This window comes from Salibacterium aidingense DSM 18341 (assembly GCF_000429685.1).
Classification (GTDB): Bacteria; Bacillota; Bacilli; order Bacillales; family Marinococcaceae; genus Salibacterium; species Salibacterium aidingense.
The window spans coordinates 115344-173014 of record NZ_AUCI01000002.1 but is presented as its reverse complement, the minus strand read 5'-3'; the positions used below and the strand labels follow the sequence as shown (position 1 = coordinate 173014).

Below are 57671 nucleotides of genomic sequence, written 5' to 3'. Positions count from 1 at the left end.
TACCGGGATATGCTGCTTGATATAGGAACGGAAGAAATCGCCCATGTCGAGATGCTGGCAACCATGATCGCCCAATTGCTGGATTCCGCTCCTGTAGAAACCCAGGAAAATGCAGCCGAGGATCCAGTGTTGGGGGCAGTCATGGGCGGCATGAATCCTCAGCATATCATTGTGTCGGGATTAGGAGCCCAGCCGACCGATAGTGCCGGTTATCCTTGGAATTCAAGATATACCATTGCAAGCGGCAACCTGCTGGCGGATTTCCGCGCAAATCTAAATGCCGAATCCCAGGGCAGACTGCAGGTGGTTCGTTTGTATGAGTCCACCACAGACCACGGCGTAAAAGATATGCTGTCCTTTTTGATTGCCAGAGATACCATGCACCAAAACCAATGGATGGCAGCTATTGAGGAGTTAGAACAACAGCAGTCCGCTGTCGTTCCTTCCACTTTTCCAAAAGAAAAGGAAAAACAGGAAGTGGCCTATTCCTTCATGAATTTTTCAGAAGGAGCCGAAAGTCAAACCGGGCGCTGGGCAAGCGGCAAAAGCATGGATAATCAAGGCACATTTGAATACGATGGGAACCCGCAGCCAATGGGACAAGTTCCTTCTTTAAATCCTGCGCCCGCGTATGTTCACGACACTCCCTTATTTGCAGACAATCCAGTGAATGAAAAGCTATAGAGCGGACAAAATAAACCGCGGAGGTGAAACAGATGCATCAACAGGGATTGGGAATACACGAAAAAGCAGAACTTCATGAAATGCTTGTCTTTAAAACAAATTGCTTATCGAAATCACAAATGATGCAGAATCAGGTTCAGGACCCGGAATTACAGCAATTATTTCAGCAGGATGTCCAGGCATCTACAGAAAATATCTCCCAGCTTCAGCAATTATTAAATCAATAGGAGGGTTATCATGCAGAATGTGAATGACCAGCGTGCTGCAACCGACTTACTGCTCGCCGCAAAAGCCGGAGTTAGAAATTGCGCGTATGCGATTACAGAATCGGCTTCGCAGAACGTCAGGCAAACACTGACCCAGCAGCTTCAGCAAGCTGTCAACTTTCATGAGCAGGTGGCAGATTATATGATCAACAAAGGATATTACCACCCCTATAATTTAAATGAACAATTACAGGTGGACCAGCAGGCCGCCCAGCAGACATTACAACAAAACAATATGCCACAGCAAAATCAATAATATTTTTCTGAAAAGATGGAATTTGTTCCATCTTTTCAGGCTTTCCTCCTGTTCCTCTACATAAAATGAAGGACTGCTTAGACGTTACTTCAGCATAAGGAGGTTGTTTTCATTGAAATCAAATATAGATAAAGCAGAAGCTGATATTACCACGCATTACAAAAATCCATATGAGATTGTGCAGGAATTGCTGCAGGAATCAATCCAAACATTAGGATTGAATGAGAACATTTACCACATTTTAAAAAAACCGATGAGAGTGCTGGAAGTTTCAATTCCGATCCGGCTCGACAACGGCCGCATTCATAATTTCACCGGCTACCGCTCCCAGCACCTCGATATTCTCGGCCCCACCAAGGGAGGTATCCGCTTTCATCCTGACGTGAACATGGATGAGGTCAAAGCCCTCTCCATTTGGATGTCCTTGAAATCCGCTATCCTTGACCTTCCCCTTGGCGGCGGGAAAGGCGGCATTATTGTAGATCCGTCTGCACTCTCCAAACGTGAACTGGAAACATTGAGCCGTGCCTATATCGAGAAGATAACACCTATTATCGGTCCGCAAAAAGATATCCCTGCTCCAGATATGAATACCAGTCCGGAAGTCATGGGCTGGATGATTGATGAATACGACAAGCTGCGGGGTTATAACATCCCTGGAATGCTTACCGGGAAACCAGTTATTATCGGGGGCTCGCAAGGTAGGCTTGCCGCAACAGGACGAGGAGTGGCTATAACGATTCAGGAAGCAGCCAATGTGCTTGGGATGGAAATGAACGGGGCGACAGCAGCCCTGCAGGGATTTGGTAATGTCGGCAGCATGACAGCCAAATTTTTACACGATCTCGGAGTGAAAATTACCGGCATAACAAACGCTCACGGTGGAATCTTTGACCAAGACGGCCTCGATATTCCGGACTTACTGGAGTTCGTTAAGAAAGGAAACAGAATCCATACGTATCCCAAGGCTGCTCCTTTAACCAATGAAGATTTGTTCGGCCTGCCTGTCGATATTTTAATACCGGCAGCGGTGGAGAACCAAATTACGAAAAACACCGCACCCGCCATCCAGGCTAAAATAGTCGCTGAAGCCGCTAATGGACCCACAACGCCCCAGGGGGATGAAATCATGGAACAAAAAGATATTTTTGTCATCCCGGATATATTATGTAATGCAGGTGGAGTTACCGTATCTTATTTCGAATGGGTCCAAAATGCAATGAACTACTATTGGAAGGAAGAAGAAGTGAATCAAAAACTAACTGAAAAAATGACAGCTGGCTTTCAACAGGTGCTCGCCATCCGCGAACAAAAGCAGATGCGTATGCGCCAGGCTGCCTATACTGCCGGCATTAGGCATATCGTCAAAGCCCTTCACGCCCGGGGCTGGATTGAAAATGAAAAAATGCTGGAAGGATAAGAGGCAAAAACGGCGGCCTGCGGACAACAGCTCATAAAGAAGCTAAAGGGCATTCTGGAAAAGAGAATGTCCTTTAGCTTCGTATTAGAGACAATTTAAGAAAAAGACAGGATAAAAAGTCCAGAAACGAAAGGTAACAGACAAAAAAGTTACAGACCGCTGATAAAATGTGCCCTAACACCGTTTCATGAACATTTTCATTCTCGTTCTGTCCTTTATCTAAGGCGGGGCACAGCCCTTCCTTATTTGTCCTCCATCTTGATGCCGATAAATTTAATTTCTGTCATATCTTCGATGGCGTATTTTACCCCTTCTCTGCCAATTCCGCTTTGCTTCACGCCGCCGTAGGGGTGGTTGTCCTGACGGTAGGTCGAAATCTCATTAATCCAGACACCACCGATTTCCAATTGATTCGCCACACGCATCGCACGGTCGATGTCTTTTGTGAACACACCGGCCTGAAGTCCGTAGATGGAATCATTCGCAAACTCCACTGCTTCTTTTTCCGTTTCAAATGGAATAACAGAAACGATCGGGGCAAATACTTCGTCTGCAATGATTTTCATATTGGACTGTACATTTGACATAATCGTTGGTGTCAGCATGGTCCCATTCCGCTCCCCGCCGGTCTGAATAACAGCCCCTTTTGCTTTGGCATCATCAATCCAGTGTTTTGCACGTTCTGCCTCTTCCTCGTTAATCATTGGGCCGATATCCGTGCTCTCTTCTCCCGGGTTTCCAAGGGTTAAGTTTTCTGTCTGCTGCACGTAGGCTTCAAGAAACGACTCGTATATTTCCTGCTGAACATATATACGCTGCGCGGAAATACAAACCTGGCCGGAAAAAGCAAACGCCCCTCTCACCAGCGACGACACGGTCGTTTCTAATTCGGCATCTGCAAAAATAATGTTGGGGGAGTTGGAGCCAAGCTCCAGGGTGACCTTTTTAAATCCGGCGGCTTTCCGGATGGCCCTGCCCACCGGCAGACTGCCGGTGAAGGTGATTTTCTGGACTAGTTCGTGGGCGACAAGCGCCTCCCCGGTTTCTTTTCCTGTGCCAATAATTACATTCAACGCTCCATCCGGCAGACCGGCTTCCTGAAATAAAGTTACCAATTTATGAGCAGAAACCGGGGTCTTTTCCGCTGGTTTAAAAACGACCGTATTCCCCGCTGCCAGAGCCGGTGCTATTTTATGAAGAGCTAAATTTAAAGGGAAATTAAAAGGAGTAATAGCTCCTACCACTCCAAGCGGCTCCCGTTTTACAAGCCCCACCCGGTTTTCTCCTCCGATGGCAGCATCCATGGGCAGTACTTCCCCTGTCCTATGTTTGGAGAGTTCAGAAGAAAAACGGAGCACTTGAATAGAACGCTTTATTTCCTCGCGGCTGTGTCGAATCGGTTTTCCTGCTTCCTGCATGATCACCGCAGCAAATTCTTCCTGTTTCTGGTGTAATGCATCCGCTGCTCTCCGCAGAATTTCAGCCCGTTCATGCGCCGGCATTCCCTTCATCCTGGAATGAAAAATTTCATAACTATTTTGTACCGCATCGTTTACATCCTGCGGCCCGGCCAGGGCCAATTCCGCTATTTTCTTCTGATTGTAAGGATTTTGCACTTCCATCGTTTCACGTTTCTCTTCTGCCCGCTCGATTCCTTGAATCGTCGATCCGATCCGCATGTATATCTGCCTCCTCAGCAAAGAATATCTCCTAGTTTCTCAGTAAGTTTCATGTTTTCGCTGTAATCCACCGGACAATCTATAAGCACCGGCTTCTCCATAGCGGCTGCTTTTTTCAGGGCTTCTTTTACTTCTCCGGCCTGCTTAATTTCGATGGCTTCGAACCCATAGGAGCGGGCCAATTGAATGAAATCCGGGTTGCCAAATGAGATGTGGGACGTACGCCCAAAGTGACGGTGCTGATGCCATTCAATTAATCCATATCCGTTATCTCTCCACAACAAAATGACGATGGCTACCTTCAGCCGCCCGGCTGTTTCCAGTTCCGCCCCGGTCATCTGGAAGCTTCCGTCGCCACAGACGGCAACCACCGTACGATCAGGATATACCATCTTTGCGGCAATAGCACCCGGAACAGCAATCCCCATGGAAGCCAGCCCATTTGAAATCAGGCAGGTGTCCGGATAAACCGTATGATACATGCGGGCCATCCACATCTTATGAGCCCCTACATCAGAGACAACGATATCCTTGTCCTTCAATACTTCCCGTACATCAGCAATGATCTTTTGCGGTTTTACTGGAAAATGGTCACTGTTTTTAAAAGAGTCTAATTCTTCCAGGGCCTGTTTTCTTACCCCTTGCACCCAGTCATTATTTCTTGTTTGTAATGAGAAACAGCCGGCTATTTTTTCCAGGTTGTTGTTTATATCTCCAACGACCTGTAGTACGGCAGGATAGTGAGCGTCCGTTTCCGCTTCATTTACATCAATGTGAAGGACCGGGGTTTTGCCGTCCGGATTCCAATTTTCAGGAGGAAATTCAGCCATATCAAAGCCTATCGTTAGAATCAGATCCGCCTGTTTAAAACCGCAGGTTATATAATCATTGCCGCTCAGCCCGGCAGTCAGCAGACTGAGTTCATGCCGCCAGGATAAGGCCCCTTTCCCCATAAAGGTATGAACCACTGGAATTTTTAGTTTCTCTACCATGGTCAGCAGCGCTTTTGAAGCATTTGACCTGGCAATGCCATTGCCCGCTAAAATGAGAGGATGATCGGCTTTCTTTATCATGCGGGCCGCCTCATGAATCGTGCTTTCTGGAGCTCTTTTTTCAGGAGAGATCCTAATGTCCAGCGGGGAGCCGTCTGCTTCCCTTCCTGCTATATCTTCCGGCAGGTCAATATGAACAGCTCCCGGTTTATCCTGAACAGAAACCTGTACAGCTTTCCTGACGATTTCTGGTACAATATCGGTTGATTTTATTTGGGCATTCCATTTGGTAACCGGTTTATACATGGAGATCAGATCATAATGCTGATGAGAAATTTTATGCTGGCGGTTCAAACCAGCCTGACCTGTAATCGCTATAAGTGGGTTTAAGTCCATATTGGCGTTAGCCACCCCGGTCATTAAATTTGTTGCCCCCGGCCCCAGCGTCGCGAGACAGGCTGCCGGTTTACCGGTCAGTCTCCCATAAGTGCCGGCCATAAACGCAGCCCCGGTTTCGTGTCTTGTTACAATAAATTCAATCTGTGAATCCAAAAGGGCATCCATTATATCCAGGTTTTCTTCCCCGGGAACCCCAAACATATATTCAATGCCTTCTTTTTCAAGGCATTGAATAAGCAGCTCTGCCACTTTCATGTGAAACACCCTTTGCTGTAAAGTTATTTTTATTTTTTGTAGGAACATTAATTTTAAACATCGAAAAAAAAGAAAAGGCAGGGAGAAGACCGTTTGATTGTTTTCTTTGAGCAGTTTTTTAGTATAATAGGAGGGAATTCCATCATAATCGGAGGGATTATTATTGAATCGACAAGATTTAATTGCACCCGGAACATATAATATTACTGACGACCTGGAAATGTTTTCCGGAGAGGAAAAGCGGACAGCCGTCCGCTGGCTGAATGAGAGCGGCGCCAGAAGAGAAGTGTCTTATGCTGAACTCGTCCGGAAAACCAACCAATATGCAAATGCGCTTTTAGCCGGCGGGATTCAAAAAGGAGACCGGGTCCTGCTTATTTTCCCAAGACTGCCAGAAGCCTATATGATTCACCTGGCCTGCTTAAAAGCAGGAATTGTGGCGGTCCCCTGCTCCGAGATGCTCCGGGCGAATGATCTCGTTTACCGTGTTCAACATGCGGAAGCAAAGAGCGTCGTAGCGTTTTACTCAGCTACGGAAGAGACGGACAATATCACAGATCCGCTTCCATCCTTGGAAAAAAAATATATTGTTGGAGGGGAAAAAGATGGATGGGAAGCGCTTGAAGTACTGGTTGATCAACAGCCGGAAACCTTTCATGGAGAAAAAACAAAACGGGAGGATATCGCTTTTCTTTCCTACACCTCCGGCACGACCGGCCATCCAAAAGCTGTGGTACATACCCATGGCTGGGCCTACGCTCATGTTCGCACCGCAGCGAAAGAATGGCTCGATGTGAGAGAAAATGATATCGTCTGGGCTACCGCTGCCCCGGGATGGCAGAAATGGATCTGGAGCCCGTTGCTCTCCACTATTACACTCGGTGCCACTGCTTTTGTTTATCATGGTACATTCGATCCTCATGTCTATCTGCGCTTGTTAGACGAACAGCGTATTAACGTTCTCTGCTGCACACCGACAGAATACCGGTTGATGGCAAAAGTAGATCATCTGGAGAGTTATGATATGGATGCACTCCGCAGCACCGTTTCAGCCGGGGAGCCGCTGAACCGGCAGGTCATAGAAACGTTTAAAAAGGCATTTAATGCAAACGTTCGGGATGGATACGGACAGACAGAAAATACCCTTTTGGTTGGAACATTAACTGGAATGGACATTAAGCCGGGCTCTATGGGTAAACCTACCCCCGGAAATACGGTTGATATTATTGACGAAAATGGAAAATCCGTTCCGGCGGGACAAGCTGGAGACATAGCAGTGCACAAGGACTGCCCGGCCCTTTTTAAAGAATATTATAAAGAGCCCGAGCGTACAGAAGCGGCATTCCGGGGGGATTGGTATTTAACCGGGGACAGAGCATCCCGTGATTCAGATGGTTATTTCTGGTTTGAAGGCCGCAGTGATGACATTATTATCAGCTCCGGCTATACCATTGGGCCTTTTGAAGTAGAAGATGCCCTCAACCATCATGAAGCTGTCAAAGAGTGCGCCGTCACTGCCAGTCCGGATGAGATTCGAGGAAACGTCGTCAAGGCGTTTGTTGTATTAAAAGAACAGCCGGCGCCGGGGGCAGAAGAAGTCTTGAAAAAAGAACTGCAGGATTATACCAAAGAACGAACTGCGCCTTATAAATATCCACGGAGGATTCAATTCGTGAACGAACTTCCGAAAACAAATACAGGAAAGATCCGCCGTATAGAACTCAGACAGAATGATCCCGACCGCAGAGCGTAAAGGAGACTGGGACAAAACCATAATTGATCAAAAATTCCCGAACGATTTACATCAATCGTTCGGGAATTTTTGGGTATCACTGTTTATCACTGCGTCAAAATACTCCGGGCCCTCCTTGAATAAAGGAGGATCGGCTAAAACCGCCGCATCCTGCGAGTCTCAAAACACGTGTCGTTCTGAGCGGAGGTATGTATTTTGATTCCGTGGCTTACTGGTTCTATAACAGAACCACTTTCTTTTGTCCCAACCTCTTCTTATTTCTAATTCTCTTTTTTATTGGGGGCAGGATCCTTCTTCCACGTCTTTGCTTCGTAAGAAAAAATTAGGAGTGAGGCCGATTATGATAATGGAAATGATAAATAACCGTAACATCCAGATGTCATTATTGTCATCTAAGTAAATTAAATAAAGCAAAAAGACACTTGTAATTCTGCCAAGACTCAGCGCTATTTCTCTAGCCACAACAAGTTCCACCCGATTTTTCCCATTCTTATCAAAGTCTGATATGTTATTCAAGGCAAGGGTATTAAACGGCATTTCAAATAAAGGTATGCTGATTCCTGACAAAATGCCATATACCAGCAATAGTTCCCAACTCACTTCAAATAATAACCCCCCAAGAGCTAATCCAATAAGAATATTGCCAGATAACATGTATAGTAACCTATGCTCTGAGGACCCATACCTTCCCATGATGTAATAGATAAGAAAAGAAAGCGAGGTCGACATGAAGGAAAAATTACCGAGTGCAGACTCATTTTTAGTGACCATAAAAACCCATATGAGTATGATAAAGGAGATCACCCCGCCTCTAAAAGCATTTGCCATAAACGCGTAAGACAATAGTCTCCAAGAACGGCAGCGGTGAACTTTCAGCATATCTTTCCAGTGAAAAGGGGCATAATCCTTATCTTTGGACAATGTCAGACTTATTATAAAACTAATTATAAAAAGTAAAAAAGATATACCAAACACAAAATAGTAGCCACTAAAACCATCTCCGATATAAATAAGCCATCCCGAAACCAGAGGGCCGATCATTTTCGAAAAGGACTCAAATGTGCCGTTTAATCCATTAAACCAGTCTCGATTTTTTTCATGTGTATAGTCAACGGACAATACATTAACTGAAATCCAGTAAAATCCGGAACCTGCTCCGAATAAAATACCTAATTCTATGACATACGTACTTGCTTGGTCTCCGAATTGAAGAATAAAGAAATAAAAAAGCAGTTGGGCAGCCCCGCCACTAATTAATCCATTTCTCCGCGATGTTTTTTTACTTAACCAGCCGGCAAATATAAAAGCCGGCACCCACGAAATATACATCATTAAATTAAATAATACGACAGTGCCTATTTGATCTGTCAGACGAAATAGAAAAACATTAATAAAGATGTTGGATAAATTATTAGCCAAAGCATTTAATAAACTAATTGAAAGCAGCAGCTTTGTTGGTTGTGGTAAAGCAGTATCGGTCTTTTTAGCAATTTCTGTTTGTTCCAACGAGTCCACCCGTTACTTCTTGGAATCTCGCGTAAAGTAGATAGGATTGGTAAGCAATATCATCGTATAATCCTCAACCACCGGGCAGTAACGCCAGACTTCCATTCTCAAAAATAATTCTTTATCAACCAAAATTTGCTTTTCCCACTGTTTTCCTTCTTTTATTTGGATCGACTCATTGTAATAATCTGAAATAACATGAATGTCATCATCAACCTCTAAAGAACGAATGGAAACCTTCAGAGGATGCTCATTAGGATATGGCACAGTGTCACCTGGGAGAGAGTCCCCATGTCTCATTTCGACCTCAGGCCCTTCCGGTGTGTGCGTTATAAACATACGGCCTTTTCTGATCGCGCTTAAAAGCTGAGCCTTTGTTTTGCCTTCTGATAATACCCAGGTGGAAGGCATTCCGTGTTGAACATATTTTTCTGTGCGGTGAACATCACTGCCAGCTGTAATGGGAATGTTATAACCAAGACAGAGCTGTTCATGCCACCACTGTAAAGCCTCGCGGTTTTCTTCACTCCAGGGACCATTCCAGACTTCCCACACATCAAATGGCAGGTTTAAGCTCCATTTCCATTCACAGCCGCTATGAAAAGGATGGTTGATCACAATAACAGCACCCTTTTCCCGCGCCTCTTTAAAAGCCGCTTCCATGTCTCTGTCTGCCGCTATTCTAAAGTCAATCTCCGGGTCCTCCAGTCCGATAATATTACTGTGTCCTGCATTCGTTGTTAATTCAAACCCCGGTATAAATAAAATATCTTCGTGAGTTGGGTGTAAATAGTTTTGAGTAACCGTATTGTGGTCTGTCGTTGCGATAAAATCAAGTTGTCTTTCTTTCAATATTTCCGCCACGGCAGGCAGCGTATACTCCCCATCACTGTGCACAGTATGACTATGCATATCGCCTTTCAGCCATCTTCTTTCTGCAGAAACGGTGATAATAGTAATATAAACAGCACATCCATCCTCTGGGATATGGTGAAGACCTAAAAGAACAGCCCATTCCCCTTGTTCGAGACAGCCATGTAAATACCCTGGAGTTGCGGCATGTTCGGTTATAAAAAAACGGTCCCTTGCGCCTCCGCTCCACCCCCGGATTCTGGAAGGATCCAAAACTCCTAAATCAACAGTGGCACCGCTCCTTGAAATTGAATAGGACACTTCTACTTTTTCTGTATCACTTGCTACGTGAAACGGTACTTCCATATAGCCGCCTTCTTGGTCAGCTGTAACCTTAACCATCTTTTCTTCCGTACTCATTTGTTATTCTTCCTTCCCCTCATTCTTTGGTTGCACCTAAATTAATACCACGAATAAAATACTTTTGGACAAATGGATAAATAACAAGTAAAGGAATCATCGCTATCATGATCCCTGCCATCTGGACATTGTTAGCAAAAAAATCACCGCTTGAGGTTGCATCGTCTGGCACAATTAATGACATTAAGGCAAGCTGCAAAGTGTACTTTTCCGGGGAGTTTATGTAAAGCAGTGCCGGTGTAAACTGATTCCAGCGGCTCACAAATTCAAAAAGCATAATGGTGGCCAGCCCCGGAACGGACATTGGCATATAAACTTTTCTGAATATCTTAAAATCACTTGCCCCGTCCATTTGAGCGGATTCAGCTAAGCTGTATGGAACGGACAAAAAATAGTTACGCATTAACAGAATACTAAAACCGGAAATCAACCCCGAAATTACAAGGGAGGCCAAAGTGTCCAGCAGACCTAATTCTTTATTTACGATATATAAAGGAATCATGATCGCTTCGGCAGGAACCATCATTGTGATCATAATCATGGAGACGATGATCTTCCGGCCGACCAATTTTGGATGAATCAGTACATAACCAGCCATGGAAGCCAGCAAAACATGCGCTGCTGTTCCTATGACAGTAACCAGTACATTATTGAAAAACGGCCTCCACAGTTCAAGAGTCTGCCACACCCTCTGATAACCGCTCACACTAAAATCAGCAGGCCACAATTTGACACCCGGTTCCATAGAAGAGATACCAGATGAAAACGATACCGCCCACACATTAATCAGCGGAATGATCATGACGAGGATGAGCACCAGTAAAAATAAACCATTGCATAATTGAAAATAACTAACTCGCTTTTGATATTTTTTGGGCGAACCCTGCATTTGTTACATCCCCTCGTCATAACGGATCAGTTTTCTTGTTACAAATGTAAGAAGCAGCGTCATCAACAACACCAAAAAGGCTGCAGCGGAAGCAATCCCCATTTGAAACTGTAAAATCCCCTTCTCATATGTATACGTCATGAAAACATCAACTTCATTTGCAATAGCAGAATTGCTCAGTACGTATACCTGATCAAAAATCCGCAAGATTCCCATGATGTTTAAAAGCAGTACAATCTTCATCGTCGGCACAAGCTGAGGCAGTGTAACATAGCGCATTTTTTGCAGAATTCCTGCTCCATCCATATCAGCCGCCTCATAAAGGCTTGGATTTATACTGACAATAGCTGCGAGATATAAAATGCATGTATACCCCGCGTCTTTCCATATAGCACTTGCGATCATAATAGGACGGGCGTAATCTTCTCTCACCAGGAAATGAATAGATTCTTCTTTCCCAAACCATGTCAATATTTCGTTAATGAGCCCTCCGTCAGGAGATAAGATAAAAATCCAGATACCGCCGACAATGACCCAGGAAAATAAGTGAGGAAGGTAAATAACCGTCTGGGTAAATCGTTTAAAAACAGACTGCATCACCTCATTTAACGAAAGAGCAATGATAATGGGGAAAACAAATCCAACAATTAAAATACCGCCGCTTATCATAAATGTGTTAATAGTCACTTGAATAAACTGTGGATCTCGTAATACTTCCAAATAATTCTGAAACCCAATAAACGGCCCCCTTCCAATCATTTGAAACTCTTGCAGACTAATAATAAAACCTCTTACTAACGGATAATATGTAAAGATGATAAAATACACCAGAATCGGCAATAGCATGAGGTACAACGAGTAATGACGCTTAACAGTTTTCCATAAATTCATTCATTTCATCCTTCTGCACATAAATAATAGAGCAGTGAAAATTAAACATACGAGAGGCCAGTTCTTTTACAGGAAACATACCCTCGTACCTATGGCCTCCCGCAGTTCTCTTTCTAACAGGCATTATTCATCAATTAAATCTGCCTGCAGCAGCTCTTTCTGCATTTGTTCCACGGCTTCATCAGCCGGAATTTCCCCCATCATTGCTTCTAACGCATAATTTTCTACAATTTTTTCAGCTTCCGGCCAATCCGCGGTTGAGGTTTCCACGGTGGAATTGTTGTCTAAGATGACAGATTGAGCTTCTTCTGCCCCGGCATATGATCCAACCGGGTTTTCGAATTGCTGATTCATCGGATAAGGAGCGCCGTGGTCCATGCTGTGCTCTCTGCCTGTTTCCGTCAATTCATATTCTCCGTCTTCTACCTGATAATCGTGACCTTTAATTCCCAGGGTTCCTAGAATATTCCCTTCTTCTGTGTGCCAAAATTCCAGAAATTCCATTGCCATGTCAGGATGCTCCGCATTAACTGGAATCGACCAGAGACTTGGGTCACCGCGGCGGAGCATTTTCCCATTTGGCCCATCCGCACCGGCCATCCCTTTGGCCTCAAAGTGTTCTTTATCTTCTACTTCTGCCGTATTGTTGAATAAACCGACCCATGCATCCCAGTAGGTCACCATACCGGCCCTGTCCGTCAAGAACATTTCTCTCATGTCGCCCGTTTCATTGGTGGCAAAGTTCGGATCAAGCAACCCTTCTTCATACAGTGTTGCAAACCACTCGTAAACAGGAACAGCCGCTTGGGTAGCATAGGGAATAGTACGATTTCCATCTTCATCAATGGTATAGCGGGCTTTCACTCCTTCAGCACTCATAAACCCTTGTATGTCATATAAACCGGCGGTGGACAGTCCGTACGTATCATCTTTTCCATTCCCATCGGGATCCTGCTCAGAAAAGGCCTTAAATAATTGGTAGAACTCTTCCAGTGTTTCCGGCTGTTCCAGATTAAGTTTTTCCATCCAATCCTGTCGTACAATGGGCATTGTGCCACCCTCAAGTTTATTGAAGACGCCATAGATTTTTTCATTCTCCGTCTCCACCAGATCCCACTCTTCTTCAGGAATAATGGACGGATCTGATAACCGTTCGGAATTGTTCACTGCTTCTGTTAAATCGGTTAATGCGTTCTGTTCTACTAAAATATCCAGCTGCGGCTTCGTTAAATAAACAAGATCATATTGTTCCCCTGAAGAAATAGAAGCGAGGAGCTTTTGGTCATAATCGGAAGGGGGTTTCACCATATTTACACTAATTCCCGAGAGTCTTTCTACTTCTTTTTCGAACATGTCCATCTCTTCGCTGTTTTTTCCACCTACAACGTTTGTTAAAATATTCAGCGTTTCTCCCTCTGATGCTTCCCTGTTTTTTTCGCTGTTCGCCTCTGAAACATCTTCTTCACTAGTACTCGATTGACACCCTGCGATCAATAAAAACATAGACAGTAATCCGGCTCTCATCACTTTCGACCCTATAACTGTAAGCTGTTTCAACGGTTCTCCTCCTTTTGAAAAATATAGACGTCAGCCCTCCAGAAACTTTGTAGAAGTGGAACCCCGGTGGCACACTTCAGAAGGAATAACAATTCTTTTCACCAATTTATTGTTTTCCTGAATCTGCTCGATCAAAAGCCGTGCTGCGCCTTCTCCCAGCTGCTCAGCATTTAATCTGGCACTGGATAAACGCGGTTGAAATTCAGATTCAAATACAGAATCGTCACTAAAAGCAAATACTGACAAATGCTTGGGAATAGTTATATTCAATGCAGATGCTGCCTGGTAAACACCAAGTGCCATTTTATCTGTATCCGCTATAACAGCAGTAATTCTGTTTCTTTCTTGTAAAAATCGAAAAGCCGTATCATACCCGAACTCAATGGAAGTATTATTTATGGTTTTATTTAGTATTAATTCATGAGGACATCGTTTCCCATTATCTTCAAAAGCAGTTTGAAATCCCTGGGCCCTGTCCAAAGCAACGGTTTTATGTTTAGCTGCGTTTAGAAAAAGAATTTTTTCGTGTCCAAGGGTCAACAGATGCGAAGTAAGTTCATAGGCAATGCCAACGTTATCATTATCGATGTAAGATAACGTTTGATCCAGGTGTTTAGGGGGTTTTCCAATGACTACACAAGGACGTTCTTTAGACAGCTCCTTTTTTATTCTTTCATCATCGACAGCAGGGTCCATTAAAATTTCGCCGTCGACAGGATTAGATACTTGATTCTGAATGTCATTTTTGTAATCCGAAGAAAGCGTATTAATTAATAATTGATATCCCCTGCCATAACATTCATGAAGTACCCCGTTAACCAGCGAAAGATGAAACTGACTGAATTTAATTCTTTCAGCCTGCATGTTCAAACCAATAATGCGAGTTTCTTTTGTAGCAAGAGTTCTGGCCCAGTAATTTGGCTTGTAATTTAATTGTTTTGATACTTCGAGTACTTTGTCGGACACCCCCTTACTTATCGGCCTCTTTTTAGTAAAAACATTGGAGACGGTACTTTTTGACACACCTGCCGCTTTAGCAACATCATCTATCGTAGCCAATCGGTCCCCCCCCCTCTCTCACTTACCAATCTTAAACCGGTTTTATTAAAATAGTTTTATTTCATTAAGAACATGTTGTAAATTATTATTAAGTTCTTATGAAAAAAGCGCTTTCCATCTTCGAAAGTAATAAAACCGGTTCGATAAAAAGATAAAAATATAAATTCCTAAAAGTTCGTTTAAAGGTTCAAATGGCGAAGCAGACAGGCGGGTATCCGCTGCAGGCGAAAGTTTTCCGTTGACAGCGCCTTCCGCTTCTACTCATAATTATTTTTCTATATCATAAAAAAGGAGCCGTACCTTTTTATACAGCTCCCTTTTATCTCATTCATTTTAATATGGGGGTTTTTCATTCAGTTATTCCCTTTCATTGTCTCTATCCACTCTACAAAAGCTTCCATTGCCTGATGGAGCCTTGTTTTTGTACTATCGTCCTGAAGCCTTCCTGCTTCATCTATCTTGGATGGTACTTTTCCAATATACAGTTCCGGCTGCTGCAGAACAAACGCACCGGCAGCGGCCAGTGTTTGTTTGACCTGCGCCTGGGATAACGCAGTCCCAAGAGGGGCGGGAGAGGCTCCCAGCACATATGCTGGTTTTTTGTCCAAGACGTTTCTATTTGTCACACTCGCCGCCCAATCCAGTGCGTTCTTCAATACACCGGGCATGCCGTGGCTGTATTCGGGGGTAACGATTAAAAAGCCGTCCGCCTCTAGAATCGATTCCTTAAAATCCTCCACCGCTTCGGGATCTCCGTTTTCCTCCAAATCTGCATTAAAAAGCGGGACATGTTTTAAATTGAATATGGAAACGTCCGCCCCTTCTGGTGTATGCCGGGCCATTTCACGCAGTATCATTCGATTAAAGGAATCTTTTCGCAGACTCCCTGAAATACCCAGGATTTTTAAATGGTTTGTACTCATCATCGGCCTCCTCTGGTTCTTTCCTATCTAATTTCAGCGTACCATAATAATGTAGAAGAAAAAAAAGAAAAGTCGTAAAATTCTTATGTTACAATAGTTTCCAATCTGCTATACTCATATATATCTTCATTCCTATAATGAGGATATGTCTCTTTCCGGCATAAACTTGTACATATGGACCGAAAGAGAAATGGACAAAGGAGGGGTTCGATTGAGTGTAGAAGACGTGTTAGGAGTCATTAGTGATTTTGTCTGGGGACCGCCGTTTTTAATCTTGTTAGTGGGAACAGGAATTTTTCTTACGATACGGTTAACCTTTTTGCAATTCTCGATTCTTCCTTACGCGTTAAAGTTAGTATTCAGTAAGCGTGACCAATCATCGGAAGGGGATATCACCCACTTTCAATCATTGATGACGGCTCTGGCAGCCACGGTTGGAACTGGTAATATTGCTGGGGTGGCCACAGCTGTAGTCGTCGGGGGACCCGGGGCTGTTTTGTGGATGTGGATTTCAGCATTATTTGGAATGGCAACAAAGTACGCCGAGGCAATATTAGCCGTGAAATACCGAATTAAAGATGAACGAGGCGAAATGGCCGGCGGTCCCATGTATTATATTGAAAAAGGACTGGGATGGAAGTGGCTCGCTGTGCTGTTTGCCATCTTTGCCGCCGTCGCTTCATTTGGAATTGGAAACACTGTCCAGTCCAACTCCGTTGCTGATGTCCTGCAGTCCAACTGGGGAGTTCCCAATGCAGCAACAGGGTTAATTCTAATGATTCTGGCCGGTATCGTTATTATCGGAGGGATCAAAACGATCGGACGGGTTGTTTCCTTTATCGTGCCTATTATGGCTGTTTTATATGTTATTGGGGGCATTGCTCTTATTATTTTCAATTTTGATCTTGTCCCGGCAGCGGTTGGACTCATTTTCACTGATGCGTTTACTGGTCAGGCTGTCGCAGGCGGTGCCATTGGAGCAGTGATTCAGATGGGGGTCGCCCGTGGTGTATTTTCCAACGAGGCCGGCCTTGGATCTGCGCCGATAGCAGCTGCTTCCGCCAAAACGGATTATCCCGGACGACAGGCATTGGTATCGATGACCCAGGTATTTATTGATACCATCATTATCTGTTCCATCACTGGTATTGCACTCGTTATGGGTGGTATGTACAGAGGGGAAAGTTCAGATGTCGACGGGGCAGCTCTTACTTCTGCTACGTTTGAAATGTTTCTTGGACCCGCAGGGGCGTTCATCGTTTCGATCGGGCTTATTTTCTTCTGCTACTCTACCATGCTCGGCTGGTCGTACTACGGGGAACGTTGTATTTATTATTTAACGAAAAGGCCTTCTTCCATTTTTATTTACCGGGTAGTTTTTGTCCTCGCTATATTTTTTGGGGCCATATTAAAACTGGATACTGTATGGGCTATCGCAGATATCATGAACGGAATGATGGCAGCCCCGAACCTTATCGGGCTCCTCGGCCTTTCCGGTATTGTCGTTGCAGAAACTACACATTTCCTGAAAATAAAACGGGAAGAAGAACAAAACCAGCTATAAAGGGAAAATTCTTTTGTCGTCCGTTCTCTCTACGGAGACTTAGACCGAATAACGACCCAGGCTTCTGCCCTGCTTTAGAAAAGGCAAAAGCCTGGGTTCGTTTCATAGAAAGGGACAAACCCCGCTTCAGTAGAGGGGCTTTTACTGTTTAAACGGAAGGATTCTACATCTCTACTTTATGCGCCACATCTTCCCCGCGCAGGCCCTGCAGAATATGGCCCACCGTCATTTCCGCCATCTTACGCCTCGTATCCTCACTCGCACTGCCGATATGTGGGAGAGCCGTTACATTTGGCAGCGTGAGCAGCGGATGGTTGGAACGAACCGGCTCATTTTCAAAAACATCTAATCCGGCTGCCTGAATGTCCCCTTCTTTTAAAGCTTCATAGAGAGCTGTCTCATCAACAATTGGTCCTCGTGATGTATTGACAAATACTGCAGTGGATTTCATTTTCTGAAAAGCTTCTCGATTCATCAGGTGATGGGTTTCCTTCGTGTAGGGAGTTTGAACACAGACAAAATCCGATGTTTCAAGAAGCTCCTCCATCTCCACATAAACGGCTCCCACGGCTTCTTCTGTTTCCGGCTTACGGGAGCGGTTATGATACACGATATCCATGTCAAATCCTGTGGCACGTTTGGCCACGGCCTCGCCGATTCGTCCCATTCCAATAATGCCAAGCCTGGCGTGGTGAATATCGCGGCCTGTTAAAAAGAAAGGAGCCCATGCTCCCCATTCATTGTTTTTAATGACTTCGATTCCCTCAGGTATCCGTCTTGCAGCTGCCATTAACAGAGCGAACGTCAAATCAGCAGTGGTTTCTGTCAATACCCCCGGGGTATGCGCCACCTGTATGTTCCTTTCTGCAGCAGCCTGGATGTCAATATTATTGTACCCGACAGCCATCGTGGCAATTACTTTCAGACGTTCCGCTTTCTCTAGCAATGCTGCATCGATTGGATCTGATACATTACAGAAAACAGCATCAGCTTTTTTTATTTCTTCTTCCAGCCTTTCGTAAGGAACCGGTGTTTCTTCCTTCTCCCACATCGAAACCCGGCCCTCTGCCTTCAATGGTGTTATGATATCTTCCGGGATACGACGTGTAATAAATACATACGGCTGCTTCATGGTAAATCCCCGCTTTCTTTTTTGAAATTTTCTACTACTTATCATAATACAAAAACACCGCCCCGGAAAGGAACGGTGTGTTTTTCTATATTTTGAATTTCCCAACTTCTTCCTGAAGGTCTTGAGCCATGGAGCTTAATTCCTCTGAAGAACTTGATATTTCTTCCATTGCGGCCAACTGTTCTTCCGTGCCGGCAGCTACATTTTGAGCACTTCCTGCATTTGTTTCCGCCGCTTCACTCATTTCTTTCACAGCCGAGGTCACCTGGGCAGAATTAGCTGACATTTGGGAGGATATATCCGATACATGCTGAACCTGACTTCCAACTTCTTTAATGGAAGAAAGGATGGATTGGAAAGCGGAGCCGGCTCGTTTCACCACAGCAACCCCTTCATTTGCTTCTGTCTGTCCCTGTTCCATTTTTTCGACTGCTTTATTTGTTTCTTCCTGAATAGCTTCAATTAACTCTGTGATCTTGTTGGCGGACTGATTGGATTCTTCCGCAAGCTTACGTACTTCTTCTGCCACAACGGCAAACCCTTTTCCATGTTCTCCAGCGCGTGCCGCTTCAATGGCTGCATTTAATGCCAGCAGATTTGTCTGTTCCGAAATATTTGTAATGGTTTCAATGATGGTGCCGATCTCTGTAGAACGTTCCCCGAGCTGTTTTATAATCTCAGCACTTTCCTGCACCTGGGTATCAATAATACCCATTTGTTCCGAAGAGTGATTGATTTCCTTCTTGCCGTTTTCCGCCGCTTCCTCGGTCTCTCTCGCTTTTTTCGTAACATCGGACGAAGCTGTTGTTACTTTTTCTATATCCTGGGATAATTGCTGCATGGCCTTTAAGCTCTCTGCCGCTCTCTCTTTTGTGCTGTCTGTAGACTGGGAAACTTCCTGTATGGTGCTTGCAATTTCGTTTGTGGACGCGGATGTTTCCTGGGAACTTGCTGATAATTGTTCTGAGGTTGCAGCTACCCGTTCCGCAGCTGTTGTTGTCTGCGTCAGCAGATTGCGGAGGTTTTCCGCCATATCGTTAAAATTTCCCGCTAATTGTCCGACTTCATCCTTGGATTTCAAACGGATACTTTCTACCGTTAAATCTCCTTCGGACAGCTGCCGGGCTTTTTCTGATACTTGTTTGATCGGCTTGGAAATTCTTCCAGCCATAATAATCGCTATCAACAGGCCGAGGATGGTGATCCCTGCTCCCGTAGCAATACTGATGATCGATAATAATTCAGCCCTATCGTTAACCTGTCCGGCATGTATATTGGCAGAGGCCTGTTCCTGGGAAATTAACATTTGGAGATCCGACTTAATTTCCGTTCCTAGGGGGATCAACTCTGAGGTTAACGCCGATTCCGCGTTAATTCGGTAGCCCTCGTCATATTCGGAAAACACTTCCTCCTGGATCCGTGTTCTCCAGTCCACAGAAGCAGCAATAATGTCATCCAGCCTGCGCTGTTCCACATAGCTCTGTATCTCTTCCTGGAGTTGTGTCGACTTTTCCGTAAGGTCGTTAAACGTTTCCTTGTATGTATTATTGCCGGACAGTACATACGCATTTGCAGCCGACTGCCGTTCGGAAAGGTTGTAAGCCAGGTTTTCATAAGCTTGAATTTTTTTCATGTCGTCTTCAATGACAGCATTAATATCATCGCTCATGTCATTAATGAATACATACATAATCCCTGTAAAAATTAGCAAAAAGCCTAGTATAACGGAAAAAACTCCGATCAGTTTTGCACGGATTGATTTCATCATCATCTACCTTCCCTGATAAGATTTCTTTGCCTGAGCCTTTTTTCTTATATGTCTAATATCGGTTGGTAACAGAAAAAGTTAACAGTATGAGTCTTTTTTCTTACGAATTTTTTCCATAAAAATTGGCTTCATGCTTTTCTTTCGGGTTAATTTTTTCTATCCTATAAGAAGAGGGACAATTCCTCAAGAATTATAGGCGATAATTAATACAGAAAAAGAAGCAGGAGGATGCAAGCATGGAGTACAGAATCGAAAAAGATACACTGGGAGAAATGCAGGTGCCGGCAGATAAACTTTGGGGAGCCCAGACGCAGCGCAGCCTTGAAAATTTTAAAATCGGGAAGGAAACGATGCCGATTGAAGTTGTTCATGCTTTTGCGGTATTAAAAAAGGCTGCCGCGCTTGCAAACAAACGCCTAGGCAAAATAGAAGAGGAAAAAGCGGATGCCATTGCAAAAGCCGCCGACGAAGTATTAAGCGGGAGGCTTGATGACCACTTCCCGCTTGTAGTCTGGCAGACCGGCAGCGGCACCCAGTCTAATATGAATATGAATGAAGTCCTTGCCCGCCGTGGGACAGAGATTTTAAAAGAAAAGGGAAGCGATTTTTCCATCCACCCTAATGACGATGTAAATCGGTCGCAAAGTTCGAATGATACTTTTCCGACCGCAATGCACATTGCAGCAGTGCAAAAAGTGGAAAACAACGTTCTTCCCGCCCTCCACACATTAAAAACGACCTTTGCCGAGAAGCAGCAGAAATTTGAAGATGTTATTAAAATCGGCCGCACCCATCTGCAGGATGCCACTCCATTAACACTGGGGCAGGAGATCAGCGGCTGGCACCGGATGCTGGAGAGAAGCGAACAAATGATTAAAGAAAGTATTCAGCACGTTAAACATCTTGCCATCGGCGGAACAGCAGTTGGAACCGGGATTAATGCCCATCCTTCCTTCGGAGATTACACGGCAGAAGAAATCAGTGATATAACGGGGATGTCCTTCCGTTCCGCTCCTAATAAATTTCATTCTTTGACAAGTCATGACGAAATCAATCATGCGCACGGAGCTTTAAAGGGATTGGCGGCGGACCTCATGAAGATAGCAAATGACGTCCGCTGGCTGGCCAGCGGTCCGCGCTGCGGCATTGGAGAAATTACCATTCCCGCGAATGAACCCGGCAGTTCCATCATGCCTGGCAAAGTTAATCCAACACAGGCGGAAGCGATGACAATGGCTGCCTCCCAAATCATGGGAAATGATGCCACTATTGGATTTGCAGCCAGCCAGGGTAATTTTGAATTAAACGTGTTTAAACCTGTTATCGTATATAATTTCCTGCAATCGGCCTGCCTCCTTGCTGATGCGATGATCTCCTTTAATGATAAGTGTGCGGAAGGCATTGAACCAAATCAGGAAAAAATTGACGAGCATCTGCGGAATTCATTAATGCTTGTTACCGCTTTAAACCCCCATATCGGTTATGAAAATGCAGCTAAAATAGCAAAAACAGCTCACGAAAAGGGACAAACGTTAAAAGAAGCCGTATTGGAGAGTGGTTTATTAACGGAAGAACAATTTGATGACATCGTGGATCCGGCAAAGATGGTATCTCCAAAGGAATAAGAAAATGCAAAACGCTCAGACTTTTCCTGTCTGAGCGTTTTGCATACCATACTACGATTCATCGTATGTATAGCGCACAACATACTTATTCGTTTTTAATTTACGTATTTCTACAAATGGACCTATTTCATATCCATTGCTCCAATTATCTTCAAGTTTAGCTTTCAGACAGCCTGCCTGAAATTTGGAGCGAAATGTTTCTTTCCAATAAATCCAACGCGGTTGAGCTGCCATCACAATCATCCTGCTCCTTCTTAAGATCTTCCTTTCTATTTTATCCCATTTTCGAAAAAAAATCATTCTTCGTGGGAAAAATGAACGGTCCTCCGCCCATACCACGCTCTTTTTATGGTTAAGCCTATGCACACGCTCAGCAGGAGATCTTCCGCAGAGCTCCTGCTGTGCTGCCTGCGCTCAGCCGATAAGTTCTTCATCTTCCCGTTTTTTTATTTTATCATTGCTTTGGCTTTCATCCCGGTCTCTCATCCGGTGGGCCAGCCGTGCTGAAGCGTTGGAAGCAATACTTGCAACAAGGTCATCCAAAAAGGTGTGGATTTCCTCTTTATTGGTATCCAGCTCTTTAATCACTCCGCTTTTCTCTTTATCCAAGTACCCAAAGGTGGTCACAGCAATACTGCCAAAACCAAACACAGAGCCAAGCGCAATCGTTTCGTCCACCCCAAACAGCCCCTCGTCAGTATCGACCAGTGTCTGAAGAGGCTCCGATAATTGATTTTTTTCCGCCAGTTTATCCAGTTCTATCCCTACCAGTACTGCATGCTGTATTTCCCGTTTACAAAGGACAGCATCGGCACTTTCATAACAATCATCCATCGTTAAATTCGGGGCGTATTTGGCCTGCATCTCGTATACGATTTTTGCAATATCTTCCACCTTGACCCCACGCTCTGCCAGAGCATTCCGGGCGGCCTTTTCAACTACATCACTAGCTACAGGTTTTTTCATCGTTCATTCCCCCTCTATCTATTGTATCATATGCGCGTTTTTCTTCATTGATATCTGTTTGCAGCGTATTATATTAGTTGAACTTCGTCCACATGCGTGTTACGCTCTTAATCGTATTACCGTCTGGAAAGGAAGCTAAACCTCTTGAACGGAACAATGAGAGCTTTACCATTTCGCAGTGAATTATTAGACTATACTTTTGATTTGCACGTTTATCTGCCGCCAAATTACAGCCGGCTGTATACATATCATCTTGCGATTGCCCAGGATGGACGAGATTATTTCCAGCTGGGAAAGATTGGGCGGAAAATCGAAGGCGCCATTGAAGCTGGAGCGGAGGATACTATCGTAATTGGCGTTCCTTACCCCAGTATAGGGCAGCGCAGAGAATGGTATCACCCTGAGAGTCGGAGGCATTACGACTACATGTCCTTCCTTGCCAAAGAGCTGCTCCCTTTTTTGGAAAGTGAATTTCCAACCCCCAGACTCTCCTATGGACGGACACTGATGGGAGATTCTCTGGCAGGGACCATTTCTCTTCTCACCGCCCTGCGTTATCCGCATACGTTTGCCAGAATTATGATACATTCTCCATTTGTCAACGACACTGTCCTGCAGGCGGTTCAAACTAGCAAGGAATGGCACCCCTTTGATATTTACCATGCGATTGGCCTGGACGAAACAAAAGTTCACACCACGGATGGCAGCATTCAGGATTTTCTGACACCAAACCGGAAGCTCCACCACCTATTACAGCAGGGAACCGGACGCCGCTATTACCACGAATTTAACGGCGGCCATCTTTGGAGCTTCTGGGAGCAGGATCTCCCCCGCGCCTTGCAGTACATGTTGAATACCCAGCAGGAAAGGAAAGATGTGACTTGATTACAGTACAAGAAGCATTAAATGAACAACAGCAAAAAGATGCCTTTCATGTAAGGTTTAACGTTTTTGTTAACGAGCAGAAGGTGCCGGAAGATCTTGAAATGGACGAGTTGGACGATACTTCCCTGCACTTCATTGCATATGAAGATTCCCTTGCTATAGGGGCTGGACGTCTCCGTTTCGTCGAAGAGTACGGGAAAGCAGAGCGTGTCTGCGTTCTATCCTCCCGGCGGAAAAGCGGAGCCGGCCGCGCCATCATGCAGACTATGGAACAGAAAGCCAGGGAAAAGGGGTGCCCTGCCATGAAATTAAACGCGCAGATAAGCGCCTCTGCTTTTTACAAAAGCCTTGGGTATACTGTGACATCAAAGGAGTTTATGGATGCCGGTATCCCTCATGTGGAAATGAAAAAAAGTCTTTAACCATTTCCTTAAAAGACTCTTTTTCATCCTTGCATATTTTCTTTGTTTTTATACGACACAGCAAAGCAGCTTCAAGATTCTTATCCTGACGCTGCTTTTTTGCTTCATGCTTCGAGATCTAGTTGCTTCCCTTTCCCATATAATTTTTGTTCAATTTCTCTTCGTTTGCTCATAAGATACATTTCTTCCTCACGTCGGTAGGCATTTCTCTCATCTTCATCCCGGATCGGAGGCAGTTCTGTTGCCTGCACCTTCGCCACCCGGGCTACAGCCGGTTCATTTTCCACCATCCGGCTGCCATATTGAACTGCCGTTTCATTTTTTACAGGTGCTACATATCCCATGAAATCACCTCATTTATACGTTTCATAAACGCGTTGAAGAAACTCATGCTCTGGTCGTTATCCTTTATATACCCGTTCTTTATCATTTTAATCCTCTTTTTTAAAACTAGGATGAACGCCCATTTCTAGTTTCTTTGTCTAATATTTAACACCTTTTTGCGCCTAACTATATATGATGGTAAAGAAAAGAGTGCTAAAGGAGTGATTAACATGGGTTGCAGAAAACATGATGATGCAGCGGGAAGCTGTGTTTGCGATGCCGTTGCAGCTATCAAGAAAGCTCAGGATCAAGTAGACAATAACAACAACGGTAATTGCAGAAACGATTGCTTCAATAGTTTATTAAGCCCGAATGGTAACAATAATGGGTTGGATACGGTTCCGTTTATCCTTCAAACCAAAAAAGGGGAATACTTCTATTCCGTGGGGGCTATCGGTAGAAACGACTGCTTCCAAACGGTTTTCTTCCGTGTCGAAAGCATTGATGAAGATAACTGCTGCGCTACTCTTTCCATGCTGCGTCCAGACAGCGAACTTGACTTCGATAAATGCTGTGTAGATCCAGTTTCTTTATGCGATGTCGATGAGCTGGAAAGAACCAGATACTGCATTGAAGTAGACCTTGACTGCTTCTGCGCTATTCAATGCCTTGATCCTAATCTGGTTGGCGACATTGACCATCACTGCAAATAATTACTTTCAAAAAGGAGGTGTCCAAAAGGGCACCTCTTTTTGGGTAAAAAGATATAAACAGTCGAAAGAGGCGTATGCCGCATTACAGACTGACAATGTGCATGTTGGTGATATCCGTCTTTTGTATGACTGTATTCATGAAATTTCTTCTGTCCTGAAAAGTAATACTGCCGTCTGCCACATCTACTATCGTTCCCTGTATATACTGCTCTTCCGTTTCACAGGCGATCACGGGCTGAATAAAATGTGGAAGAGATTCTATATATTCCAGCAGCTCTTCCACTGTTTTATTGGAAGAACCATCTTTAAACTCTTCTTTTTCTTCTTCCAATATTTCCTCCTCTTCCACCTCTCCTGTATCAGCCGCCGCGTCCTTTTCCCTGTTTTTTGGTTGTTTATCTCGTTTAGTTACATGTTTTTTCCGTTTTTGTGCGCCAATATTTTTTTGAATCGAGATCGACTGACCAGGTCCTGAAAACGGGGTTAAGGCAGGTTGTTCAATATAATACAAAGGCTGGGCCTGCTGGTTTTTTTCATGCTCTTCTTGTTCCATTACAGAGCCTCCTCGCATACGAGTGTTCTTCTATTCCATTATATGTTCCTCCCTAACGTTCATACCAAAAAAAGGGCAAAATTTTCTTCCTTCCAGCATAAACTTGGATATAAAGCAACACGTCCATCAACAGGGATTTTCCCTACCTTATATAAGGTTCAAAGACTGAATTCAAAATATCGTACAGCACTCTTTTGGGACCTGCGGCGTGAGGGCGGACGAATCGGAGTACTCGTCTTCGTTAACTTCCGGTTACGGGAAGCGGGAGTTCTTACGGACGTCAGCACCTGGAGAAACAGGAATACGGAAATGAGGGATACCATGCTTTGGATTATATTTGGCGGAAATATCTGGCTTATTATTATGCTGTATGTGTTTTTTTCAGAAAAAAAATTTGTACAGGCTTCTTCTTATTTATTTCAGCATAATCTAAGTACCACACCAGCGACCTTAACCGCTCTCTGCTCCGGTCTATTATTTACCATCGAGTATCCCGGCTTTTTTATGGAAACGACCATTTCCGCTGCTTTTTTAGGAATGGGAGCCGGCCTTATGTTTGGGAGTTTATTTAATCACGAGGCGGCCATCACGGGAGCCTGCAGCGGATTACTGGCAGGGTTTATTGCCCCCATGCTGGGAGAAATGTCTGGACGTTCCCCGCTGTTTCTGCTGTTTACAGAGCTCATCTTTTTTGTATTTCTTCTTCATTTTTTTGTGTCCTTACGAAAGGTCCATTAACAGCTGCAGCGATACAAAAAAGGATTCTGACTTTCCGAAGAAAGCCAGAATCCTTTTATAGCTTCGTTTTAGCAAACGTAAGCAGACCCAACGATAACGAGTAAAATGAACAGTACGACAATAAGCGTAAAACTGTTGTTATAACCGTGGGACATGTGCTATTCCTCCCTTTCTAAGGAAGATTGAGATATGCTTCTCACCATAGCTATATGCATTCCCCGGCCTTTTGTTCGTCGTACCTCCTTAATCAGGCTCCTGCCTATATAAGAAAATTGGCTGCCTTTATTTTATTTCTGCTACAAAACTATCCTCTTTTGTCACGTTATCTTTTTTCTGCGTATGAAGGTGTTGTTCTTCGGATAGATTCGTAAACACAACCGGTGTTATCGTTGATTTTGCCTGTTCTTCAATCAGGGAAAGATCTGCAGTGACAAGCAGTTGACCCTGCTTTACTTCTTCGCCTTCGTTGACGTGCACATCAAATCCTTCGCCTTTCATATTGACGGTATCCAGGCCGATATGGACAAGTATTTCAAGACCTTCCGCTGTTTTTATCCCGACAGCGTGCTTTGTCGGAAATACATTATTGATTGTCCCGGCTGCCGGAGATACAAACTCTCCGTTCTGCGGCTGAATGGCAAATCCATCGCCCATCATTTTTCCGGAAAATACATCATCGGGAACCTCTTCGATGGACATCAACGTGCCGTCCGCGACACTGCCGATGTGGATAGAAGAACCTGTTTCTATCTTAACAGCTGGTTCTGTTTCTTTCTTTGGATCCAATTCCGGTGTACCTTCGGCCGGCTTCGCTGGAGAACGTCCTTCAATAATATCCTGCATCTGCGACTTAATGGCATCGGATTGTGGACCGAATATAGCTTGAACGTTGCTGCCGACTTCCATCACCCCGGAAGCGCCAAGCTGCTTCAACCGGTCCTTGTTGACTTCCCCTTTATCATGAACGGTGATACGCAGACGTGTGATGCAGGCATCCAGGTTCTTCAAATTCTCCTTCCCGCCGAAGGCTTCCAGTACATTATATGGCAGGTCTCCGCCGGCACTGCCTGACGATGCCTGAGCCTCATCTGCCGGAGCATCTTCTTCCCGGCCCGGTGTCATTAAATTAAATTTTGTTATGGCGAAACGGAATCCAAAATAGTAAATAACCGCAAAACATAATCCGACTGGAATAACAAGCCACCATGGTGTCGCATTTGGAATAATCCCGAATAGGAAATAGTCAATCACACCTCCGGAAAATGTCATTCCGATTTTCACATTAAGTACATGCATAATCATGAACGATAAGCCGGCAAAAATGGTATGAATCCCGAAAAGCAGTGGTGCTACAAACAGAAAACTGAATTCAAGCGGTTCTGTAATACCTGTCAAAAAAGAAGTCAGCGCTGCAGAACCCATGATTCCGGCAACATACTTCTTTTTAGCCGGTTTCGCGCAGTGATAAATGGCAAGGGCAGCCGCCGGAAGTCCAAACATCATGAACGGAAATTTTCCCGTCATAAAGGTTCCGGCAGTGAATTGATCAACACCGTCCTGGTACTGAGCAAAAAAGATCTGCTGATCGCCGGTAACCGTTTCGCCGGCAGCGTTAACATAGGAACCGAATTCGAACCAGAATGGGTTGTAAAAGACATGGTGCAATCCAAATGGAATCAGAGCCCGTTCAATCACCCCAAAAATAAAAGCGGAAATCGTGGTGTTGGATTCTGTTACCAGATAGGACATAGCGTTCAGCATTTCCTGCACCGGCGGCCAGATAAAGGTTAATACTCCGCCTACAATTAAACCTCCAAAAGCCGTGGCAATCGGAACAAATCGTTTACCGGCAAAGAATCCGAGATACTGGGGCAGTTCAATATTATAATAGCGGTTGTACATAAATGCTCCAAGAATCCCGGCAATAATACCACCAAATACGCCCGTCTGCAGTGTGGGTACACCGAGAATTTCGGCAAAGGCCGGATCCTCTGTCATCTCCGCCGTTACTCCCTTGGATACCCCCATCGTCACGTTAATAATGAAAAATCCAATAAGTGCTGCCAGTCCGGCAACCCCGTCGCCATTGGCAAGTCCAAGGGCCACGCCGACGGCGAAAAGGACCGCCAGATTATCAAACACAACCCCCCCTGCTTCTTTCATCAATTCGGAAATAAATTGAAAAATCTCCGCATCCAGAAACGGCATAATAGCAATCATATTGTCTTCCTGGATGGCCGTGCCAATCGCAAGCAGCAGCCCGGCAGCTGGCAGCAGGGCAACCGGCAGCATTAACGCCCGGCCAATGCGCTGTAATAGACCAAACGCGTTTTTCCACATTAACTATCTCCCCTTTTATTGCAGCAGAACCTGCCGCCTGCTTTAGAAAAGACATCTTCCCCGGATTTTCCGGTGTGGGTTCGTTTTTCCATATAAAAAAGGCATGAGAGAAAAAGGTTCGCGGAATTAAAACAGAAGAAGTAAGAGACTTGTCTCCTGTTTCTGCACGAACCAATCATTTTCTCTCATGCCTGCTGACCAGTCACACGGAAATATGTTGGGATTATTTATATGTTTTTCTTGAAAGCCTTTGCAAATGGAGTGTTAAATAAACCCCTTCGCTTTCCGGCACAGGTAGTTTTAATGCCTGCTGCATCATTTTTATTAACTTCCAGGATAAATTGTAGCACAACGGATATTCTTTTTTCAACACATTTTTTAACGATTCAGGTTCATCTCCGTAATCCCCGTTCTGGATACGTTCCAATGTCTGGTGAAGATGGCGGAGCAGGCGCTGATGGTCAAGATCCTTTGTATCCATTGAAATATCAAGCGTTTCTTCGATTCGTTTTACAAGTTCAGACACAAGCATCGTATGTTCATTTACTTCCTGAATCGATCTTTGCGTCAATGCCGTATGAATATGAAGAGCTACAAAGCCGACTTCCCCTTCCGGCATGGCAATGCCTGTACACTTTTCCACATGGAATAAAAGATCACGCGCCGCCTGAAACTCAGCAGGATATGCAAGTTCTGTTTCCTGCAGGAACGGGTTTCGAATTTCCATTCCCTGTTTGATTCGATGAACGGCGTAATATAAATGATCGGTTAATGCTACGTGAATATGTTCATGGAGCTGAACCTGAAATCGATTTTCGAGCATGGCCATGCATTCATTCATACAACCGATAAAAGACTCGTCCACCTCAATAAGCAATTGTTTGTACTGCTCCTGTTCCTGTTGATTTTTCAGGACAAAAAATTTTTCCGCCCCTTCCTCCTGCACGGGAGCTCCTTCCTTTTTCCCAAAACCAATCCCTTTACCTGTTAATACAACCTCTTCATATTCTGGATGACGGGCGATGATGACGTTGTTATTCAGTACTTTTTTCACTTCCATAGACCAACCCCATCTCTAATCTATTCAGTCCATCATCTTACCTTCGTTTTTTCTTCTCGTCAAACAAAAACCGGCTTGACTCATGACAAGCCGGTGTGCTGCTCCAATTTCCTACAACCCTACTTTATTATAGCCGCCATCCACGTGTATAAGCTCGCCTGTGATGCCGCGGGCCAGGTCACTCATTAAAAAGAGCGCAGTGTCGCCGATTTCCTCCTGGGTTACCGGACGGCGAAGCGGCGCTTTTTCTTCCATTTCTTTCAATACATCATTAAATCCGCCGATCCCCTTTGCCGATAACGTCCGGATTGGCCCCGCTGAAATAGCGTTGACTCGGATATTGTCCTGTCCCAGATCGTTGGCGAGATAACGGACACTGGCGTCCAGAGATGCTTTCGCCACGCCCATGACATTATAGTTTTTCACAATTTTTTCCCCGCCGAGATACGTCATGGTTACAATCGAGCCGCCCTCTTTCATAAGGTCCAGCTCACGGATTACTTTTGCTACGGCTGTCAGCGAATAGGAGCTGATGTTGTGGGCCAACATAAAACCATCCCGTGTCGTATTTAAATAATCGCCGTCCAGCTCTTCTTTATTCGCAAACGCAATGCAGTGTGCCAGACCATCAATATGGCCTGTTTTATCCTTTATCTGCTGAAACGTTTTTTCAATTTCAGCATCATCTGTAATATCACAAGGGAGAACAATAGATTCTTCCTGGTCCAGTGAATCAGCAAGCTGACGGACATTTTTTTCCATTCTTTCCCCGGCGTATGTAAAAATCAGTTTTGCTCCGGCATTGGATAAGCTCTGCGCGATTCCCCAGGCTATACTGCGTTTGTTGGCAACGCCCATTATGACATACGTTTTTCCTTCTAATGAAAGGTTCATAAATGATCGCTCCTTTGTTTATTGGTTGTTCTTAACAGCTGATGTTAAACTTATTATAGCATTGTTAACAGGGCGAAGAAAGGAGTGGAAAAGATGCACGCTTACGACTTCATCGGTGACATTCATGGTTGTTATGATGAACTTATCTCCTTATTTCACGATGCTGGTTACCAGCAAAAACAGAATATATACCGTCATCCTGATCATCGAATCCCCGTTTTTATTGGAGACCTTATGGACCGCGGTCCAGACTCGCTTGCTGTTATCGAGCTTGTGACAGAAATGACAGAAAAAGAAGCAGCCTTATATATACCGGGAAATCATTGTGACAAATTGTACCGGTATTTTATAGGAAGAAATATCACAATAAGCGGCGGGCTGGAAACAACGCTGAAAGAACTGGAGCAGCTTTCCTCTTCGGCATACCGCTCCTTACGCCGCCGTTTTATGAAATTATACGAACATTCTCCTTTATACCTGCGGCTTGATAACGATAACGTTGTAGCAGCCCATGCCGGGATACCCGAGAATCTCATAGGACACGAAGGAAAAAAAGTACGGACGTTTGTCTTGTACGGGGATATTACTGGTGAAAAGGACGAAGACGGGATGCCGGTCAGAAGGGATTGGGCATGGAACTATACCGGCCGCAGACTGATTGTATATGGTCATACCCCCGTCTCTGCGCCCCGGCTGATCAATAATACAGTAAATATCGATACAGGCTGTGTATTCGGGGGTTATTTAACAGCTCTTCATTACCCGGAAATGACGTTTACAAAAATCTCCTCCTCCATGCCCTATACGGCAGAAAAATTCCGCCGTTTCCAACAATAAGTTTACGGCATGATTTGCCGCATGTCCTGCGGAAGATCTGCTTCCACTGTCTTCCATTCTTCGGTCACCGGATGACAAAAACGAAGCTGGTGGGCATGAAGCGCCTGCCGGGGAATAGCAGAGCTGGATTCTCCATATAAGTCATCCCCCGCCAGGGGGTGTCCGATATAAGCACTATGTACCCGAATCTGATGAGTTCTGCCGCTGTAAAGGGTGTAATGGACCACAGAAGTATTACTTAATCTGCTGCTGACGTAGAAACCCGTTTTGGCCCGCTTCCCCTGAGCCGTAACATGCTGTTTAACAATACTGTCCGGTCTGCGTTCGATCGGTGCATCAATAAGGCCTTCAGAAGGAAACCATCTCCCGTCCGCTACACCAACATACTTTTTCAGGCCGGCGTACCTATCGAATAAGGCGGCCAGACGCTGATGGGCAAAACGATGTTTGGCAATTGTTACGATGCCGCTGGTCTGCCTGTCCAATCTGGATACAGCATGAAAAGAAGCCCGTATATTTTTCTTTTCGTAATAGGAACGGACTGCTCCGGCAAGCGTCTCTATCTCCCGTCCCCTCCCAGGCAGAGTCGGGAGGAACGGATCCTTATTGATTATTAACAGATGATCGTCTTCAAAAAGGATATCAAGGGGGAGGTCCACTGCCTCAATCGCCGGTGGAAAAGATGTTTTTGGCAGATATATCTGGAGGATGTCTCCGTCCTCCACCATATCCTGGCCGGAACTGTTCACACCGTTTCTTGTGACACAGCCGTCTTTATTTACTGTCTTCCAAGTACCTGCTGACATCCCCTTGCACTGCCTTAAAACGGTTTTCACTTTTTTTCCATGTTCGTTTGCAGAAATCGTCCATTTCAGCTTATGGAACTTTTCCATCCGTTACTCCCCTTCTCCGATAAACGACTCCTTTACCCGTTTCCAGAATGGAAATGGGCGAAAACGGGCAAACCTGACATTTTCTTCTGCAACCCGGCATTGAATAGATTTAATGGATTGGTCGACCATGGAAGTATGATCGACCGTAATCTGCATTTCCACATCATTTAACGGTTTCAATAGACAGGTATGATGCTGCGGCAATATTAAAGGAGAACCTACCGTTCGGTATACCCTATTATTGATTGATGCCATTTCTGTTAACTGCATCGAAGGGAGGGAGGGATGAATAATGGCACCGGATAATGCTTTATTGTAGGCAGTACTCCCTGACGGGGTGGAGATACACAGCCCATCGCCCCGAAAGGTTTCAAAGGGTTCCCCCTTAATATCTACATTACACACAAGAGACCCTTCCAATGTTTTCACCGTACATTCGTTTAATGCCAGATAACGGTCCGATTCTTTGGAGTCAAAGTGACGGACCACTACTTCCAGAAGGGGATACTCTACCACCTGAAAAGGGGTTTTGGCGATATGGATAACGAGCTTCTCAACTTCCTCCGGCTGCCAATCCGCATAAAACCCAAGATGGCCCGTATGAATACCGACAAAACAGGTGTGATCAAGCCATTCGTAATAACTGTGAAAGGCTTCCAGCAGAGTGCCGTCTCCCCCCACACTAATTACTACTTCCGGATGTTCATGGTTTTCGGTTAATCCATGTTCTTCCAAACCAGCGGTTATATCTTTTTTTAATGTATCCGACAGGTCATCGCCCCGTGAAGTTACCGTGAAATGCATATTGCTGCCTCCCTTGCTGTCTATTTTATTTTGATGAACTTTCGCGGTTTTTTGTAATAATCTGCTGCGCTTCCCGGACCTCTCCCTTAATCTTGGACATTTCTTCGTCCAGCTGAAAAGCAGCCTCTGCCGCTCGCTGAAGACGCTCTTTAATTTCATCCGGGATTTCACCGCTGTATTTATAATTTAATGAATGTTCAATCGTTGCCCAGAAATTCATTGCCATCGTCCGCACCTGCAGTTCGACCAGAACAAATTTTTCCCCGTCTATTGTATGGACCGGATATTCAATCACCATATGATACGAACGATAGCCGCTATCTTTTTTCCTTTTTATATAATCCCGTTCTTCTATTACTTTAAAATCGGACCGGGAACGTATCAGCTCCACGATAGTATCAATATCATTTACAAACTGGCAGACCAGCCGTACGCCGGCAATATCCTGCATCTCCCGTGCTATTCGGTCCAAAGGAATGTTTTTGCGCTGCGCTTTTTCCAATATGCTTGTAACTGGTTTTACCCGGCCGGTTACAAATTCAATCGGCGTATGTTTGGAGGATAATTGATACTGTTCCCGAAGTCCTTTTAGTTTTACTTTCAATTCTTCTACTGCTTGCACATAGGGAGTTAAAAACGTGTCCCAATTACTAATAACAAGCACCACCTTGTTTCCTGACGTAATTTTTATGTTAACTGAAAGGCTTCCTCTACTGCCTCCACCATGAAAGACCCATAATTCCCGTTACCAGGGACGTTATCAAGAATAAAAGCTAATTCTGCAGGAAAGAGAGGCAGGTCTAGTACATCCGGTCCTTTCACGCATACGCCAAGTTCCTGTTCATAAGCTTCTTTCAAAGCAGGCCAGATGGATTTAGGCATTCTCAGCTGCACGAAAGATTCTGGAGATTCCAGCGTATAGACAAAAGCTAATGCATCCGAATCAGCAAGCATTCTCCCTCCATCTTCCAGCGTGGCCCATTCTTTTTCCGGCCAATCTTCAATAGGTATTAAATACAACGTTTGATATTTTACTTTTGTTTCGGTCACGGTCAATATGTGTTCCATTGCTCCACCTCGTTTCATCCATCTATCCGCATTTTACCACATCTTCACAGCATAAAAAAAAGCGCAATTTCCCCCTCATTACGCCAAAACATGAACAAAATATCCTGGAAGACGTACGACGTTTTCCAAACGATATGATATCATAAAATCATTCGTTACGTCTTTAAGTCAGGAAGAAAGCGAGGAAAAACCATGGCAAAAGAAACGGAGATAGAGGAAAAAAACCTTTTAACCCGGAACGAGTTTGATATACTGGCTGATACGTATCAGATTAAACCGCCTCAATTTTTTTGGCAGGCGAACACCTATTTTGATACACCGGCGTTAGAAATTAAAGAACAAGGAGCAGCACTGCGGGTTCGAACAAAAAACAATAACTATGAACTCACATTAAAACAGCCGGCTTCGGCAGGACTGCTTGAAACGAATCAAACCCTTACTGAAGTGGAAGCAGAACGGCTTATGGAGCAAGCTGAGCTTCCGGAGGGAGAAGTGAAAGAAAGTCTGCATCCGTTCATTGGGGATACAAGTATGCTGCAGAAACTCGGGACGCTGGAAACCCACAGAGCTCAAACTTCCCATGAAACAGGAATTCTTTTTCTGGATCACAGCGTTTATCTTGATACGGAAGACTTCGAGATAGAGATCGAAGGCTCTTCAGAAGAAGAAGTAAGGAAATGGTTAACCAGCATACTAACGGACCATAACATTCCTGTGCGTCCGACCCCAAACAAGATCAAACGTTTTTTTACCAGAAAACAGGAATTGGCACGTTAAGAATAACAAATAAGACCGATTGCCTTTTTCACGGGAGTCTGCTATATTTTTTTAAAACTATATCTCAGGTGAGGTGAAAATAGTGTCAATTGATCCACTAATGCAAACCCTCGGCCGTATGCTCAGCCTCCCCCGGCAGAATACAGGCGCGAATCATTTTTCATCGCTTCTGACTACCTTCCAGACTTACCTGGAACAGGCAGCTAAACCCGAGTCTTCCGAAGAAAGCGGCGCAAAAAATTCTGGAGTCCCCTCTGCAGCTTCGTCTTTATTTTTGGATCCACAGCAGCGTGCCCGTTATTACCAGGCAGAGCAGAACATCAGTCCCGCGAAGGATACTGCATTATCGGCAGCTGAAACAGGAAGTTTCTCCGCTTATATTGAATCCAGTGCTGAGAAATTTGGAGTGGATCCTGCCTTAATCCGCGCTGTCATCCAGCAGGAATCCAATTTTGACCCAAACGCCCAAAGTCACACCGGAGCAATGGGGCTGATGCAGCTGATGCCGGGAACGGCTAACTATTTAAATGTAGAGAACCCCTATGATCCGGCAGAAAATATTGAAGGTGGCACCAAATACTTAAGAAATATGCTCGACAAATACAACGGGGATACCTCCATGGCACTGGCAGCCTATAATGCCGGGCCGGGCAACGTGGATCAGTACGGAGGGATTCCACCGTTTACAGAAACCCAGTCCTATGTCCCTGCTGTCATGAATTCCTATCAGTCCATGACGTAACATGAAAAAAGGCTGCCCTTTGGGATAGCCTTTTTTTTGTCCAGAATCGAAATGTTTGCTGTCATGTAACAGCATTGCTACAATAAAAGATAAGAAAATGACGATTATGTGAGAAAATCTGAAATAAACGAAACTATCCTTTTACAGGGGTTTTGTGCCGCATGATAAAAATACAAAGGTTAAGTTCGCAGCATCGTGCTGCAGCGCCTTTGTGATCTGTGTTCCACAGGGCCGGGCCTGGTACCGGGATCCGTAATAGTTATCCGTTTCCCTTGCAAGCGGCCTTGTTACTCGTTATCTTTAAGCAAGTGCCTTTCTTTAGAAGTTTTTTAGAATGAGGTGAACGCCCATGCCCGAGAAAATCCTTTTTGAAGCAATTGGCGGAAGCGGGGTACTGGAGGAGCTCGTTGAGACATTTTATGGCAAAGTAAAGCAGCATCAAGATTTAATTCCTATTTTTCCAGAGGATTTAACAGAAACAGCCCGGAAACAAAAACAGTTTCTTACCCAGTTTTTAGGGGGCCCCTCGCTTTATACGGAAGAACACGGCCATCCAATGCTTCGGGCAAGACACCTTCCTTTTACTATCACAAAAGAAAGAGCCATAGCCTGGCTTACGTGCATGGAGGAAGCGATGGATGAAGTGGGACTGGAAGGACCAGCACGGGAAGAAATGCTGCAGCGATTAACACTCACCGCGCAACATATGATAAATACACCAGAAGAATAACAGAGAAAGGAGTCCAGACCAGTGAGTAAAAAGGATAAACAGCTCGATTGTAATGAAAAGCTGGGAATCTGCGGTCTTTCTCCTGGGGAAAGTGCTACAATGACACAGCGTGCTTCAAAAAAGCTTGAACTTTACGTATTTATGGATCCGCTTTGTCCTGAATGTTGGGCGTTTGAACCAACTTTAAAAAAATTGATGCTTGAGTACGGCCATTATTTTTCCTTGCGCTTTTTTGTCGCAGCGGATCTCGATACGTGGAATGTTCCAGAAAGCCGCCAGCAAAAAGAGCAGGAACAGTTGGCCGAGTTATATGAGCAAACCGCCAGTAAAACGGGAATGTCCTGTGATGGAGATATTTGGCTTGAAAATCCGGTAAATTCTCCCTATGCCCCCTCGCTTGCTGTTAAGGCTGCTGAAATGCAGGGACGACAGCTGGCTACGGTGTTTTTCAGGCGGCTCAGGGAAATGCTGTTTCTAGATAAAAAAAATATCGCTGATGAACAGGTGCTGATTGAATGTGCCGATTATGTCGGATTGGATGTAGAGGAGTTTAAGAAAGACATTCAATCCCACTGCGCTGTAAAAGCATTGCAGTGCGATATGAAAGCCACGAAAGAAATGGAAGTTGATAAGGCGCCTACCTTCCTTTTTTTCAATGATCGTGTCGAAGATGGCGGCTTAAAAGTATCCGGTCTTTATTCCTACGGAATTTACGTTGATATCATGAAAGAAATGCTCGGAGAAGCTCCTGTTCCTAAAGAAAAAATAGACCTTCAAACGTTTATGGACCGCTATGAATTTGTTGCCACAAAAGAAGTAGCTGTAGTCTTCGACTGGAGTGAGCGCGTCGCAAAAGCAAAACTTAATGAACTGGCGCTTCAGCAGAAAATTGAACAGGTGCCCGTCAAATACGGTACTTTTTGGCGTGTCCTCCGCTAAATCCAAGTCTGGAGGCATGCTGGTCATAACATTCTCTCTTTTTCCATAAAAATAGTACAAACGGAGATGAAGAGGGATGGTTATGAAAAAGGTAATGCTCAGCCTGGGAAGTATACTGGTTAGTTTCATTATGTTTGTCTTGGGTTTAATCGGGATGTTCCCGCTGATTATCGGAGCACTTTTATTGTTTATATCGATATTTTTTTCAGTGTTTTTTTTCAACGAACGGCACAGGTTTAAAGGTGTTCATATAAAATAATAAGGCCAGGAAGGAAAACTTCCCTCAGCGGGCCTTATCCTCCGTGTATTGAAGGATTAAAGGCGTCTGGTTGCAATGCAAGCGGGAACTCTCGGACACTTGGGATAATTAAAAAAACATCTCCTCTTCCGGACGGCAGAGGAGATGTTTTTTTATATCTTTATCCTTCCTCCAATAATTGTTCCATTTCATCGAGCGTTTTTTCAAACAGCCCCATCGCTTCTTCCACGGGTGCGGGGGAAGTCATGTCGACTCCGGCTTTTTTCAAAAGATTAATCGGATAATCTGAACTGCCGGATTGCAGAAACGCCAGATATCTGTCCACAGCCGGTTTCCCTTCTTCTAGAATCTGCCGGGAGAGAGCAGCCGCTGCGCTGTAACCAGTAGCGTACTGATAAACATAGAAGTTCATGTAAAAGTGGGGGATACGGGACCATTCTAAAGAAATTTCATCATCCACTGTCATATCGGCTCCAAAGTATTTTTCATTTAACTGATAATATTCCTTCTCAAGCAGATCCGGCGTCAATGGTTCCCCAGCCGCGGCTTTTTCATGGATAAGCTGCTCAAATTCAGCAAACATCGTCTGACGGAACACAGTACCTCGAAATCCTTCCAGAAAATTATTAAGGAGGTACATGCGCTGCTTTTTATCCTCCGTTGTCTTTAACATATAATCATTAAGCAGGGATTCATTGACTGTCGAAGCTACCTCCGCTACGAAAATGGTGTAATCCGAATAACGAACCTGCTGTTCCCTGCGGCTGAAAAAGCTGTGCATCGAATGGCCAAGCTCATGCGCCAGAGTAAACATGTTATTAACGTTATCCTGCCAATTCATTAAAATGTAAGGTTTTGTTCCGTATGCTCCCGAAGAATAGGCACCACTGCGTTTTCCTTCATTTTCGTATACATCAATCCAGCGGCTCTTAAATCCTTCAGCCACCGTATGGACGTATTCTTCTCCCAGGGGCTCTACCGCTTTCAGGACTTGTTTCTGGGCCTCTTCGTAGCTTATTTTCATGTCCACATCTTTTACCAGAGGCGTATATAAATCATAGTTATGAATTTCATCCAGTTGAAGAACCCGTTTTCTTAAACGAACATAACGGTGCAGTAAATGTAAGTGATTATTCACTGTATCAACAAGCTGATCATATACGATTTCCGGAATATGATTGGAACTTAATGCAGCTTCTCTCGCTGATTGGTAATTTCGCACATTGGCAGTGAACAAGTGCTTTTTCACTTCCCCGCTGAGTGTGCTTGAAAAGGTGTTCTTATACTTTTGGTAGGTATCATACACAGCTTTGAAGGCATCTCTGCGGACTCTCCGGTCATCACTTTCAAAAAAACGGAGGATCCTTCCATGCGTGACCTGCACCTCTTCTCCATTTTCATCTTGTATAGATGGGAATTTTAAATCGGCATTATTCAGCATCCCAAATGTATTACCGGGGGAAGAGGTTACTTCGGATACCTGAGCAAGAAGGGATTCTTCTGACTCACTTAGTACGTGTGGACGTTCCTCGTTTATTTCTTCGAGCGCCTGTTTATAAAAAGACAGCCCTTCATGTTCACTTAGAAACGAGGAAATTGTTCCTTCCGGTATTGATAGTATTTCCGGGGTTACATAAGCCATCGCCTGCCCGAGTTTCGCTGCCATACTAGAAGCACGGTCTTCCAGCCCCTGATAAAAAGAGTTTCCTGTATCCTGATCTGCCCGCATATGGGCGTAAGAAAACAAGCGTCCGAATCTGGCACCGAGTTCATCCTGTGTCTGCAGGCATTGGTACAGGTTTTCAGCTGCGTCTCCCAATGTACCTTTAAAGGATTCCATTTTCGGGATGAATTCCTTTATTTCTTTAAATTCTTTTTCCCACTCTTCATCCGTGGCAAAAATATCTTCGAGATCCCAGGTCCATTCTTTTGGGACTTCCTCTCTTTTAGGTAACTGCTTTGTTTCCTGTGTGCTCATATAGACACCTCCAATATTCTCTTCCAATTTTACCGAACATAGGGAAGAAAAACCAATGTTATAATCTACGAAGTGGTACATATCAGTAAAATATGCGTTGATGCCACTTTTTATCCATGCTATATCCTTCATCTAAAGAGGCCGGCATCTGGATATCTGTTACTCTTTTCCATCCTGTGTCCGTCCGATAAACAATTCCCATTTTTTCAAGCAGATATAAATAGGATCTTATGGCTTTTTCCAGGGGGTCTTTGATTAAAGGGAAGGATTTTGTTGATAAATGTCTTGTTACCACCGGAGAAAAAATATCGCCTGCTGCCTGCGTAGAAAATTGGCGGTAAAGGGGAAAAGAACTTTGCAGCTTCAGGAGGAACAGACTTTGCCATAAATGAGGCTCTGTATTGAGGTAATACATTCCCCCAACCGGCCAGCCTGCCTCCCATGGAAAATAGGGAATATCTGAGCAATGAGCAGCAAATATTTGTCTGGCGTAGCGGCTGTCCTGGCGCGTCTGCCAGTGATTACGCTGGTAACGCCATTTTTTCTTCTGCCGGAGCCATTGTCTTCTCCAGATCTGTTTTCCTTCTTTCGTCAAGGGCAGCTCTGTTAGCTGGGAGACCTTTAAGGACGACAGCGGCAGGGTGTAAAGGTCGGCAAAGGCAACAATAGGAGAAAGCACGGCATTCGGAAATAAAAAGTAAAAACGTCTGTCCCGCGGAGCAAAATAGACCAGGGCTGGTCTTTGGGCAAATGCCGCTTCTCGTAAACCGGACCATTCGAAAGAATGAATAGAATAGGTGGAAGAACCCGCGGGCCGCAGGCGGCTGGAAGAATAAATCCAGAGGGGGGCTATCTGCTGGGAGAGGTAGTCTTGGGACCGCTGCACCACGTCTTCCACGGAAATTGCAGCACATTGATATTCGATCGCATAGGTTCGATTCTGAAAGGTGAATAAAATATCAGCCTGTCGTTGGATAGAGGGGAGAAATACTTCGAGAAATGGGGTCAAACCTTGGGAAGTAAGCCAATGATATAACGCTGCTTTTCCATTCAGATGGTCTTCTGACTCAGGTTCCGATGCGCAGTTGGAAAAGCTGCGGTGAGCAAAGTGCCATCGTCTTCTCGTTCCTTTTTTCAATATCACTTCTTCCCTGCAGACGGGACAATAATACGGCGGAGGTAAAGAAAGAGAACCAATAAGAAAAGGTTCCAGGATGACTCGTTGGCCATTTTTAGTAATTGCAGCAAACATTCCATGAACTCCTTTCCTCGTTCTATTCGCCGCCGTTTTTTATTTTCCTGCCTCTTCAAAAAATAATGGGAGCCATTTGGAACCGGGATATGTTCCTTATTTCCTGGAAACAGGCTTTTTCATTCCCGCCCTTTGCATACACGACTTTCTATAAGTAGTATATTTTAGCTTTCCGCTCTCGCGCCGCCAAAAGGACCATTCCAACCACAAAACTCCCATTTCAGCAGCAACAAATGCCTGGAAAATCCGCAGGGCAGCATGAAGGGATACTAAAAAAAGAGCTGCCCCCTTTTGGGACAGCCCCGGTTTCATGGATCAGGAAAAACTTTCGCGTAATGTCTCCAGCCCGTTTGATGCCACCACTGTCTTGCCATACTCACGGATTCGGAAAATAGATACATCGGATTCTTCCCCGTATTCCAGAACGTGGCTGACCATATCGTCCTGTTCATCTTCCGTATATTGGTTATCAAACACCAGGTAGAGATAGTACGTATCTTCAAAATGATAAATTTCGTTTTGTACATTGGTTGGAATAAATGCTTTACTTAGAGACAACAAGTCCTCGAAATCCTGGAACGAAATAACAATCTCAAGGTAATCAGAATCTCCCTGAGCCTGTCTTGATTTTTGCGAAGAACGGAATTGCTCATCCAGCATATCCACAATGTTATCATCGACCGGCATATCTTCTCCTTTGTTTTGGGAAACAGGAATCTCAAGTTTTACGTTGCCATCTGTAATCTGACCACGGGTCACGACAATCTCCATGCCGTTGTCCAGCGCTTGAACCTGAATCCATAAAGGTCCTTCAATCTCAAAATTCTCCCGGTCATGCGCTTCATTAATCATTTCAAAAAATAACTCTTCCCCGCGTTCCCGGTTGTACCAGATCTCATCCCGGTCAAAGCCCCTGTCTTCTATATCCTTATAGGTGATGTAGAACTTGACCGTAGATTCATTAATTCTCTCAATTTCCACGATTTTCTCCCTCCTTTGAAGGTAAGGTGGCTTCCGCTTCCTTGTTTTCTCTATTTATTTAGATCATACCCTGGGACGGGCACCTGTAATCTTATCCCTCGTATTACTCCTATTGTATACGATAAGATTAAGGTTGTTAAGGACCAATGCTCATCCCGTCGATGCTTTCTGAGGGAGCGGAGCGTATGAAAAGAGAAAACGCGGTCTTTCCTGCTATTAAATGTTTATTTTCAAGGAAAGAACCTAAGTTGTCAATAGTTAAACAACTATTTAACCTTACCGTATTCAAATTAGTTACCAATTATCCTTGTCAGCCAAAGAAAAAAGAATGTCATTCTCTACATTAAGGATAACAAAGGTTTATCTCACATGAAAACAAAAAAACTTCTACTGGAGAAAAAGTAGAAGTTTTTCCATGCCCGCTTTTTTAATTGACCATATCCTGGGCTTCCATTAAATTAAATGTCCGAACCTTTCTAGGCAGGAATCTGCGGATTTCCGCTTCATTATACCCTACCTGCAGACGTTTTTCGTCGAAAATAATGGGGCGGCGAAGCAGGCCGGGATGTTCACTGATCAATTCAAATAAGCGTTGAAGCGGAAGATTTTCCAGTTCGACATTCAGCTCCTGAAAAACCTTTGAACGTTTTGATACAATTTCATCGGTTCCATCTTCGGTTAATCTTACTATTTCTTTTACCTCTTCCACCGTTAACGGAGAAGCAAAAATATTTCGTTCTTCAAATGGGATATTATATTCTTCCAGCCACGCTCTTGCCTTGCGGCAGGAAGTGCAGCTTGGAGATGTGAGCAAGGTAACCATCAGGATTAATCTCTCCCTTCTTCATCCTGCAAAATAAAGTAATGAAGAAATATTATGTGACTTGGTATTCAATAAACACTTTCATCACTTTATAGTCAAATTCATTATACAATAATTATTCTAATTTGAAAAGTGTTTTTAAAAAATAACCAACGGCTCTCAACCCTTCTATGACCGTAGAACGACATATTTTAAGTATGAATTGATTATTTTCATCCCTTCCCTTATTTGAAAATATGAAGTTACCTTTCTCATTCCTTCTTTCCTTAATGATAAAACCTGTTTGTTTCAAAAAAATGTGAACAAAATGTGACGTTATAAAAAGTGAACACGGAGCACGAATAGAATATGCAGGTGTATGCTTTCCCCCTTTCTCCCCTGCAAAAAAGCTCCAGGTATGACTTCCCGGAGCTTTTTTCACGTTCAAGCCGATGTTTTCGAATTGGAAGGCGTAGTAGTTCCCCGTTCCGTGTTAGGAAGTTTCTTCCAATCTTTCAGATTCTTTGGAAGGAGATCTTTCAACACTTCACGTTTTTTACGCCGTTTCTGTTTGTGTTTGTTTTTCATTCTATCATCCCTCCTTATTATGCTATTATCACCGTATTCCTCTGTCTGCCCTTTTTTCTTTTTGTTCGTCGTAAGAAAAAACATCCTCTGCTTTCTCATAAGATTTCCCGTACAGTTCCTTATCTTTATACGTATGAATATTTTTATACGTTTGTTTTAGATTTTCAAAGATACTTTCTTCCGAATCGTCGTCAGGGGACCAATACAATATTTCCAGCGTGTTTATTTTGTTGGTGGCGAGAGATTTTCTACTGTACCCGATGGAGTTGGCATGACGGAATCCTGCTCTTTCATAAAAGCGGAAACGCTTTTTAGAATCGGAGTCGTCATAATCCAACGGCTCTACTTCCAGTATTATCGGTTTCCTGCGTTCCTTCAGATTATCAAGGAGCTGCTTTCCAAGCCCCTCTCCCCGCGTCTCTTTTGACACGAAGAGGTAATCAATAAAAATAAAATCTTCTGTTTCTACATACATAATAACATGATGAGGGCCTTCTTCTTTATGATATATATCTCCTTTTTCTTTCAATAAGAGTTCCATGTGTTCTTTTGATTTCATCTCTTCCACCGGGAAATACTGATTCAGTTTTTCATACCAATTCAACCGTTCCATGAAAACCCCCGTTTATCTGCTTTCTTTCATTATAAAACGAATGGCAGGATTTTGCACCTTTATCGGACATTTCTTACTGAATATCCTTCCCTAAAAAGAAAGAAGAATGTATAAGAGAAAAACGGTAGTCAAGAGACCCCGCTTAACCTCCCGTTAAGATCTACTGCTTTCTATAATAAGTGTGCGTTGATAACACGCATTCCTTGCAGGCGGGCCGCTTTAGAACACAAGGGCGGCGTACGTCCCGTGCCGGGTGAAAGCCTATATATAAATGAAACATAAATTGGCTGGTTTAAGTCCTGTCCAATATCGAACTCAAACCAGCCAGCCGGCTTCATAATCCAAACTCTAACTTTTGGGGATTGATTGCTGAGTTCGGAAATATTGTGTCCTGGGATGGTTTAATCCCAGCTCTGTTGATCAGGGGGTATAGTCCACTCCTTCTGTATAATTGTTATTGGCGTTCCACAATAAAAACTCATCAATATTTCCTTCATTTAATGCTTTTATTTGATCTTCCACTTCTTCTTTACCGTAAGTCTGATAATTACCTGAGCCAAGCCAGCGCGCTGTAAAATCCTGAATCCAGGGACGGGATTCAGGAGGGTGCTCCAGTTCTCCCAGCACTTCATTTTCCACATTGACATATTCTTTCGTTAATTTATAAGGATGGAGATCTGGTTTATCAATTCCAAAATAAGGAGTCCAATGACTGGGATAAATCATGGAAGAAATAATATCCACATTATCCGATATTTTTGAAAAGTTCTGCCCGATGCCGGGGGCCTGATCCAGCGTGGCGGAATACCCGAATATATCAACGGAAACGTCAATATCAAATTCCTGCTTAAGTTCTTCTCTGGCATAATTGACAAAATCAGTAACAGCGGTTACCCTCTGCTCTACATTGCTGCCTTCTTCTCCATACTCTCCTCTTGAATAACTTAATTCTTCGTCCCTGTTTTCAAAACCTTCCGGAAAACGCACGTAGTCAAACTGAATCTCCTGAAAGCCCATTTTCGCAGCTTCTTTTGCAATTTTCACATTATACTCCCACACTTCTTTATTGTAGGGGTTAACAAAGGCTTCCTCTCTTCCATTTTTCCAGATAGCCCCGTTCTCACGAAAAGATAAATCCGGTCTTTTTTCAGCCAGAACCGTATCTTTAAATACAACAATCCGGGCAATGGGGTATACCTCGTTTTCTTCCATGGCGTCCATCATTTCCTGCGGATCACTGATCATGTTTTTTCCAATATTAGGGAGATCAACTTCCTCTCCAGGACGAAACGTTAAATTTCCGAAATCATCTTTAATATCAATAACCATCGAATTTAAATCCGTAGAATTCGTTAAATCCAGCAGTTTTTCAAAACGAGAGCCCCCGGCAGAATGCCCGGTAACATATATACCGCGAACCCCATCCTCGGGATAAGTAAAATTATAGCCGCTGTCGTAATAAAATCGTGATAAATCTTCATTTAATTCTTTATTCATCTCATGGGTTTGTTTGTGGGTATGGTAAGATATTGTTTTATTTTCTTCCCCGCTCGTATCTTCCGTTAACCAAAAAACTCCTGCCGCCAGAATCGCGGTTCCAAATGGTATCCAAAATTTTTTCATTATTTCACAGCTTTCTTTATATATGTAAGTAAAATAGCACAGTTTATTGACAGACATTTCTTCCTCTTTAAATTATACATAGTTTTTCACATTTCACCAATAGGTCCAAAGAAAAAAATGGCAGCAAAATCGAATCCGACTTTCCTCCTTTTATACCTGCTATAAATATGCCTATGCAGCCTTCCTTCTCGTTACCATTAAAAATATTGTGGGTAGTGCCGGAAATTCTTGATGATTTAGTTACTTTCCTATTGCAAACTGTTATTTCCCCCGTTATAATAGTAAAAATATATTCATATTCGCAGCTTTTAGGAGGGACGATGATGAGAAACGTAACACTTGAACAATTATATGAGCATCCGGTCACTCAGAAATATGTAAAACGGTCCGGTCTGGCTCATGCCATTGCTGCATCTTATCACGCCTTCCATCTTGCCGTGAAAAATAACGCAAACCCGGACCTTGCTGTAAAGGCTGCTTTTCTGCACGATATGGGGCATTACACATGGTACCGTAATGGCGAGTGGGATTTTGACTCCTATAAAGAAAATGATATTCACTCGATAAAAGGCGCGGAAAGAGCGCACAAATTATTAATACGGCTTGGGGAGAACCCTGGTCACGCCAAAGAAATAGCAGTAGCTGTCCTGCTGCATACAGATTCCTTTCTTCCGGTTAATCATGACCAGCTCCAGCTGAGCACCCTACAGCAAATTGTGGCTCTTGCAGATGAACTGGATGAAGAACCTGCCGGCGGCCACCACTATCGTTCGATTTCTGAGAGCAAAGCCCGCCGGGACATTAAAAACCTGGACCAGCTTATTGATCAATCGCTTCAAAAGAGCAGAGCGGAAGAAACCAGTGAAGTTTAAAAAACAAGAGCACTTATACAAAAAAGCCGTTGAGCAGTCTCAACGGCTTTTTATTAATTTCTCACAACGGCCTGTCTTTCCAGCCACGGAACTACGTTATCGACCGTTCCATCCAAAAAGGAAATGGTTCCTTCATCGGTTAAATATCCATTCTCATCCACTTTTTCATGTATTGAACCAATCAATACTTCATTTGCGGGAAGAAGAGGAGAAGATAATCCTGGAGCGAACAGAATATCGCGTAAGTGGGATTGCGCCTTTACTGTTCCCAGAGCTCCCATAGACGCTCCTACGATCCAAGATGGCTTTCCGATCATCACTTGATCCACACGGGACAGCCAGTCAATGGCATTTTTGAGCGCTCCTGAAATGGTGCCGTTATATTCCGGTGTCACCCATAATACAGCCTCTGCTTCTGCTACTCTGTTTTTGAACTCTGTCACTTCCGCCGGGGCTGCCATTTCAATATCCTGGTTGTAGAACGGCAGATGACCGATCTCGAGAATATCAAGATGGAAACGGTCCTGGTATCGTTCCTTTATAAATTTTGCAAGTTTCAGGTTGTACGAATCTTTTCTCGTACTCCCAATAACAGCAGCGATTTTCACTGCAATACCTCCCATGGTTGTAAAATAGTTGTGTATGAAGTACAGAAGTTATTGTAACGGAGTTGGAGAGGGAAGAAAAGTATTATGCCTGCGGCCCATTTTACCAATAGATAGATTATTCTCTTTGCTTGACAAATTGATAAAGGGTACTCATATCCTTTTCTCCAAATCCTTGGTCACTTGCTTTTTGAAATAAGTCCTCCACTTTTTTTCCTGCTTCCAGATTCACATCTGCTTCCCCGGCCATTTGTTCTGCAAGGCCCAGATCTTTTAATAAGAGATCTAATGCAAAACCCGGCTCTTCTTTATCCTCAACAATAAAGTCCCTGTAATGACGGTCAAATATCCTGCTTTGGGCAAAACTGCGGCTGAGTACCTGATAAAGCAGACTTTTATCTATGCCGGATTGATCCGCAAGATGGAGGGCCTCCCCAACTGCTGCCGTGTGCATACCGACCATGTATTGATTAATCAGTTTGACCTTTGTGCCGCTTCCTGCCGGACCGGTGTAAGTAATATTGGCCCCCAGAATATCTAAAATAGGCTGGGCCTCTTTAAATACTTCTTCTTCTCCCCCGCACATAATAGCGAGTGTTCCTGCATCTGCTCCTGTCGTCCCCCCGCTTACCGGGGCATCAAGATAACGTGCCCCGCTGCGCTGCGCTTTTTCTTCCACCGTCCTATGTAATGAAGGAGAAACCGTACTGAAATCAATGATAAGAGGGTTATTTAATGGAAACTGCAACAGCCCCTTCTCCCCCAGTAAAACCTGCTCCACATCTGCAGGCTGCGGCAGGCATGTCATGATAACGTCGGCCTTTTCCGCCACTGCAGCTAATGATTCTGCCGGGCGGCCGCCAAGCTCCTCAAATGTTTTTTCTTTTTCTTTTGATCGATTTAACCCATATACCACATATCCAGCCTGCACCAGGTTGCGGGCCATTGGCATTCCCATATTCCCAAGTCCAATAAATGCAAGTGTCTGCATCGTTCCCCTCCTTATTTCCATTCTTTAGAAACCATTTCCCATTCATGAATTTCATAATCTCTTGCTCCCTGAATGACAAATGGATCCTGCTTGACCAATGCTTCTACATCTTCTACCTTGTCCGCTCGATAAATAACAAGTCCTCCGCTGCCGTCCGTAAATTTTCCATTGGCTGCAACATTTCCTTCATTCCTTTGTTTTTCCAGAAATGCCAGATGATCCGGTCTGTAAGTCCGGCTCAAATCCTGGTCTTTTAACGGCAGCAATACTGCAAAATATCGCATTTCACATCGCCTCTTCTTTCTTCTACATTTTTATCCCTTCGTATACTTAGGGATAACCAATACATTTTCCTGCTTTTATTTATATTTGTTTTATACGTTTCACTATTGACTATATCACGGTTTGATGGTATGTTAATAGAGGAATGAAGAGGGGAGTAGCGTCCAATAGGATCAACGGATCGTCATGACAGTGCTGAAAGCACTCGGTTCGTTGAACGCCGCACACTGTTGCGGATGTACGCAAGACCTTTTTATAAAAGGATTGGAGTATGTATCTCCAGTTTTTTTATAAGAAGGTCTTTTTTTATTAGGATGGTCCGCCGTTCTGGAATAGCAGCCAATGCCTCTCTTGATTTTATGGCCCATATCAAAGGAGAGAACCTCATGATTTTTTTCTTTTTTGCCATTGCTGCCGTTTTGACCGTTACAGCAGCAGTGAAGTTATCTACGTACGCCGATGTTATCAGTCTCAAGTCCAAATGGGGAGGTTTGATGGTAGGGACCATTCTTCTTGCCGGGGCAACTTCTCTGCCGGAGGTGACAACAAGTCTCACCGCAGTTATCCTTGATAATCCCGACATTGCTGTTGGGAATGTTCTCGGCAGTAATATGTTTAATCTGCTCATTATCGCAACATTTGATCTATATTACCGTAAAGAAAAATTGTTTTCCAGGACAGATATGTCACACGCGTATACAGCATCTTTAGGAATTGTTTTATCACTGATGGTTCTTGCTGCCTTATTCATAAGGACAGACCTGTCCCTTGCTGGTATCGGCCTTGATTCCCTGTTCATTCTCGCAGTCTATATCGCAGGAATAATCTTTATTAATAAACAAACGGAAAAAGGGATGACAGAAGAAGCGGAGGTTTCCCGATCCGAGGAATCTACGCCATCTTATGCTATTTCATTAAAACATGCACAAATCGGATTTATTATTGCCGCAGCCGTCATACTGGCGGCCGGCTCCTTGTTGACGATTACCGGGGATGAGATCGCTGTTCAGACAGGTCTTGGCTCCAGTTTTGTCGGAAGTTTTCTTATCGCCGCTTCTACTTCGCTTCCTGAAGCTGTTGCTGTGTTGGTAGCTCTGCAGCTTCAAAATCACAACCTTGCTCTCGGGTCCATCCTTGGAAGTAATCTTTTTAACATGATTTTATTGGCCGTAAGTGATATAGCTTATTTCAGCGGACCCATTATTGCGGCCTCCAGCCCTGTACATCAAATCACAGCAGGAGCTGTAAGTCTACTGGCAGCTATTGTGCTGCTTTCTGTACTGCGGGGACGAAAGAAAGTCTTCCATCTTTACCCATGGCCCTCTGCGCTGTTGATTGTCCTTTATTTTATTACGTCCTACTTTATCTTTATTTTTTAAAAGAGGAGGTTTCTGCTTTGTCCCGGGATGGTTCCTTTCCTGCAGCGGCGATTGCATTTTCAAGTTTTTCTTTCTCAATCGGCCCGTAATAAGTCTCTAAAATCGTCCCCCTTTCATTGAGCAGAAAAGAAATAGGTACGCCGGTAACCTGAAATGCATCAGCCGCTCTGCCCTCCTCATCCAGGAGCACCGGCATGGAGAGCTCCCCTTCCTGAACAAACTGGACTACCTGCTCTTTCTGGTATTCCTGGGTGGTAGCATTAACTGCTACCATATTGAAGCGGTCTTTATTGTCCTGATAATAGGAAGACAACTGCGGTAGTTCCTGCTGGCAAATGCCGCACCAGCTCGCAAAAAAAGTTATTAATAAGGGTTGATCCATAAACGAGCCAAGAGAATACATTTCATTATTCATGCCCCGCAGTTCCAGTTCAGGAGCAGTCTCTCCATCCTGTGCTACCGGATATCCAGCCGCCGCTTGTTCCGCTTTTTTTGCCGGACTGTAAGATGCTTGATAAAATAAACCAGAAATGAAAATTAATCCACACAAGGCCAGAAACATCAACCGTTTTTGAAAAAAACGCAAGAAGAAATCCTCCTTTCCCAGAATGTAGGTGTTACAATGCTGATTACCCGTATCCTTGTATATATTCTTACTGTAATGGTCCTCGTCTTTGTCCTTCTATCCACGGTGTTCCCCGTATTAGGACGTGGTCCTTTAGCAGCTGTGCTTATGTTGGGGGTTCCGTTATATGCTGTTTACCTTGGGTTGAAGCACCGCTCTTAGCAGCAAGCCGCAGAGCTGTATCTATAATGCGGGCTGTACTATCCGGAGCCTGAAGCCTTCTTAACCGCCGCTTCATTTTCTCTCTTTCAAATGGACTCTGCATAAACAAATTGGTTTCCTGCCTCATCGATCTTGAAGAAAACGCAGCATAAGCAGCATGGTGTTTTATAAAATAAGCTGTGTTTCTCTCTTCCTGTCCGGGGAGAGGGGAGACAATGATCGTTGGTGTTTCGTACAGAGCTGCTTCTGTCAGAGTCATACCTCCCCCTTTGGTGATTAAAATGTCGGCTGCCTGTAAATAATCGGTGAACCGCTCCGTAAATGGAAGAGTAATAACATGGTGCCGGGCAGACCTTTGTTTTGCGGACCACTTTTTTGTCCCCGTCATGAAGACGATGGTCGCCGGAGCTGGGAGGCTGCATAGTTCTGCCAGCTTTTTTTGAAATGGGAAATTCCCATCTCCCCCGCCGCATACAAGAAGAAGTGGCTTGGCTTGGTCCCAGCCATGTTCCAGGCAGCATTCTTTTTTCGTATACGGCTTATTTTTAGGTTCCACCGGTAGTCCAAAAGGAAATACCGGCTTTGTGCCGCTGGAAGGGGCCTGTCCGGGCAAAGCTGGTAAAAAATAGCCGTCCACTTCAGGATGATGCGTAATCGGAGGATCCCAATAATCAGTAGCGATATGATAAAGCGGCAGAAATGGTTTCTTATTTTTCTTCTTCCCTTCCGCTGCTACGGCACTAAGCAGTGGATGAACGGACAATACAAGGTCCGCATTCAGGGCTTGCTGAATCGACTCCTGATAGTGATCAGCCACCACAGAAATAAACGCAGACAACCGGCGGCGGCAGCATTTTCTCCACACAGCAGGGAACCAGCGAAGTACTCCTCTATACCCCCGGCTGCTCCACTTATGCAGCAGAGGGCTTTTATTTTCCAGCGGTCGGCAAATCACGGCCTCGTGATTTCGTGCTTGCAGCTCCTGCTGAAGAAGCAGCGCCGCTTTAATATGTCCATATCCATATGAGGCTGTCCAAATGTGAATGCGCATCAAACCATACCTCCGCTTATTTGCCATAGTATATGCGTAGAATAAAAGAGACATGCATGATGAAGAGAATGTGGTTTACTCGGGAAAAGACTTTCGATATGATGTAGAAGAGAAAAAAACGAAAAAGTCTTAAAGGACGTTACATAGAAAGGAAGGCTTTGTATCATGAGCAGAGTTTTTTCAGGTATCCAGCCAAGCGGCACGCTGACGCTTGGTAACTATTTAGGAGCCATGAAGCATTTTGTAGAACTGCAGAAAGATCATCAGTGTTTTTTCTGTATTGTTGATCAGCATGCTATTACTGTACCGCAGAATAAAACAGAGCTGCGCCGGAATATCCGCAGCCTTGCCGCTTTATACCTGGCAACAGGAATTGATCCGGAAAAATCAACATTATTTATTCAATCCGAAGTGCCGGCCCACTCCCAGCTCGCCTGGATAATGCAGTGTGTTTCCTATATCGGTGAATTAGAAAGGATGACTCAGTTCAAAGATAAATCTGCCGGCAAAACAGGTGTCTCCTCCGCATTATTAACTTATCCTCCATTAATGGCCGCAGACATTCTGCTCTATAATACGGATATCGTACCGGTCGGCGAAGATCAAAAACAGCATTTGGAACTGACCAGAAATCTCGCTGAACGATTTAACCAGCAGTATAACGATATTTTCACAATACCGGAGGTTCAGATTCCCAAGGTGGGAGCCCGAATTATGTCTCTGCAGGAACCGGACAAGAAAATGAGCAAGTCCGATCAGAACCAAAAAGCTTTCATTTCCATGCTTGATGATGAAAAAACCATCACAAAAAAAATTAAAAGTGCCGTGACCGATTCAGAAAATGACATTCGGTTTGACCGTGGCAATAAACCAGGGGTATCTAATTTAATGTCTATTTTATCCCTCACTTCCGGCCGTTCTCTGGAATCGATTGAACAAGAATACAGAGGGAAGGGATACGGTGTTTTTAAAGAAGCGGTGGCCGAAGCTGTTGTTTCCCTTCTCACTCCTATCCGTGAACGATATACAGAGCTGATGGAGTCGGAAGAACTCGATGAAGTATTGGATCAGGGAGCTGAACAAGCCCGTAAGGCAAGCTTTAAAACCTTAAAAAAAGCGGAACGGGCCGTCGGACTGGGACGAAAACGTTAATTCGCGTCACGCCCTGTGACAACGTCGAATGGACCCTATGTAAAGGTAGTAACTCCAGCTCAGAACAGATCCCCCGTAAAAAAGACGAAGCTTGGGGTCCCAAGCTTCGTCTTTTTTAATAGCCTTTCTGCTTTCTCCAAATCTTTCCTACCCATACGCTGAACCCAATGGTTCCTACCGCAAACAGGATTGTAAATCCCTGCATCACGGCGTAAGCTAGTCCATCCATTGTATCACCTGCTTCGCTAACATATGTCTCTTTTTATTATATGGAACAATTCTCTCTGTGTAAAGATCTCCCGCTATTTCACTTCTTCTTCATGCTGCATATTCCAAAGTTTTTCAAAGAACGGCTGGCCTTTAATCATTTTTTGGCACAATTCATAGTGATCCAAAGACCAGCCTACTTTGACTTCATTATATAATTGATGCCATATTGTGTCTTTGTCCATGTTCTGCTGAATTTCTTCATATTTGTACGGAGCCCATTCTGTAAACCAATACCGGATTTCTGCCGGTTCTCCGGAAGTATACAGCTGATCCATAGCCATAAACAACAACTGCTTCAATTGCCTTTCCTTTCTCGTTAAACCTCTCATATAATCTGGATGAGGAGACAAAATATGATACTCCTTCGGCACCACTTCCATCTCCAGATCAAAAGCCGGGGATGTATCTGTTTCCATCATTTCTTTTACCGTTCTTTCATGCTTAGGGGTTAGACAGCTTTTACGGATAGGGGTTTTATAGCCGAGGGTGTCAACAGCTAGAACCCGGGTCCCGTCAAACATGATAAAACAGTAATCCAACGTAATACGGGTCATTTTTTTTCGGAGTGTACTCTTTTGAAATACTTCCTGAAGCAAAACCTCTGGTATATCTTCCAATCGATTTTCTACATAATCAAACAACCGTTCCGTTACTTTTACAATTTCAGCCTGATCGAGAACTTCAATTCGATCTTCCGCATTCCACTCATGAAAAGGGCAGACATTATACCCATTTTCTTCCCCTTCAAACCAATTAATCCACACATCACGGATTCGGGGCATCGTTTCACCCTCCTTGCTATCCATTTGTACCAACAGTATAGTCAGAGAAAATTTGTTTTATTCTCTTTTAGACGTGGAATGTTCTCAAGATTTTTCAGGCCAGTAAATGCTTCCTGTGATCAGTACTAATCCGAGCACGAGTAAAGCAGCTTCGGAACGTTGAAAAATAAACATTATATATTCCAGTATGGTTAATCCGGCCGGGATGTAATTTAAATACGCTATGAGACTTATTCCCCCCGCAGCTGCCAGGCCAAACCCTATTGCCAGCAGAATCAGTCTGACAATCATGTTCATTCTCTCCTTTACTTTTCAACCTTCAAAGACACGCCGGGGTATTATGTTTTATACTTGTAATAAACAACAAAACCTTTCGCTGCAGATTCATCAAAATCCTTTCGTTATCCGAAAATTGTTATTAAAATATTTCGTAATAAAGGCAGATGCCTTTAACCATACTTTATGCAGGAGGGGCGAATTTGGCTACTCACCGTGAAAAACAGCAGCAGGAACTATATGAAAACATGAAGAAGTACGACGAATTGGTCAAAGACTTAAACGAGAAAGCCGAACACCTGGGAAATGAAACCTTCTTCACTCATTTGCGTTTATACAATGAACAGAAGGAACAATTGGAAGATATCAAACAATATTTTGAGGAAGTTGGGATGCCTCCAGAACAGAATACAACCGAAGCTATTCTTTCTCTTGCCCTTAAGGAATTTCATCAATATCTGATGTATATAAAAAATGAACAGCAGCCGGAGGAATAAAAAATGGAAATCATTCTAACACATGAGCATATGGATTTTGATGCTTTAGCTTCGATGGTGGCAGCTTCCAGTCTTCATGAAGGCGCTTCGATGGTACTTTCCAAACAACAGTCCGAACAAGTGCAGCAGTATCTGGCTATATACAGAGACAGCTTTCCGTTTGTTTCTGAAGAACACATTATCTGGGAAAACGTCGATCATATTATTCTAACGGATACCCCCTCTCTTGACCGCACCATTGCTTCCTTTCTGACAAAAAGCACCATCCCGGTGACGGTGTATGATCATCACCCGCTTCCTGCCGAGCAAAAGCGCGCGAACACAACGTATTATTTAGAAAATACGGGAGCCGCCATCACCATTCTGCTTGAAGAGTGGATGAAACGAGAGTGGAAGCCGACAGATTTTGAAGCAACTTTATATGCGCTCGGTCTCTATACGGATACCGGCTCTTTTACATATCCGGGTACAAGCCTGCGGGACCTGAAGGCCGGGGTATTTTTGATGGAGAATGGAATGAAACTTGAACTGGTCCAGCAGTTTTCCGAAGACACATTGTCTGTGAAACAGCAGGAAGCCTTTCAACAATTTCTTTCCTCTTCCGAAAATATTGGAGAAGAAGGGTTGGATGTAGTTGTTGCCAGCCTGGACACTGATCACTATATCGGCAGTTTAAACGTGATCACCTCGCGTTTAATGGAAACAACGGGAGCTGATGCCGTTATTACTGTTACCAGCATGCACAATAAAGTATTCATCATTGGACGATCAGCCTCTGACCGTATCAATCTGATTCCGCTTATGCAGCATTTTCATGGGGGTGGACATGAACGGGCAGCCTCCGCCTCTGTAAAAGGATCTAAACTATCTGAGATACTCCAAGAAGTGAAACATCACCTAAAACATTCTATTACTCCCCCCTTGACAGCTGCTTCCATCATGTCTGTCCCTGTGAAAACAATCACCCCTGACATTAGCGTCGAGGAAACAAAAAAACGATTAATCCAATATGGCCATAATGGATTTCCAGTTGTCGATGAAAACAATGAACTAATCGGGATTATTTCCCGCCGTGATATTGATAAAGCTGTGCAGCATAACCTGGGACATGCTCCTGTGAAAGGATACATGAGCACCAACCCCGTGACGGTCTCCAAAGATACTTCGTTTGAAGACATCCAAGGAATTTTTATTCAGCACAATATCGGGCGCGCTCCGGTACTCGACGATCAGAAAATGATAGGTATCGTTTCCCGGACGGATATTATTGAACAATTACACTATCCTTCTCCTACCCGGAAAAAAAAGCCGGAAAATATGAAAAAACTGATGGAAACACATCTTCCCGAAGACGTCCTGCAGTTGTTAAAACAAGCCGGCCAATTAGCAGCGGCAAAACAAATGAATGCTTTTATTATAGGGGGAATGGTCCGTGATTTACTTTTAGAAACGTCGAGTGAAGACATTGACATTGTTGTAGAAGGCGATGGGATTGCCCTGGCGGAAGATTTTGCTTCCAGCATCGGGGGCAGTACCGCCATCCATGAAACATTCGGGACAGCGACTGTCACCACAAAATCCGGACGCAGGCTTGATTTTACCACATCAAGAACTGAATATTATGAGAAGCCTGCCGCCCTGCCAACCGTTTCCCGTTCCAACATTAAAGAAGATTTATTCCGCAGGGATTTTACAATGAATGCCATGGCCGTTTCCCTGCGCCCTTCCCATTTCGGAGAGCTGCTTGATTATTTTAACGGGCTGGAGGATATAAAGAATAAAACCCTTCGTGTTCTCCATAATCTAAGCTTTGTAGAAGATCCTACAAGAATTATAAGAGGCATCCGGTTTGAACAACGGTTTTCTTTTCAAATGAATCAAGAAACCACAGCTTTTGTCCATCACTCGGTTTCCGCTGTCTCGTCTCTGTCCCGTACCCGGATTGCCTCAGAATTTAAATATCTATTTCATGAAACAGATCCACTGCAAAGCCTGGAACGTCTTCGTCAGCTTGGAGTTTTAAACAAATTCTTTCCCGGTGCTCTCTGGGAGCAACATTCCAGAGCTGTTTTAACAAAATTCCTTCAAGAACAGGGTGTGGTCGGAACACTGGAACATTGGTTTTGTATTATTTTATGTCTTTATTTAAAAAATGAACAAACGGTGAAATATGCGGAAGCAGCCACCCTGACCAAACCACAAAAAATCACTGTCAAGGACATTGCTTTTATATTTGCCCGCGAAAAAAGGGAACCATTCGAAAGTTTAGGGTCCATTCACTCGTTTGCCGCCCATACGTGCAGCGAAGCTCTTTACTTTACCGCTCTCGCCTGGGAAGCAGGGGATAACACGGATACAAGGAAAGCGGCACAATGGAGAGAATATCGAAAAAGAAGAAAAGAACTGCCGACCTTTGTAAATGGCCATGATTTAAAGGAGGCGGGTCTCCACCCCGGCCCGGCATTTAAGGAGTATCTGTTTGAACTGGAACAACAGGTGCTTGATCAAAATATTACAAGCAGAACAGAAGCACTTACCTATATTTATGCTCGAATGAAGCCGAATAATAGTTAGTTTCGTCGGATATTGCTGCATTATCTAAAATTTTTATTCAACGAATCCTCTCATTTCTGTTATAATCAAGGTTGAATGTCCTAGGGAGGTAAAAACGGTGGCACGACATAAAAGAAGATATCGAAAATCATCCGCGAAAAAAAAATTATACGTTTTAACGTTTTTAATAGCTCTGTTGGCCATTACGGCCACTTTGACCACCTTTTCCCAAGGAGGTCAGCCATTTGCCAGTGATAGTGACAATAACCCGGTAACAGAGGAAGACAATCAGTCAGCTTCACAGGATCAAGGAGATGAAGAATCTAACGGCAGAGAAGGAAACGTGACCGAAAGCTCCGAAGAAAATGCGGAAGAAAACCTTACTTTTCTGCTCGTTGGAGTAGATGATGAACAAGAATCCGGGACGGAACGCACGGATACGATAATGGTTGCCAATTTGAACCCAAAAAACGGGGAAGTAAATCTGGCATCTATCATGAGGG

General features: G+C 44.1%; 59 protein-coding genes (2 of these 59 cut by a window edge). 22 read left to right on the top strand and 37 right to left on the bottom strand.

Going from position 1 to position 57671, the window contains the following annotated elements:
* The 4 genes from G475_RS24145 to G475_RS0103020 all read left to right on the top strand — a co-directional run.
* A protein-coding gene (locus G475_RS24145; protein ID WP_035710044.1) for a manganese catalase family protein crosses the window boundary here: on the top strand, nt 1-684 show its 3' portion. The gene continues 162 nt to the left of window position 1, outside the view; only the last 684 of its 846 coding nucleotides appear in the window; its start codon lies off the left edge, out of view; the stop codon is at nt 682-684.
* Nucleotides 685-716: 32 nt separating this feature from the next.
* A complete protein-coding gene (locus tag G475_RS0103030) occupies nt 717-911 on the top strand; it encodes a hypothetical protein (RefSeq protein ID WP_026700000.1) in 195 nt (64 codons plus the stop codon).
* A 10-nt stretch (nt 912-921) separates the two neighbouring features.
* Nucleotides 922-1206, top strand: coding sequence for a spore coat protein (locus G475_RS0103025; protein ID WP_035710041.1), 285 nt, complete (start codon nt 922-924; stop codon nt 1204-1206).
* A gap of 112 nt (nt 1207-1318) precedes the next feature.
* A complete protein-coding gene (locus G475_RS0103020) occupies nt 1319-2626 on the top strand; it encodes a Glu/Leu/Phe/Val family dehydrogenase (RefSeq protein WP_233275721.1) in 1308 nt (435 codons plus the stop codon).
* 242 nt (nt 2627-2868) lie between these two features.
* Here G475_RS0103020 and G475_RS0103015 read toward each other — a convergent pair whose 3' ends face one another.
* A complete protein-coding gene (locus G475_RS0103015) occupies nt 2869-4305 on the bottom strand; it encodes an aldehyde dehydrogenase family protein (protein WP_026699997.1) in 1437 nt (478 codons plus the stop codon).
* Nucleotides 4306-4319: 14 nt separating this feature from the next.
* A complete protein-coding gene (locus tag G475_RS0103010) occupies nt 4320-5951 on the bottom strand; it encodes an acetolactate synthase large subunit (protein ID WP_026699996.1) in 1632 nt (543 codons plus the stop codon).
* Nucleotides 5952-6114: 163 nt separating this feature from the next.
* Here G475_RS0103010 and mbcS point away from each other — a divergent pair, with 163 nt between their 5' ends.
* Nucleotides 6115-7704, top strand: a complete 1590-nt coding sequence (gene mbcS / locus G475_RS0103005; RefSeq protein WP_026699995.1) for an acyl-CoA synthetase MbcS — start codon at nt 6115-6117, stop codon at nt 7702-7704.
* Between the two features lie 273 nt (nt 7705-7977).
* On the opposite strand, the gene G475_RS0103000 is transcribed toward mbcS, so the two are convergent.
* The 7 genes from G475_RS0103000 to G475_RS0102965 all read right to left on the bottom strand — a co-directional run bounded on the left by G475_RS0103000 (nt 7978) and on the right by G475_RS0102965 (nt 15801).
* The gene (locus G475_RS0103000) at nt 7978-9210 is read right to left on the bottom strand and encodes an MFS transporter (protein WP_026699994.1); all 1233 of its coding nucleotides are present in this window, start codon (nt 9208-9210) and stop codon (nt 7978-7980) included.
* 12 nt (nt 9211-9222) lie between these two features.
* On the bottom strand, nt 9223-10482 hold the full coding sequence (locus G475_RS0102995) for a CehA/McbA family metallohydrolase (protein WP_026699993.1): 1260 nt from the start codon (nt 10480-10482) through the stop codon (nt 9223-9225).
* A 19-nt stretch (nt 10483-10501) separates the two neighbouring features.
* A complete protein-coding gene (locus G475_RS0102990) occupies nt 10502-11371 on the bottom strand; it encodes a carbohydrate ABC transporter permease (protein ID WP_026699992.1) in 870 nt (289 codons plus the stop codon).
* 3 nt (nt 11372-11374) lie between these two features.
* The gene (locus G475_RS0102985; protein WP_026699991.1) at nt 11375-12262 is read right to left on the bottom strand and encodes an ABC transporter permease subunit; all 888 of its coding nucleotides are present in this window, start codon (nt 12260-12262) and stop codon (nt 11375-11377) included.
* Between the two features lie 123 nt (nt 12263-12385).
* The gene (locus G475_RS0102975; RefSeq protein WP_026699990.1) at nt 12386-13819 is read right to left on the bottom strand and encodes an extracellular solute-binding protein; all 1434 of its coding nucleotides are present in this window, start codon (nt 13817-13819) and stop codon (nt 12386-12388) included.
* Between the two features lie 30 nt (nt 13820-13849).
* Complete coding sequence (locus G475_RS0102970) at nt 13850-14878, bottom strand: LacI family DNA-binding transcriptional regulator (RefSeq protein WP_026699989.1); 1029 nt, start codon at nt 14876-14878, stop codon at nt 13850-13852.
* 353 nt (nt 14879-15231) lie between these two features.
* Nucleotides 15232-15801, bottom strand: a complete 570-nt coding sequence (locus G475_RS0102965; RefSeq protein WP_035710035.1) for an NADPH-dependent FMN reductase — start codon at nt 15799-15801, stop codon at nt 15232-15234.
* Nucleotides 15802-16012: 211 nt separating this feature from the next.
* Here G475_RS0102965 and G475_RS0102960 point away from each other — a divergent pair, with 211 nt between their 5' ends.
* Nucleotides 16013-17365: an alanine/glycine:cation symporter family protein gene (locus G475_RS0102960; RefSeq protein ID WP_035710032.1), complete on the top strand. Its 1353-nt coding sequence runs from the start codon at nt 16013-16015 to the stop codon at nt 17363-17365.
* Nucleotides 17366-17528: 163 nt separating this feature from the next.
* On the opposite strand, the gene G475_RS0102955 is transcribed toward G475_RS0102960, so the two are convergent.
* Nucleotides 17529-18497 carry a 2-hydroxyacid dehydrogenase gene (locus G475_RS0102955; RefSeq protein ID WP_026699986.1) on the bottom strand — a complete coding sequence of 323 codons (969 nt, stop codon included), beginning with the start codon at nt 18495-18497 and terminating at the stop codon, nt 17529-17531.
* Between the two features lie 85 nt (nt 18498-18582).
* Nucleotides 18583-20265: a methyl-accepting chemotaxis protein gene (locus tag G475_RS24140; RefSeq protein WP_051302117.1), complete on the bottom strand. Its 1683-nt coding sequence runs from the start codon at nt 20263-20265 to the stop codon at nt 18583-18585.
* A gap of 236 nt (nt 20266-20501) precedes the next feature.
* On the opposite strand from G475_RS24140, the gene fumC reads away from it, so the two are divergent.
* Nucleotides 20502-21890: a class II fumarate hydratase gene (fumC, locus tag G475_RS0102945; protein WP_026699985.1), complete on the top strand. Its 1389-nt coding sequence runs from the start codon at nt 20502-20504 to the stop codon at nt 21888-21890.
* Nucleotides 21891-21941: 51 nt separating this feature from the next.
* Here the strand turns inward: fumC and G475_RS0102940 are convergent, their stop codons facing one another.
* Both G475_RS0102940 and G475_RS0102935 read right to left on the bottom strand, forming a co-directional pair.
* On the bottom strand, nt 21942-22124 hold the full coding sequence (locus G475_RS0102940) for a hypothetical protein (RefSeq protein WP_026699984.1): 183 nt from the start codon (nt 22122-22124) through the stop codon (nt 21942-21944).
* Nucleotides 22125-22304: 180 nt separating this feature from the next.
* Nucleotides 22305-22856: a phosphatidylglycerophosphatase A family protein gene (locus G475_RS0102935; RefSeq protein WP_026699983.1), complete on the bottom strand. Its 552-nt coding sequence runs from the start codon at nt 22854-22856 to the stop codon at nt 22305-22307.
* A gap of 144 nt (nt 22857-23000) precedes the next feature.
* On the opposite strand from G475_RS0102935, the gene G475_RS0102930 reads away from it, so the two are divergent.
* Entirely contained in the window at nt 23001-23741 is a 741-nt protein-coding gene (locus G475_RS0102930) for an alpha/beta hydrolase (RefSeq protein ID WP_026699982.1), read from the top strand.
* Nucleotides 23738-24163 (top strand): GNAT family N-acetyltransferase, encoded by a 426-nt coding sequence (locus G475_RS0102925; protein WP_324603200.1) that lies wholly within the window; start codon nt 23738-23740, stop codon nt 24161-24163. Before G475_RS0102930 ends, G475_RS0102925 begins: the two co-directional genes overlap by 4 nt.
* Nucleotides 24164-24267: 104 nt before the next feature.
* Here G475_RS0102925 and G475_RS0102920 read toward each other — a convergent pair whose 3' ends face one another.
* Nucleotides 24268-24507: a hypothetical protein gene (locus tag G475_RS0102920; protein ID WP_026699980.1), complete on the bottom strand. Its 240-nt coding sequence runs from the start codon at nt 24505-24507 to the stop codon at nt 24268-24270.
* A 210-nt stretch (nt 24508-24717) separates the two neighbouring features.
* On the opposite strand from G475_RS0102920, the gene G475_RS0102910 reads away from it, so the two are divergent.
* On the top strand, nt 24718-25200 hold the full coding sequence (locus G475_RS0102910) for a CotY/CotZ family spore coat protein (protein ID WP_026699979.1): 483 nt from the start codon (nt 24718-24720) through the stop codon (nt 25198-25200).
* 82 nt (nt 25201-25282) lie between these two features.
* Here G475_RS0102910 and G475_RS0102905 read toward each other — a convergent pair whose 3' ends face one another.
* Nucleotides 25283-25753: a hypothetical protein gene (locus G475_RS0102905; protein WP_026699978.1), complete on the bottom strand. Its 471-nt coding sequence runs from the start codon at nt 25751-25753 to the stop codon at nt 25283-25285.
* A gap of 321 nt (nt 25754-26074) precedes the next feature.
* On the opposite strand from G475_RS0102905, the gene G475_RS26240 reads away from it, so the two are divergent.
* Nucleotides 26075-26491, top strand: a complete 417-nt coding sequence (locus G475_RS26240) for a hypothetical protein (protein ID WP_156911611.1) — start codon at nt 26075-26077, stop codon at nt 26489-26491.
* A 68-nt stretch (nt 26492-26559) separates the two neighbouring features.
* On the opposite strand, the gene G475_RS26630 is transcribed toward G475_RS26240, so the two are convergent.
* From G475_RS26630 to fabI, 4 genes are all read right to left on the bottom strand, one after another.
* Nucleotides 26560-26646 (bottom strand): YjcZ family sporulation protein, encoded by an 87-nt coding sequence (locus tag G475_RS26630; RefSeq protein ID WP_084413961.1) that lies wholly within the window; start codon nt 26644-26646, stop codon nt 26560-26562.
* A 127-nt stretch (nt 26647-26773) separates the two neighbouring features.
* Complete coding sequence (gene ptsG, locus G475_RS0102895) at nt 26774-28831, bottom strand: glucose-specific PTS transporter subunit IIBC (RefSeq protein WP_026699977.1); 2058 nt, start codon at nt 28829-28831, stop codon at nt 26774-26776.
* Nucleotides 28832-29054: 223 nt separating this feature from the next.
* Nucleotides 29055-29891 carry a glucose PTS transporter transcription antiterminator GlcT gene (glcT, locus tag G475_RS0102890; protein ID WP_026699976.1) on the bottom strand — a complete coding sequence of 279 codons (837 nt, stop codon included), beginning with the start codon at nt 29889-29891 and terminating at the stop codon, nt 29055-29057.
* Between the two features lie 111 nt (nt 29892-30002).
* Nucleotides 30003-30785 (bottom strand): enoyl-ACP reductase FabI, encoded by a 783-nt coding sequence (gene fabI, locus G475_RS0102885; protein WP_026699975.1) that lies wholly within the window; start codon nt 30783-30785, stop codon nt 30003-30005.
* Between the two features lie 93 nt (nt 30786-30878).
* Here fabI and prpE point away from each other — a divergent pair, with 93 nt between their 5' ends.
* On the top strand, nt 30879-31622 hold the full coding sequence (prpE, locus tag G475_RS0102880) for a bis(5'-nucleosyl)-tetraphosphatase PrpE (RefSeq protein WP_026699974.1): 744 nt from the start codon (nt 30879-30881) through the stop codon (nt 31620-31622).
* Nucleotides 31623-31624: 2 nt separating this feature from the next.
* Here the strand turns inward: prpE and G475_RS0102875 are convergent, their stop codons facing one another.
* From G475_RS0102875 to G475_RS0102860, 4 genes are read right to left on the bottom strand one after another with little or no spacing between them, the layout of a single operon-like run.
* Nucleotides 31625-32515, bottom strand: a complete 891-nt coding sequence (locus G475_RS0102875) for an RluA family pseudouridine synthase (protein WP_026699973.1) — start codon at nt 32513-32515, stop codon at nt 31625-31627.
* 3 nt (nt 32516-32518) lie between these two features.
* On the bottom strand, nt 32519-33343 hold the full coding sequence (locus G475_RS0102870) for an NAD kinase (RefSeq protein ID WP_324603202.1): 825 nt from the start codon (nt 33341-33343) through the stop codon (nt 32519-32521).
* Between the two features lies 1 nt (nt 33344).
* Complete coding sequence (locus G475_RS0102865; RefSeq protein ID WP_026699971.1) at nt 33345-33974, bottom strand: GTP pyrophosphokinase; 630 nt, start codon at nt 33972-33974, stop codon at nt 33345-33347.
* Between the two features lie 32 nt (nt 33975-34006).
* Nucleotides 34007-34387: a UPF0738 family protein gene (locus tag G475_RS0102860; protein WP_026699970.1), complete on the bottom strand. Its 381-nt coding sequence runs from the start codon at nt 34385-34387 to the stop codon at nt 34007-34009.
* 192 nt (nt 34388-34579) lie between these two features.
* On the opposite strand from G475_RS0102860, the gene G475_RS0102855 reads away from it, so the two are divergent.
* The 4 genes from G475_RS0102855 to G475_RS0102840 all read left to right on the top strand — a co-directional run bounded on the left by G475_RS0102855 (nt 34580) and on the right by G475_RS0102840 (nt 37575).
* A complete protein-coding gene (locus tag G475_RS0102855) occupies nt 34580-35164 on the top strand; it encodes a CYTH domain-containing protein (protein ID WP_026699969.1) in 585 nt (194 codons plus the stop codon).
* 82 nt (nt 35165-35246) lie between these two features.
* Complete coding sequence (locus tag G475_RS27870; protein ID WP_267880095.1) at nt 35247-35906, top strand: lytic transglycosylase domain-containing protein; 660 nt, start codon at nt 35247-35249, stop codon at nt 35904-35906.
* A gap of 349 nt (nt 35907-36255) precedes the next feature.
* The gene (locus G475_RS0102845) at nt 36256-36636 is read left to right on the top strand and encodes a globin domain-containing protein (protein ID WP_026699968.1); all 381 of its coding nucleotides are present in this window, start codon (nt 36256-36258) and stop codon (nt 36634-36636) included.
* Between the two features lie 21 nt (nt 36637-36657).
* Nucleotides 36658-37575: a ClpXP adapter SpxH family protein gene (locus G475_RS0102840; RefSeq protein ID WP_026699967.1), complete on the top strand. Its 918-nt coding sequence runs from the start codon at nt 36658-36660 to the stop codon at nt 37573-37575.
* A 419-nt stretch (nt 37576-37994) separates the two neighbouring features.
* Here the strand turns inward: G475_RS0102840 and pepF are convergent, their stop codons facing one another.
* The 7 genes from pepF to G475_RS0102790 form a co-directional block, all read right to left on the bottom strand.
* On the bottom strand, nt 37995-39812 hold the full coding sequence (gene pepF, locus G475_RS0102830; RefSeq protein WP_026699965.1) for an oligoendopeptidase F: 1818 nt from the start codon (nt 39810-39812) through the stop codon (nt 37995-37997).
* 82 nt (nt 39813-39894) lie between these two features.
* Nucleotides 39895-41064, bottom strand: a complete 1170-nt coding sequence (locus tag G475_RS0102825) for a competence protein CoiA (RefSeq protein WP_026699964.1) — start codon at nt 41062-41064, stop codon at nt 39895-39897.
* Between the two features lie 315 nt (nt 41065-41379).
* Nucleotides 41380-42045, bottom strand: a complete 666-nt coding sequence (gene mecA, locus G475_RS0102815) for an adaptor protein MecA (RefSeq protein ID WP_026699962.1) — start codon at nt 42043-42045, stop codon at nt 41380-41382.
* A 427-nt stretch (nt 42046-42472) separates the two neighbouring features.
* Nucleotides 42473-42868 carry a transcriptional regulator SpxA gene (spxA, locus tag G475_RS0102810; protein WP_026699961.1) on the bottom strand — a complete coding sequence of 132 codons (396 nt, stop codon included), beginning with the start codon at nt 42866-42868 and terminating at the stop codon, nt 42473-42475.
* Between the two features lie 423 nt (nt 42869-43291).
* On the bottom strand, nt 43292-43435 hold the full coding sequence (locus tag G475_RS27505; RefSeq protein WP_169728504.1) for a hypothetical protein: 144 nt from the start codon (nt 43433-43435) through the stop codon (nt 43292-43294).
* Nucleotides 43436-43463: 28 nt separating this feature from the next.
* The gene (locus tag G475_RS0102795; protein WP_026699959.1) at nt 43464-44039 is read right to left on the bottom strand and encodes a GNAT family N-acetyltransferase; all 576 of its coding nucleotides are present in this window, start codon (nt 44037-44039) and stop codon (nt 43464-43466) included.
* Nucleotides 44040-44468: 429 nt separating this feature from the next.
* Nucleotides 44469-45671, bottom strand: coding sequence for a putative glycoside hydrolase (locus G475_RS0102790; protein WP_026699958.1), 1203 nt, complete (start codon nt 45669-45671; stop codon nt 44469-44471).
* A gap of 323 nt (nt 45672-45994) precedes the next feature.
* Here G475_RS0102790 and G475_RS0102785 point away from each other — a divergent pair, with 323 nt between their 5' ends.
* Nucleotides 45995-46543 (top strand): HD domain-containing protein, encoded by a 549-nt coding sequence (locus G475_RS0102785; protein ID WP_026699957.1) that lies wholly within the window; start codon nt 45995-45997, stop codon nt 46541-46543.
* A gap of 53 nt (nt 46544-46596) precedes the next feature.
* Here the strand turns inward: G475_RS0102785 and G475_RS0102780 are convergent, their stop codons facing one another.
* From G475_RS0102780 to G475_RS0102770, 3 genes are all read right to left on the bottom strand, one after another.
* Complete coding sequence (locus tag G475_RS0102780) at nt 46597-47151, bottom strand: NADPH-dependent FMN reductase (protein WP_026699956.1); 555 nt, start codon at nt 47149-47151, stop codon at nt 46597-46599.
* Nucleotides 47152-47266: 115 nt separating this feature from the next.
* Nucleotides 47267-48139: an NAD(P)-dependent oxidoreductase gene (locus G475_RS0102775; protein ID WP_026699955.1), complete on the bottom strand. Its 873-nt coding sequence runs from the start codon at nt 48137-48139 to the stop codon at nt 47267-47269.
* Between the two features lie 11 nt (nt 48140-48150).
* The gene (locus tag G475_RS0102770; protein WP_026699954.1) at nt 48151-48423 is read right to left on the bottom strand and encodes a YciI family protein; all 273 of its coding nucleotides are present in this window, start codon (nt 48421-48423) and stop codon (nt 48151-48153) included.
* 384 nt (nt 48424-48807) lie between these two features.
* Here G475_RS0102770 and G475_RS0102765 point away from each other — a divergent pair, with 384 nt between their 5' ends.
* Nucleotides 48808-49800 (top strand): sodium:calcium antiporter, encoded by a 993-nt coding sequence (locus G475_RS0102765; RefSeq protein ID WP_026699953.1) that lies wholly within the window; start codon nt 48808-48810, stop codon nt 49798-49800.
* Here the strand turns inward: G475_RS0102765 and G475_RS0102760 are convergent.
* Entirely contained in the window at nt 49790-50386 is a 597-nt protein-coding gene (locus G475_RS0102760; RefSeq protein WP_026699952.1) for a TlpA family protein disulfide reductase, read from the bottom strand. The genes G475_RS0102765 and G475_RS0102760 overlap by 11 nt on opposite strands.
* Nucleotides 50387-50531: 145 nt before the next feature.
* On the bottom strand, nt 50532-51638 hold the full coding sequence (locus tag G475_RS0102755; RefSeq protein ID WP_026699951.1) for an MGDG synthase family glycosyltransferase: 1107 nt from the start codon (nt 51636-51638) through the stop codon (nt 50532-50534).
* A 165-nt stretch (nt 51639-51803) separates the two neighbouring features.
* Between G475_RS0102755 and trpS the strand changes: the two genes are divergently transcribed.
* A complete protein-coding gene (gene trpS / locus G475_RS0102750) occupies nt 51804-52790 on the top strand; it encodes a tryptophan--tRNA ligase (protein WP_026699950.1) in 987 nt (328 codons plus the stop codon).
* A gap of 302 nt (nt 52791-53092) precedes the next feature.
* On the opposite strand, the gene G475_RS0102740 is transcribed toward trpS, so the two are convergent.
* Both G475_RS0102740 and G475_RS0102735 read right to left on the bottom strand, forming a co-directional pair.
* Nucleotides 53093-53842, bottom strand: a complete 750-nt coding sequence (locus G475_RS0102740) for a DUF3603 family protein (RefSeq protein WP_026699949.1) — start codon at nt 53840-53842, stop codon at nt 53093-53095.
* A gap of 84 nt (nt 53843-53926) precedes the next feature.
* Nucleotides 53927-54133 carry a hypothetical protein gene (locus tag G475_RS0102735; protein ID WP_026699948.1) on the bottom strand — a complete coding sequence of 69 codons (207 nt, stop codon included), beginning with the start codon at nt 54131-54133 and terminating at the stop codon, nt 53927-53929.
* A gap of 188 nt (nt 54134-54321) precedes the next feature.
* On the opposite strand from G475_RS0102735, the gene G475_RS0102730 reads away from it, so the two are divergent.
* The 3 genes from G475_RS0102730 to G475_RS0102720 all read left to right on the top strand — a co-directional run.
* The gene (locus tag G475_RS0102730) at nt 54322-54615 is read left to right on the top strand and encodes a hypothetical protein (protein WP_026699947.1); all 294 of its coding nucleotides are present in this window, start codon (nt 54322-54324) and stop codon (nt 54613-54615) included.
* Nucleotides 54616-54618: 3 nt separating this feature from the next.
* Complete coding sequence (locus tag G475_RS0102725; protein WP_026699946.1) at nt 54619-57189, top strand: CBS domain-containing protein; 2571 nt, start codon at nt 54619-54621, stop codon at nt 57187-57189.
* A gap of 97 nt (nt 57190-57286) precedes the next feature.
* Nucleotides 57287-57671, top strand: partial view of an LCP family protein gene (locus G475_RS0102720; RefSeq protein ID WP_026699945.1) — the beginning only. 680 nt of this gene lie beyond the right edge of the window; only the first 385 of its 1065 coding nucleotides appear in the window; its start codon is at nt 57287-57289; its stop codon lies off the right edge, out of view.

Bases quoted from the DNA above. Each gene is read 5' to 3' on its own strand.
- G475_RS0103030 (WP_026700000.1), top strand. From the start codon at position 717: ATGCATCAACAGGGATTGGGAATACACGAAAAAGCAGAACTTCATGAA.
- G475_RS0103025 (WP_035710041.1), top strand. From the start codon at position 922: ATGCAGAATGTGAATGACCAGCGTGCTGCAACCGACTTACTGCTCGCC.
- G475_RS0103015 (WP_026699997.1), bottom strand. From the start codon at position 4,305: ATGCGGATCGGATCGACGATTCAAGGAATCGAGCGGGCAGAAGAGAAA.
- G475_RS0103010 (WP_026699996.1), bottom strand. From the start codon at position 5,951: ATGAAAGTGGCAGAGCTGCTTATTCAATGCCTTGAAAAAGAAGGCATT.
- G475_RS0102995 (WP_026699993.1), bottom strand. From the start codon at position 10,482: ATGAGTACGGAAGAAAAGATGGTTAAGGTTACAGCTGACCAAGAAGGC.
- G475_RS0102990 (WP_026699992.1), bottom strand. From the start codon at position 11,371: ATGCAGGGTTCGCCCAAAAAATATCAAAAGCGAGTTAGTTATTTTCAA.
- G475_RS0102985 (WP_026699991.1), bottom strand. From the start codon at position 12,262: ATGAATTTATGGAAAACTGTTAAGCGTCATTACTCGTTGTACCTCATG.
- G475_RS0102965 (WP_035710035.1), bottom strand. From the start codon at position 15,801: ATGAGTACAAACCATTTAAAAATCCTGGGTATTTCAGGGAGTCTGCGA.
- G475_RS0102955 (WP_026699986.1), bottom strand. From the start codon at position 18,497: ATGAAGCAGCCGTATGTATTTATTACACGTCGTATCCCGGAAGATATC.
- G475_RS24140 (WP_051302117.1), bottom strand. From the start codon at position 20,265: ATGATGAAATCAATCCGTGCAAAACTGATCGGAGTTTTTTCCGTTATA.
- fumC (WP_026699985.1), top strand. From the start codon at position 20,502: ATGGAGTACAGAATCGAAAAAGATACACTGGGAGAAATGCAGGTGCCG.
- G475_RS0102940 (WP_026699984.1), bottom strand. From the start codon at position 22,124: ATGGCAGCTCAACCGCGTTGGATTTATTGGAAAGAAACATTTCGCTCC.
- G475_RS0102935 (WP_026699983.1), bottom strand. From the start codon at position 22,856: ATGAAAAAACCTGTAGCTAGTGATGTAGTTGAAAAGGCCGCCCGGAAT.
- G475_RS0102920 (WP_026699980.1), bottom strand. From the start codon at position 24,507: ATGGGATATGTAGCACCTGTAAAAAATGAAACGGCAGTTCAATATGGC.
- G475_RS0102910 (WP_026699979.1), top strand. From the start codon at position 24,718: ATGGGTTGCAGAAAACATGATGATGCAGCGGGAAGCTGTGTTTGCGAT.
- G475_RS0102905 (WP_026699978.1), bottom strand. From the start codon at position 25,753: ATGGAACAAGAAGAGCATGAAAAAAACCAGCAGGCCCAGCCTTTGTAT.
- G475_RS26240 (WP_156911611.1), top strand. From the start codon at position 26,075: ATGCTTTGGATTATATTTGGCGGAAATATCTGGCTTATTATTATGCTG.
- G475_RS26630 (WP_084413961.1), bottom strand. From the start codon at position 26,646: ATGTCCCACGGTTATAACAACAGTTTTACGCTTATTGTCGTACTGTTC.
- ptsG (WP_026699977.1), bottom strand. From the start codon at position 28,831: ATGTGGAAAAACGCGTTTGGTCTATTACAGCGCATTGGCCGGGCGTTA.
- glcT (WP_026699976.1), bottom strand. From the start codon at position 29,891: ATGGAAGTGAAAAAAGTACTGAATAACAACGTCATCATCGCCCGTCAT.
- fabI (WP_026699975.1), bottom strand. From the start codon at position 30,785: ATGAACCTTTCATTAGAAGGAAAAACGTATGTCATAATGGGCGTTGCC.
- prpE (WP_026699974.1), top strand. From the start codon at position 30,879: ATGCACGCTTACGACTTCATCGGTGACATTCATGGTTGTTATGATGAA.
- G475_RS0102875 (WP_026699973.1), bottom strand. From the start codon at position 32,515: ATGGAAAAGTTCCATAAGCTGAAATGGACGATTTCTGCAAACGAACAT.
- G475_RS0102860 (WP_026699970.1), bottom strand. From the start codon at position 34,387: ATGGAACACATATTGACCGTGACCGAAACAAAAGTAAAATATCAAACG.
- G475_RS0102855 (WP_026699969.1), top strand. From the start codon at position 34,580: ATGGCAAAAGAAACGGAGATAGAGGAAAAAAACCTTTTAACCCGGAAC.
- G475_RS0102845 (WP_026699968.1), top strand. From the start codon at position 36,256: ATGCCCGAGAAAATCCTTTTTGAAGCAATTGGCGGAAGCGGGGTACTG.
- pepF (WP_026699965.1), bottom strand. From the start codon at position 39,812: ATGAGCACACAGGAAACAAAGCAGTTACCTAAAAGAGAGGAAGTCCCA.
- G475_RS0102825 (WP_026699964.1), bottom strand. From the start codon at position 41,064: ATGTTTGCTGCAATTACTAAAAATGGCCAACGAGTCATCCTGGAACCT.
- spxA (WP_026699961.1), bottom strand. From the start codon at position 42,868: ATGGTTACCTTGCTCACATCTCCAAGCTGCACTTCCTGCCGCAAGGCA.
- G475_RS27505 (WP_169728504.1), bottom strand. From the start codon at position 43,435: ATGAAAAACAAACACAAACAGAAACGGCGTAAAAAACGTGAAGTGTTG.
- G475_RS0102790 (WP_026699958.1), bottom strand. From the start codon at position 45,671: ATGAAAAAATTTTGGATACCATTTGGAACCGCGATTCTGGCGGCAGGA.
- G475_RS0102785 (WP_026699957.1), top strand. From the start codon at position 45,995: ATGAGAAACGTAACACTTGAACAATTATATGAGCATCCGGTCACTCAG.
- G475_RS0102775 (WP_026699955.1), bottom strand. From the start codon at position 48,139: ATGCAGACACTTGCATTTATTGGACTTGGGAATATGGGAATGCCAATG.
- G475_RS0102770 (WP_026699954.1), bottom strand. From the start codon at position 48,423: ATGCGATATTTTGCAGTATTGCTGCCGTTAAAAGACCAGGATTTGAGC.
- G475_RS0102765 (WP_026699953.1), top strand. From the start codon at position 48,808: ATGATTTTTTTCTTTTTTGCCATTGCTGCCGTTTTGACCGTTACAGCA.
- G475_RS0102755 (WP_026699951.1), bottom strand. From the start codon at position 51,638: ATGCGCATTCACATTTGGACAGCCTCATATGGATATGGACATATTAAA.
- trpS (WP_026699950.1), top strand. From the start codon at position 51,804: ATGAGCAGAGTTTTTTCAGGTATCCAGCCAAGCGGCACGCTGACGCTT.
- G475_RS0102740 (WP_026699949.1), bottom strand. From the start codon at position 53,842: ATGCCCCGAATCCGTGATGTGTGGATTAATTGGTTTGAAGGGGAAGAA.
- G475_RS0102735 (WP_026699948.1), bottom strand. From the start codon at position 54,133: ATGATTGTCAGACTGATTCTGCTGGCAATAGGGTTTGGCCTGGCAGCT.
- G475_RS0102725 (WP_026699946.1), top strand. From the start codon at position 54,619: ATGGAAATCATTCTAACACATGAGCATATGGATTTTGATGCTTTAGCT.